Origin of the sequence: Hallella mizrahii (assembly GCF_009695775.1) — a bacterium.
Lineage (GTDB): Bacteria > Bacteroidota > Bacteroidia > Bacteroidales > Bacteroidaceae > Prevotella > Prevotella mizrahii.
The window spans coordinates 1-41,538 of record NZ_VUNG01000037.1; the positions used below are offsets into that span (position 1 = coordinate 1).

The following is a 41,538-nucleotide window of genomic DNA, read 5'->3' on the forward strand; positions in this document are numbered from 1 at the left end:
TGATTACCGCTACAAATGTAACAATAATAAATGAAATGACAAAACATAATAAGTTAAATATAAACTGATTTATAGATAATTGGCTTTGCAGCTTGCGTTATCGCTACAAATTAATCGAAAATTCAGAATATTATAGTGGGCGACATACCATTCTGTCTTAACATCTTCGCCCATATCGATCTTCCATACTTCCCGGATATGGGCATCGCCATTATACTTCAGGGTTACGGTAATGTCTAAATTGTGCACGATGCTTTGAGACATCATGGACAGGGAGAGAAACAAAGAGCAGAGTAAGAAAAACATTCTGTTCATGGTGCGGTGAGTAAATTTTAAATTTAAATGCAAAGATAATGGATAAATTGTAATTTCCGACATTTGTAGCAAGAAACATCTGTGACAAAATGATTAAATTAAAACAGAAGTAAAGAAGGATACAACTACAACTGCATTTAGTACCAATCCTTTGTAGTTATGAGAATCAATGTTCTCATGATCCAGAAGTCATGTTATTATGAACTCGAAGCCATGTTATCGTGGGGTCGAAGCTATGTTATCTATGTTGTAATGCGATAGCAAAAGATCCTTCGTTAAGCAGAGAATGATTGAGACCTACGTAGCGAAGGACCTTTTGTAAGATAGAAAAATCCAAGCAGCGTTTTTTTGCAATTTAATGAAATCCAGATACAAAAGATACGCAATGCTTGCTTCCGTTACAATACACAATTGCGGAGACGCTTACAGACAGTTTATGCGATCTAACGGGAAACAGTGAAACTACAAGACTTGCATAAGCAGAACTATCAGACGGACGCTGCCTCTGATATTGTCACCAACAGGTATTCTAATCAAGTAGAGTAGCATGAAACATAAGATCACGACCACGAAAAGCAAAGGGAGGCCCCAGCGCTGCACATTACCCATATCGGAAGAAATGATCTTTCGGATCTCCTCCGTATGCCCACTATTATCCTCATCCTTCGAGAAAACGTCATGGCACTTTTTTCTGTTTCCGTTTTTCAATTTCAGAATCGTCATTTTATAGTTTCTAATTGATTTTGAACTAATCGGTAATAATAAGAATGGGCCTGCATGAGACTGTCATGATCCCCTTGCTCCACTACCCTGCCCTCGTTGAGGACAACGATCTGGTCAGCATTTCGAATTGTACTCAACCGATGGGCGACAATGATCACGGTACGCTGGCGATAGAAAGTCTCTAAATGCGCCACGATGTCCCTCTCATTATTGGCGTCAAGCGAGTTGGTGGCCTCATCAAGTATCAACAGCTGCGGATCCTTATAGACAGCCCTGGCAATCATCAGCCTTTGTTTCTGTCCTTGGCTGAGCCCTTGTCCATCCTCTCCGATACGTGTAAGATAGCCCATTGGCAAAGAAGAGATATATTCATCAATATTGGCCATTCTTGCCGCCTTCCTCACTTGTTCCTCATCGGGACGATCTTCACCTAACGCAATATTATGCAGAAAGTCATCTGAGAAAATATAGCCATCCTGCATAACACATCCCACCATTCTCCTCCATTGATGGCAGTCGATGTCATGCAGATCGATGCCATCGACAAGGATCTTGCCATGGACGGGCTCGTAGAAGCCCAGTATCAACTTCAGCAACGTTGTCTTGCCTACCCCACTGGCACCGACAAGAGCCGTCACCTTATGAGCGGGAATGACAAGCGTAAAGTCTTGAAGGACATAGTTTCTGGCAGCCCCACTATAGCTGAAATCCACATTTTGCATTTTGATGGTCATACTCTGAGGCGTAACTTTTTCTCCACCTTTCCCATCCGTCTCATCTTGCTGCATCTGTATCTCGTGTAGGCGCTCCATGCTGAGCCTGGCAAACTGAAAAGAAGTCAGAAAGTCAATCAAATTGTTGATCGGAGCAGATATTTGTCCGATGATATACGAGATGGACATCATCATGCCAAGTGAGAGGTCTCCTTTGACGACCTCCACACAGGCGAGATAAGAAATCAGAATGTTCGTTGACTGATTGAAAAACACAGATCCCAACTGCTGCACTTGTGCCACCGTGAGATTCTTGACACGAATACTAAACTGTTCTGCTTGTATGCGTTCCCACTGCCATCGTTTTTGCTTTTCACAGTTGAAGAGTTTGATATCTCCAATTCCTTTGACGATCTGCAATAATAACTCTTGCTCATCAGCGACAGAGTTAAAACGCTTTAAATCAAGCGATGTCCGATAACGCATGAAGTATTGCGTCCAAGCAACATAGCAGACATTTCCCCAAAAAAACAAAAGCAGAATTCTCGGATCATAGAAACAAAGGATAACAGCGAAGACCACAAAGTTGACCATTGAGAACAAAGTCTCCATGGATGACCCAGTCAAAAAGTTCTGAATGCGGTCATTATCACGGATACGCTGCAACAAATCTCCTGTATGCCTTGTATCGAAAAAGCGGAAAGGCATCTGCAATAACTTGAAGAGGAAATCAGAGATGAGCGAAATACTGATTTTGGTATTCATGTACAGAGTAGCCCAACTACGCACCATACTCACCACCAGACTTGAAACAAAGATCACCATCTGTGACAAGAGCAAAAGTTGGATGACATGAAGATTATGAGCATTGACACCATAATCGATACTTATCTGCATCAACAGTGGAGCGACCAACTGTAAGACACTGATGACCAGCATAGTAATAAAAACCATCATTACTCCCTTGCGATAACGCGTGAAGTAACTCAAGAGAAAGCGCAGCCCAACACGCCCTGCCTTCTCTTTTCTTCCCTTAAAGGCATCAAGTTTTTCTGTCGGAATCAGGAACAAGGCTACCCCCATGTGAACAGAATCATTATCGCAGCCCCAGCATTTCAGAAATTCATCTTCTTTATAGACAAGATTTCTACTTGCCGGATCAGCAATGTAGAAACGCCTGTGGCCTGCCCTTCCACAAATCTTATAGCAAACCACATAGTGATTTTGATTCCAATGCAGGATACAAGGGAAACGGAGATGGGTTTGAAGTGCATCGACAGACAGGCGTGCGCCCTGAGTCTTAAAGCCAAAATAGGTCGCCGTGTCGCTGAGATCGCGCATAGAAATGCCATTGCGTGACACAAAACTATGAGCTGCCAACTCACGTTCCGTGAACCGGCAGCCATAATATCTTAGAATCATCCTGATGCAAGCCAATCCGCAATCAAACGAATCGGTCTGCAGCTCATGAGGAAAATGTCCAAACACCTTATCTGTTATTAGTTCGTTGCAATGGTGCAGAATTGTCAGAGGATCCTTGTGTACTGATATTCTGATTGAAGAGCTTAAAAGACACACTAAGGCATACGCCCCGCAGATCGTTAGTGCCATAGGTGCCGCTTGTGGTATTGAGGAATTGCTGCGACATGTTGTTCAAATTGTATTTATGCAGGATGTCTGTGAATGACAAGGTTGTATTAAGTCTGTCATTCAACCAACTGCCGGAAACGACAAATTGCAAATTGTTCTTCGGCTTACTCACAACATTCAGAGTGGTAGACCGCGTATACAGTGTCCAATTCAGTGCCATCTGAAGATGATCATTGAGCGTGAATTGTGAGAATAGTGTCCCGCTCCCCGACCATTTATGCAACTTGACAACTTCACTCATATATGGGTATTCAGCTGTTTCATACCATACACCAGGAGAAGCAAAGAGATACCATTTTCCGAAGGTCTGTCCCCATTTCAACCTGATAGAATAACTGTTGTCCACCCCAAAGTTCATTGGTACGTCAAAGATGACATTACTATTTTCAAAGGGTGCATATTGCTGATTCCAGATAACGCCATTGCTTCTTGTATAATTCAGGATCAGATTGAAGTTACTCCAATAAGTTTCTAATTTCCAAGTATCCGTATGCGAAGGAGTCAAACTACTGTTGCCCACGGAGTACTGAAGAGAATCTTTATATATGGGGCTTTCATCTAAGCCACGATACCCTTGTCTCCCGACACTACGCTGATAACTGGCAGCCATTGTTAACCCTTTAATGGGATAATAGGTCAATAATACCGAAGGAAGTAAATTGGAGGAGGTTCGCCCTACTCTTGTCCGGCTCCCTTCTTTTGGCAGCCACAACCGCGTGTCGGTATATTCATAACGCAAGCCTACGCGCGTAGAGAATTTCTTCCACGCTCTTCTTAGCTCAAACGCACCCGCCCCCAACTGATCGTGGGCTGTCGTCTGGCGCTGCCGAAGTGCAGCTTCTATGAATGGGTTGTCCGTGATATAGTCCGAAGGATTATCAACATAGTAATATCTGGCAGTCGCCTTACCCTTCATCTTCCATGGCAGAGGGAAGCTGTAGGTACCATTCAGCGTGAGAATGTTATAGCGACTTTTTGTGAACGTATTGATTTCGTCGTCTGTCTGTACACTTCTTTCGTGTGTCCAATTGGTAAGACGATCATGCTTCACCGTGTAGTCAGCCGTCAGATTGAGTTCCTTGTTATCGTTCCATGACCCATAATACTGTAATGTGAAGTTATGCACCGGTGTATAGGAAAAACTGTAGATATTCAGATCCTTATCACTTTTGGCATTTTGCAGATCCTTGACCGTCATGGTCTCATCACAGAAATCCTTATCGCGTGTCCAATCAAAGTTATACACGAAACTGAGACGGCTATTGGCATTCAGAACGAAATCATTGGTCCAAATAACATTATGATCGATGGAACGCATCAAATCATGATTATATTCATCCGTTCGGAAAGTGCCGCCGGGGCGTTGGATCTCAGTGAAGTAAGTTTCCTTATTGAGATTCTGAAATAAAGAATAAGAATAGATAACCGATGTCGTCCAACGCCCGATTTTAGCCTCCAAGTCTAGAGTTGGGGCATCAAAAGGCCTACGCCTTACAGTAAAGTCGTTTTGAAGGGTAAGAGCGATAAAGTCAGACAGCGGCTTATAGGTATAGATTTTCACTACAGCCTTCGTACCATTAGGATACTCAGATCCCGGATTTCGATCAATGATCACTTTGGACACATTGGCAGCCTGCAAGGTCTCCAAGGCTTTCTGCTGCGTAACCTCACGACCATCTATGAAGATCATTGGCACACCAGCCCCCGAGACTACGATTTGTTTTCCCATCACCTCAATACCCGGCGTGATGGCAAACATCTTCATCAAGGAGCCCATCTTACCAAGTAAGGATCCACGCACATAAATCTCGTCAATACCTGCTTCGGACTTGATGAGCGGGCGATGCCCCACAACAGTGACACCATCAATATTGACGGTTGTCTTCACTGAGTCCTGCGCATTTTGCGCAGACACCGATAAAGAAGTTAATAAAGGGAAGAAAAATAAATATCTATATAACGAACTGGTCATCATTTGTCTTTATAATAATGTGTATAAAAAAGAGGCAGTAAGTCGGCCAAATAGTCCTTGTAGTAACTGCAACAAGACTTGATGCGTCCTTCTCTTTTCTTGACTCTGTCAATGGGGCATCCCCCACCGCAGATAGGGAAAACTGCACAAGTTCTGCAAACAGAATCTTCAAAAGGATCTTCCACAAATGTAGCCGAAGCCAACTTCGAGAAAGCGATCTTACCTTCACTTAAATTTCCGACACTCTTCTCCGGACATCCCAAATATTCCAAACATTTATACACATAGCCTTCCGAGTCAATCGCATAGTTACCGACACTCCGATGCATACACGGCAGACTCAGCCCTGGGAGGCCTGGAAGAAGTTCTGGATATTTGTTGTTTTCTATTTGATAAACGTTATTTCTGAAGATTTGCTCATCGGAAAAACACGCATCATGGCCTTCGAACCCTGTGCGGTTTTGAATATTGTTAGAGGTAAGACACAAGCGACCTGCCGACAAGAAATCGGCATAACGCTTCTCCACATAATCATGGACGTGTCCAAACGCATTGGGATTGGTGTGATCAACACTCACTTGAAGCACCACCTTGGCATCTGTATGCTGCAAGAAATCATCAAGATGGTCCATAATCACTTGGAAAGAAGGGCGACCGTCCTTAAAGCTACGGCGTCTGTCATGCTCTTCCCCCACACCATCAAGAGAAATTTGCAGACGACGCAGATGAAGGGGAGCTATCGCCTCAACAACCTCATGCCGGAGCAGACTGCCATTGGTCACCATGCTGGATGTATACTTGATTTGACGTGCCTCCAGCGCTTCACAGATCTTCAGGATGACAGGAAAAGCCAACAAGGGCTCTCCCCCAAACCAATTGATACCTATTTCCTTGGCTTTGTTCACATCTATGAATTGTACGAGATGATCTATCACCTCGTCAGTCATTGGTGGCAAGTTCTTATGCTTCCCTTCAAAGCAATAGGGGCAATCAAAATTGCACATCATCGTGGGAGCAATCGTTAATGACAAAGCACGATGATCAAACATCTTGCTCCCACAATAATATTTGTATTTCAAATACTCTTCATCATGGCTTTTCACCAAAATGCCCATTCTGATCAGTTGTGAGATCGTAGCATCATCACCTTGGGGAAGTTGATTCCACACATCCGTATCAAGACAAACAAAAGAAGAACTAAGCGTGTTAAAAACCAAAGTTTCGCCCTTTATCGTCTTGACAACATTGTAATTGGACTTCTCTAAATCACAATCAGCCATCCTAGCCTGCTTGATTTTGTTTTTTCATCTTTTCAACTTTTAGGGTTAAAATTTTATTTTGTGATAAGCACATAATTTCGCATACACGTGATATTCCCGCTATCGTCATCAGTGTATCGCTTGTGACATTCTACATTACCATTGATATACTTATGCTTGCAATCAACGGCACCGCCCAAGATAAAATCCATCTCAGAGCCTGAGAGAATTTCAAAATTATCAGTATTTCCTTCTTGCAATATTTTCATACGTCATTGATTAAATTTGATGCAAAAATAGTAAAAAAAGCAATACGTTGTAATTATCAATATAAAAAATAGATAATTTTAACGTATTTGTTATTAAATGTAACGATTCAACAAATTCATTTCGGTGGTTGGCGTCCACATCGTTTTTGTAGCATACTGTTACCGGTGTCGCATGTGGTGAAGCGTAGGGTCAGGGGGTATCCCCGCCCTAACCCCTGTGACGGTAATCATTCCATTCTCCTTTGGTTGCTTGCAAAACGCAATTCTGTTTTGTCTGCGCGATAGTCCGCCTCTATCACCCAAGGTGAATCCGAACAGCCGCTATCGCAATCTCAATGTCAGTTTGAGGAATACCATCAGAGCGAACAGATAAGTGTTGAATAAACTGACATTTTTCGGGCCTTCTCCTTGCGATTTTCTGAGCCAACACCCATGTTGCTCTCAATTTCGCGAATTTCGAGGGTGTTTTTATATTCATCTGACTGTCAACAGGTTGTAGATACAGAGTGCTTTTTATCTCAAAGGAAATGGTATCTCTGCTGTGAGAAAACGGTAACATTACCTATCAGAAAGCCTTTTTGACGCTATCATCTCGGTTGTTTGACCACGTCATCTCGGTTGTTTGACCTGGTCAAACAACCGAGATGACAACATCAGAAAGGTACTTTGACAACGAAAGGCCGCAAAAAAGCATGACCCGCCACTGCTTTTTCCTCTTTTTAGTTTCCTTCGTTCTCTAAATTGCGATTCCGCGGTGATGCTATTTTGTAAAGTATGTTACTAATTCATGGACATTCATGTGAAAGATTCATTCTATGAATAATGTAAGTAATACCGCTTGCATCCAATGCATGAGTTTTTGTTTCTCACCATGCCCCCACGGAAATTCAGTTTTATTTGCTCGATGAATGTACGATGATGCACGTTAAATCTGGAACAACATCTTTGATGAGGGTGTTTTTATCTCACACAGATTTCACTCTACACAGATGCATAACTCCATAGTGCTTTGGGTTGGTTCATGTCCCTGAAAGGGACACACCATGAATATCCCCAAGTCATCGAGCAAGTAAGGACCGAAGCGAAGCGGAGGGCCTTACTCGCGAGCGACTTGGGGTAAAGTTGACGGCAGTATAATGACCTCGAAGAGGTCTCACGTGGATGTATGACAAAGTGCTGGTCGATAGTTACTTTGCACACCCACGTGAGTCCTCTTCGAGGACATCTCCCCTCGCACGATCCGGGGTTATTCATGGTGTGTCCCTTTCAGGGACATACAAGTATGGAAGTCCAATGGACATAAATGCCATGTGAGACATTCTTATTCCACGACAAACTGGAGGCAGCACCAATTGTCTTTGGAGTACTTACCCATTTGTTTGAGTCCCAAAGACTCTGCCTTGGCATTGAGCTGAGCACAGTCATCCTCAAAAAAGCCGCTAAGAATGAGTAAGCTGTCTTGCATCATCACATTACGGAATGCAGCCATATCCTGCAATAAGATATTACGATTGATGTTTGCCAACACGATATCGAAGACGCCGGAGACATGGTTCAGCACATTGGCATCACCCTGCAAGACTTCAATGTTCTTCACATGATTGATTTGAGCATTGTGGCGAGCATTGTCGGCACTCCACTCGTCAATGTCGTAGGCCACAATCTCTTTAGCACCAAGCTTGGAGGCCGCAATACCAAGGATGCCTGTGCCACAGCCGCAGTCCAGCACCCGCTTACCAGCGAGATGCATATCCAGCAGCAAGCCGATGATCATCTGTGTAGTCTGATGAGTGCCTGTACCAAAAGCCTGACGAGCCTGAATAGCTATGGGGATGACTCCCTCGGGAAGCAGAGGCGTCGTCTGACGTGCATCATAGATGACAATGCGGTTGTAGATGTCGATAGGATCAAAGCCTTCGTTCTCCCAAGTCTCGTTCCAGTCCTTATCCTCCACCTTCGAAAGCTCGTAAGTCACATTGATGCCGGGCAGCGGAAAGTCGGCAAGCTGGGCATCGAGCTGCTCCTTGTCGAACTGATCTTCCTGTACATAACCTTTGATGCCGTCCTCGGTATCTTCAAAAGACTCAAAGCCTGCATCGCCTGCGCAGTCGGCCAAAAGATCACGCGCCGTCTGCAACAGAGAGGGCTCGGAAGCGATATGAAAAGTTGCTGTAAGGTATTTCATAAATGAATGATTAAATTATACTGCAAAATTATAAAAATTAGGGAAAACTCTACTACCATATAGGGAAAAATCCCTATATTTGCATAAGAAATACGGTAATTTTGCACTGTAGATAGAAAAGAACAAAATAAAAAGGAGTTTGAGATATGAAAAGGTTATTTCTTCTATTGACACTCGCCAGCGCAATGCCACTGGCAGCGTTGGCACAAGACGATGATCTTTACTTCACGCCAAGCAAGGCAGCGCCAACCACAAACGAGGCACCTGCCTACTACTGCGGAAGCAAACGCAGCGTGGATGACTACAACCGTTATGGCATCCGTAGCATGTATCAAAAGATCGGACGTGACTCACTGGGCAACAACATGGTGAGATTCCGTCCCGGCTATGGTGTGCTGCCCGACACAACATATGTCGACACTGCCTACATTGGTCGTGCCTTGGGCGACAACGACTATACCTACACACGACGCATGAGCCGTTGGGACGGCTTCTATGATCCTTGGTTCTATGGCTACTATGGTCCATGGCGCTGGGGCTATGCCGGTTACTACTCGCCTTGGTACTACTACAATGGCTGGTACGATCCCTGGTACTACGACTATGCCGGCTGGTATGATCCTTGGTATTATGGTTATGCCGGCTGGTACGACCCATGGTACTATGGTTACGGTGGCTGGTACGGCTGGGGCTATCCCTACTATGGCTGGTACAACTGGGGCTGGCCAGGAGGTGGATATGTGTATAACGGCGGCAATCCACGCGGCTACACCGGCACTCGTACTTGGGGCCTGAACGATCATGCTTCCAACTCTGGTGTCCGTTTCGGTCGCGGTTCTTCGACACGTGGCAACAACGACGGCAACACTTACACATGGCGCAGCCAAAGTAACCGTTCGTTTGGCAGTAGAACCAACTACCCTACCCGCTCCAATAATAATACCAACTTTGGTTCTACTCGCTCATCAAGCTTCGGTGGTTCCTTCGGAGGAGGTTCCTTCGGTGGAGGTGGCGGCTCCTTCAGTGGTGGAGGCTTCGGCGGCGGTCATAGTTCAGCCGGGGGCGGTGGCCACTTCGGTGGTGGCAGACGCTAAACCGAGATCACATTAATGGTTACTCATTAATAACATTTGAATGACGATGAAAAAGAAATATTTGTTAGCGGCAATGGTAGCCATGGCACTGCCTGCCGCTGCTCAAGAGACTTATCAGGATACGAAGCTCGTACAGAATGAGCTCAACGGTACAGCCCGCTATGTAGGTATGGGCGGTGCAATGGAGGCTTTGGGTGCCGATCTGTCAACGATCAGCACCAACCCGGCAGGTATCGGACTCTTCCGCTCCAGCCAGGTGGCTATCTCCGGTGGACTGGTAGCACAACAGGACGCTACTACTACTCCAAGTCTAAGCAACAATTTCGGCATACACATCAATGGCGACAAAACCAACGCCAGCTTTGACCAGGGCGGTTTCGTCTATTCGATGCGCACGGGATATAAGAACTATTTGAACTTTGCGTTCAACTATCATAAGAGCCGTAACTTCGACCAGATTCTCACTGCGGGAAACAAGCTCAACAATGCCTCTCAGAATAAGTTGACGGCTATGAAGTATCCTTATCTCACAGACTACAACATCAATGCCGTAGATGCCTGCTACTCCGCGATGCTGAACCCCATCAAGGATGCTTCGGGAAAGCAGACGGGTCTGGACTATCTCAACGGCACCGAATTCCTTTATGGTCAATATCAGAAAGGATACATAGGCAGCTATGACTTCAACATCAGTGGCAACATCAACGACCGGGTATTCTTGGGACTGACCTTCGGCATCCACGATGTTCATTATCAATCCAACTCGCTCTATTCCGAGAATTTAGAGAAGGAAACTTCTACCGATGCTTACGAGTCCCTTAAGATCACGGGAACTGGCTATGACCTCAAGGCCGGTGTAATCTTCCGTCCCATTGAGCAGTCACCGTTCCGCATCGGCCTGTATGTCAACACACCGGTTTGGTATGACCTCCATGAGGCTGCTGCCACCGATGTGAGCATGTTCAACAGCAGCAACAATAAGCTGGATAAAGGTCATGCCGTCGACTACGACTACAAGGTCTACACACCTTGGAAGTTCGGTGTGAGCCTGGGCCACACCATTGACAAAATGGTGGCAATCGGTGCTACCTATGAATATGCCGACTACAGCCGTATCGACAACCGCATCAACGATGGCGGCGGATATGACGACTGGGGCTATTACTACGACAACAGCAGCAGCGACGATGCCATGAACAGCAACACCAAGCGTGTGCTGAAAGGTGTCAGCACGCTGAAGTTAGGTGCCGAAGTGAAGGTGATGCCGCAACTGGCAGTCCGTGCGGGCTACAACTATGTAAGTCCAATGTTCAACCAAGGTGGTTATCGTGATGGCAGCATTGAGTCACCAGGATCTTTCTATGCCACATCTACGGACTACACCAACTGGAAGAGCACCAACCGCTGGACATGTGGTGTCGGATATACTGCTGGTAAGTTCTTCGCAGATCTGGCTTATCAATACACACAGACCAACGGTGACTTCTATCCCTTCATGAGCTACTACGACACTGCTAATTCAGGCAACAATGTTATCGTGGATGCCACAAAGGTTAACTTCAAGCGCAATCAGGTATTGCTCACATTGGGCTATAAGTTCTAATGATAGATTTAGAAGCAGATATAATAAAATCCATCAAGACAACTTTGTCTTGATGGATTTTTTGTATTACAAAGAAAATATGTACATTTGCACTTCAGAACATTCACACTAAACAATTTTATGAGAAAAACGCTAATTTTACTATTCCTCCTTCTACAAGTCGTGTTCAGCTATGGACAGAAGCGTGAATTCCGCGGTGCATGGATTCAATGCGTCAACGGACAGTTCAACGGTCTCACACCTGACGAGATGCGCAGTACGCTGACCAAGCAACTCGATGCTCTCCATGCCGACGGCGTGAATGCTATCATCTTTCAGGTGCGTGCTGAATGTGACGCACTCTATGCCAGCAAATACGAACCATGGAGTCGTTTCCTCACAGGCGTGCAAGGCAAAGCGCCAAATCCCTATTGGGATCCACTGCAATGGATGATCGAACAATGCCATAAGCGAGGCATGGAATTGCACGCGTGGATCAATCCTTATCGAGCCAAGACAAAGACAACGACAGCCCTGGCCTCGAATCATATTGCCATCACACATCCCGAGCGCGTGTTTTCTTACGACGGACAATATATCCTCAATCCGGCACTGAAGGAGAACCGGGACTATATCTGCAAGATCGTCGATGACATCGTCAGCCGCTATGATGTAGACGGCATTCACATGGACGACTACTTCTATCCCTACCCCGCTCCCGGTCAGATCATCCCCGACCAACAACTCTACGCCAACAATCCCAGCGGTTTCCGAACCATCGGTGACTGGCGACGAGATAAGGTAAACGTCTTCGTCAAACAGCTTTGTGAGACTATCCATCAGCGTAAGCCATGGGTGAAGTTCGGTGTGTCTCCTTTCGGCATCTACCGCAACAAGAAGAGTGATCCAATGAATGGTTCTGAAACCAACGGCTTACAGAATTATGATGATCTCTACGCTGACGTGCTGCTGTGGGTGAACAATGGATGGGTGGACTACTGCGTGCCCCAACTCTATTGGCAGATTGGCCATCCGGCAGCAGACTATGCCACGCTCATCCGCTGGTGGGATAAGCACGCTGCCAACCGTCCGCTTTTCATCGGCGAGGATGTAGAACGCACCGTAAAATATCCGTCTCAAACCAATCCCAACAGCAATCAGATGCCCGACAAGCACGCACTGCATGAACAGATGCACCATGTTGATGGCACTGTACTGTGGTATGCTAAACTGGTTGCTGACAACTACGGCAACTATGGCAATGTACTGCGCAATGCTTATTGGCGCAATTCTGCCTTACCTCCATCCATGCCATTCTTAGACGATAAGAGTCCCAAGAAGCCTCGCAAGGTGAAGCCAGTCTGGACGAGCGACGGCTATATCTTGTTTTGGTCCGCACCCAAAGCTAAGAAGTGGGGCGACAAGACAAGCAGATATGTCGTCTATCGCTTTGGAAAAGATGAGAAGGCGAACATAGAGGATGCGTCACATATCATTGCCATCACCGGAGACACGATGTACCGCTTACCATATAATCATGGAAAAGAAAAATTCACCTACGTCGTTACGGCTCTCGACCGAGTTGGAAACGAAAGCAAGGGAAAGAAAGTAAAAATCAAACTGTAGCTTTCCCCCATCCGATTTAATATGAGAAAGTAACTATAAGAAAATCCCCATCTTGACAGTGTCAAGATGGGGATTATATTTAGTTGCACTAAATCAAATTAGTTGTTCTCAGGACGCAGCTTGCGAACGGTCTCACCAGCACGCCACATCTCCATGTCATGCATAGCCTTCAGCTCTGCATTGAGCTTCTCACGGTAGTCAGGCTTAGAGTTGCTGTCGATAGAGATCTGAGCCTCTTCGCCAGTCTTCACACTCAGGTAGAGCCACTCCATCACCGGAGTGATAGCCTCGCGGAAGCGAGGAGCCCAGTCGAGTGCACCACGCTGTGCTGTAGTAGAGCAGTTAGCATACATCCAGTCCATACCCTTCTCACCGAACAGAGGCATCAAACTCTGTGTCAGCTCCTCAACTGTCTCGTTGAAGGCCTCGGAAGGCGTGTGTCCGTGCTCACGAAGAACATTATATTGAGCCTCAAGCAGACCCTCGATAGCACCCATCAATGCACCACGCTCACCAGTCAGGTCGGAAGTAGCCTCACGCTGGAAGGTTGTCTCGAACAGATAGCCAGAGCCGATACCGATACCCATAGCCAGTGTCTTCTCCTTAGCCTTGCCGGAAGCATCCTGATAAACAGCGTAAGAGCAGTTCAGACCACGACCCTCAAGGAACATAGTACGAAGAGATGTACCAGAACCCTTTGGAGCAACCATGATCACATCGATGTCCTTTGGAGGAACAACACCCGTACGATCCTGCCAGTTGATGGCAAAACCATGAGAGTAATACAGTGTCTTACCAGCAGTAAGATGTTTCTTAATTGTAGGCCAAACAGCGATCTGACCAGCGTCAGAAAGCAACATACAGATAACTGTACCCTTCTCTACGGCCTCTTCAACAGAGAACAGTGTCTTACCTGGCACCCAACCGTCGGCCTTAGCCTTCTCGTAGCTGCGGCCCTCACGCTGACCAACGATGACATTGAAGCCATTATCGCGAAGGTTACCTGCCTGACCAGGACCCTGAATACCATAACCAATGACGGCGATCGTCTCATTCTTCAGCACCTCACGTGCCTTATCCAATGTGAACTCTTTGCTTGTCACGACGTTCTCAACGACGCCGCCAAAATTCATCTCTGCCATAATTAATGTGTTTTAATTATAATATGTTAGAAATCTATGACTTTCTTGGTTCTTTTATTCTCCCCCTCTGTTTTCGAGCGCAAAGGTAATAATTTAAAATATAACCACCAAATATTCTTTCAGATTTTTACAAATTTAATACTACATCTTACTACTTCTCCATCTTCGGCACCTTTTCTCACGATTCTAACGAGGTATTCCTCTTCATCGTTTTCTTCTTTCGCAGCGGCCTTTTCCATGAAAAAGCATAGCTCGTCACCAGCATGACTCTCAGCCACATAGGCAATGTCGAAACGCTTCACCCGATGGCTGCGATACCAGTCCAAACCGAATAAATCGAGCACATGCTCGATATATTTGACCGAGTTGACGTGACCATTGACATCGATGTCATGGTAGTTCATCGTCACGGTTTTCGCCAACGTGGCGTCTTTGCTGATGGCTACTCGCCCCGGCTTGGCTATCGGACAATCACGATCCGTCTCGATATAGTCCTTGATAAGCCCACCTTGTATCTGAAGAATGTCAACCGGCTGGCGGGTGTCTGTATCGATCATCGCCCAGATGCTTCGCCCATAGCCATAGACCGTCTGATGATCCTGACTCGTGATGGCATAGTTGCGGCTTGTGAAAAAGCGGAAGGCTGCCTCCACCCACGTGGAGATGGCTATCTTGTCGTAAGCTACCGGCATGTCGTTCATCTCTACTGCTAACCGGGAGAGTACCCATGTGCGGTGTCTCGCATTGAGGTAGCTGATGCCGTAGCCGCGGCTCTCGCTATGATAGTCAGAGGCATTGAGCAGGTCATTGCTCAGACTGCTCAAGAAGAGATGGTTGCTAAAATCACAGTGGAAAGGCTCCACTGTGAAAGGATATTCGCCTACCTTTGACTGCATAGCTACTCTTGACGGTTAAGAAAATCAGAAACGGGCTCCTCAAAACTGCGCGTCACGGCGATACGGCCGGAACGCGTGTATTGAAGAAGACAGTTGAAACCATTGAGCACTTTGAAGAGATCTGCAATGTCTTCGGTAAGACCTGTCTGCATCACCGTGGAATAAGTTGGGTTGACCTCCATCATACGGGCATCATGACGACGGATGGCACGCGAAACCTCTGGATTGTCCAACAACACCGGTGTTGAAATCTTGAAAAGGGCTACTTCATGGATGAACAACTCATCATCGGTATAGAAATTAGCCTTGATGATGTCGATCTTCTTCTCCAGCTGCTTGGTGATCTTCACAATCTGGTCTTCCGTAGACCAGCACGTGATCGTGTATTTATGTATGCCGTCGATGCTGGATGCCGAGACATTCAGACTCTCGATATTGACCTGACGACGTGTGAACACTGCCGTCACCTGATTGAGGATGCCGGCAATGTTTTCACTATATACTAATAAGGTATAAAACTTCTGTTCCATAATACGATTAAATATCCAAATGCAACTTCATCTCATCCACCGCACTTCCAGGAGTGATCATAGGTGTGACGTTCTCTTCCTCCTTGACAGCGCATTCAAGGATATAAGGTCCGTCGGTGGCAAGCATTTTCTCCACTTTTGACTTCAACTCGTCGTGCGTCAGCACCACATCGTAGGGGATGTGGTAAGCGCGGGCTAATTCCTCATAATGAGGGTTGAGCATGTGTGTGAACGAGCGACGATGGTTGAACATCAGATCCTGCCACTGACGCACGTTGCCAAGATAGTTGTTGTTCAAGAGAATGATCTTCACCGGCGCCTGCTGCTCCATGATCGTTCCGAGTTCTTCAATACACATCTGGAAACCACCATCACCGGTAAACAGACAAACCTGACGGTCCGGTGCGCCAAAGGTAGCCCCAATAGCGGCTGGCAATCCAAATCCCATTGTGCCCAGACCACCGCTTGAGACGACACTACGATGACGATGAAACTTGAAATAGCGACATGAGAACATCTGGTTAAGGCCTACATCATTGACAAGCACTGCCTCACCCTTGGTAGCCTCAGCCACTGCATTCACCACTTCACCCATCAATAGTTCCTTGCCTTGTGGGTGAATAGAAGGTTCAATGACTTCCGCTTTTTCCTTTTCATACAAAGGCTTAAAAGAATCACGCCACTCTCGATGAACTGCCTTATTCAAGTATTTCGTGATGGCAGGAAGGCTTACCTTGCAGTCACCGATGACGGCGACATCAGTCTTCACGTTCTTATCGATCTCGGACGGGTCTATGTCCAAATGGATCACCTTGGCCTGCTTGGCATAGCGGTCGAGACGGCCTGTGACGCGATCAGAGAATCTCATACCGATGGCAATGAGCACGTCGCACTCCTGCTCTTTGATGTTTGGGGCATAGTTACCATGCATACCCAACATACCCATATTCAGCGGATGGTCGGAAGATAGTGCAGAAAGGCCCAACAAGGTTCGTCCGGCAGGGATGTCGGCTTTCTCCAAGAATTCGACTAACTCATCCTGGGCATTACCCAACTCTACACCATGGCCGACTAAAGCCAAAGGCTTCTTGGCTTTGTTGATCAAATCTGCAGCTGCCTTGACAGCCTCTTCGTCAATCTTAGGATATGGGATGTAAGAGCGGACGCGGTCTGTCTTTCCCGGCATCCATTTGGCTTTTTGGATCTGAGCATTACGTGGAAAGTCAAGCACTACAGGACCAGGGCGCCCGCTACGTGCAATGTAGAAAGCACGATTCACAGCCCATGCCACATCCTCGGCACGACGGATCTGATAGCTCCACTTTGTGATTGGTTGAGCCATACCCACCAAGTCTACTTCCTGAAAAGCATCTGTACCCAATGAGCCTACACCCACCTGTCCAGCAATGACAACAATAGGAATGGAGTCCATCATTGCGTCAGCTACACCGGTAAGCGTATTTGTGGCACCAGGACCGGAAGTGACAATCGTCACGCCGACCTCACCACTGACACGCGCATATCCCTCGGCAGCATGGGCAGCCCCCTGCTCGTGGCGGACGAGAACATGGTGAAACCAAGGATCTTTCTTATGGGTGTAGGTATACAAAGCATCATACACAGGCATGATAGCACCTCCTGGATAGCCAAAGATGGTATGCACATTCTCCTGATACAATGCCCGCATCAATATCTCTGAACCGCTGCATTCTTCGCCGATACGTACTCCCGACCAGGGAGCCTCCGGCTCTGTCCACGCAGCCGCTTGTTTTGTTTGTTGTTGATTCTCGCTCATATTTTGTCTTTGTATTGTTCTTTTTTAATCTATGATTCTCACACCGCCCTTATCTGCGGAACTCACGCTTTGGGCATACGCACGCAGTGCCTTGCTGACTACACGATGACGTTTCAAGGGTTGTTGTGGACGGGCTTTGAGTTCCTCTTCGCTCAACTTCACATTGATGCTGCGGTTGGGGATATCAATCTCAATGATGTCGCCATCCTTGATCTTACCGATGTTACCACCGGCAGCTGCTTCAGGTGAGATATGTCCAATGCTCAGTCCACTTGTTCCGCCTGAGAATCGTCCGTCAGTGATCAATGCACATTCCTTACCTAAGTGACGGCTCTTTATATAAGATGTTGGATAAAGCATTTCCTGCATACCCGGACCACCCTTGGGACCTTCATGAGTGATCACCACACAGTCACCACTCTTCACCTTACCACCCAAGATGCCTTCACAGGCGTCTTCCTGGGAGTCGAAAACCACAGCAGGACCTGAGAAATGCCACAGGCTCTCATCAACGCCGGCTGTCTTTACCACACAACCGTCTTGAGCAATGTTTCCGAAAAGCACAGCCAAACCGCCATCCTTGGTATAGGCATGTTGAAGGTCGCGAATACATCCATTGCTGCGGTCAGTGTCGAGTGACGGCCACTGCGTATTCTGACTGCCCATCTTGGTAGAGAACTTACGTCCAGGAGCACTATGATAGATACGGTCTGCCTCCGGGTCAATAGTAGAGCCTGTGATATCGTATTTCTTCATGGCTTCACCTAATGTCATACCATCCACACGCTTTACATCAGAGCGGATCAGCCCACCTTTGTTCAGTTCGTTGAGTATGCCAAGGATGCCACCGGCCCGGTTGCATTCCTGTACTGAATACTTCTGAGTATTAGGAGCCAGTTTACAGATGCAAGGCACCTTGCGGGAGAGTTGATCAATGTCGTGCATTTTGAAGTCCACCCCACCCTCTTGAGCCACTGCTAACAGATGCAGTACAGTATTGGTACTGCCTCCCATGGCTATGTCAAGAGTCATGGCATTGAGGAAAGCATCTCTTGTAGCGATGTTACGAGGCAACACGCTCTCATCGCCATCCTCGTAATAGGCCAGTGCGTTCTTGACGATCTGTCTTGCAGCCTGCTTAAAGAGTTCAATGCGGTTGACATGCGTGGCGAGGATCGTACCATTGCCTGGAAGACCAAGACCAATAGCCTCTGTCAGCGAGTTCATGGAGTTGGCAGTAAACATTCCCGAGCAGCATCCGCAACCAGGACAAGCGCATTGCTCTATCTTTTGCAATTCGTCATCGCTCACCTCTGTGTCAGCACCTTTAATCATTGCTGTGATCAAGTCAGCGTTCTCTCCGTTCCAACGTCCGGCTTCCATAGGGCCACCAGAACAGAACACTGTCGGGATATTAAGGCGCATGGCTGCCATGAGCATGCCCGGCGTGACCTTATCACAATTGGAGATGCAGATCATAGCGTCAGCCTTATGGGCATTGACCATATATTCTACGGAATCAGCGATAATATCACGGGAAGGCAGTGAATACAGCATACCATCATGTCCCATGGCGATACCATCGTCGATGGCAATCGTGTTGAATTCAGCTGCATAACACCCCAAGCTTTCGATTTCCTGCTTAACAATCTGGCCTATATCGTGTAGATGTGTATGTCCTGGTACAAACTGTGTGAAAGAGTTGACGACTGCTATGATGGGCTTACCAAATTGCTCATGCTTCATACCTGTTGCCACCCAAAGAGCGCGGGCTCCTGCCATTCTTCTGCCTTCTGTACAGACAGCACTTCTCAATTGATGCTTCATAAATCTTATTCTTATTGGTATTTTCATGCAAAGATACAACAATTCTTGCAATCTACAACAAAAAAGACTGATAATTTTAAAAATAGAAAGATTACAAGTAGAAAAAAGACAATAACGAAAAAGCTCCAAGGGAGAAAAGTATCAGCTTTTTCCTTGGAGCCTTGAATGACATATTCGTCATGAATATTCACCCGAGATGAGAAGAGACTACTATTTCAGATGCTCTTCAAACCATTGAGTAATTTGACGCAGGAGGTGATTGCGTGTATTACCCCCGGAGATGCCATGATTGCGATTGGTGTAGTACAATTCCTTAAAATCTTTGTCAGCTTGAACTAAAGCCTCAGCATACTCAAAAGTATTCTGCGGATGCACGTTGTCATCGGCAGTACCATGGCAGATGAGCAACGCACCGTGGAGTTTGTCAGCACGCGTGATAGCATTGTCATTGTAGCCGTCAGGATTCTCTTTCGGTGTGCGCATGTAACGCTCAGTATAAATGGTATCGTAGTAACGGTAACTCGTAGGAGGAGCTACGGCAACACCAGCCTTAAATACAGGACGACCTTCACTCATACTCATCAGTGTACAGAAACCGCCATAAGACCATCCCCAGATGCCGATATTGTCCTTGTCGACATAAGATTGTTTACCCAACCAAAGTGCTGTCTCTACCTGATCTTTAGCTTCATAATTACCTAAATGTAGATAGGTGCATTTCTCAAAGTCGGCTCCACGACCACCGGTTCCACGACCATCCACACATACAACGATAAAGCCCTGTTGCGCAAGATACTGGTCATAAGCTCCGCCTTGTCTCATAGATCCGGCATCCCAGGAATTAATCACCTGCTGATTGCCGGGTCCACTGTATTGGAACATGATCACAGGGTATTTCTTATTAGGATCGAAGTCTGCCGGTTTGATCATCCATCCATTGAGTTTGACACCCTCTGAAGTAGTAAAAGAGAAAGTCTCCTTCTTTGTCCAACCATAGTCGCGGATCTTTTGCTTCAGCACTTGATTATCGAGGTTGGTAGCAATCACCTTACCGCTGTTGCTACAGGTACTATATATATAAGGTGTATCATAGTCGCTCCAACAATTGACAAAATAACGAAGATCACTGGAGAAGATGGCCGAATTCCAACCCTCATTCTTGGTGAGCCGTTCTGTTTTTCCATCCTTATGGGCTACATAGATCTGCCGGTCCTGAGGATTAAGGGCTGCAGCCTGATAATAGACATCACCCGTTTTCTCATCATAGCCATACACATCGGTAATATCGAAATTACCATTACCGATCTTACGCAGCAACTGACCATTGCTATTATACAGATAGAGATGCATGTAACCATCACGATCTGAGGGCAACAGAATATAATCACTTCCAATGCGTGCGGTCTCCATTGCCTCCTCCTTAACGTAACGGGAGATATGATCAGAAAGTAACAGCTGAGCTACCGTACTGCGGGGATTGACGCCATAGAGATTCAGTACATCCTGATGTCGGTTCATCGTATAGACGATGATGCGATTGGGATTGGAAGTAGGAAGAATACGCGGCATATAGCCGTCGCTGTCCACAGGTACTTGCAGACGCTGTATGCGATGAGACTGAATATCAAAGCTCCAGGCACTGACGGTGGCATTTCGCTCACCTGCCTTAGGATATTTATAAGCATACTCACCGGGATAAACGGCATACTCCTTATGTTCCGGATTTAATCCTTTGAACATCTGCAGACGATACTGCTCTACGGCACTCTCGTCATAACGTAGCCAACATAGCATTGTGCCGTCAGCATTGAATGTTAGGGCATGTGAGAAAGCAAATTCCTCTTCATTGACCCAATCTGGAATACCATTGATGATATGATTGAAACGCCCGTCTTTTGTCACCTGACTCTCACTGTTGTTGTAAAGCAGTTTGACCAAGAAAATATTATTGTCACGGACAAAAGCCACCTTTGTTCCATCAGGCGACCATACAGGAGCTTGCTGCGGGCCTCCGTCTGACAAAGGCTCCAGTTTACGGGAAGCCATCGTATAGATATAGAAGACAGCTTTATAGGAACGGCGATAGACAGGTTGCGTCTTAGTGCGGATGAGCATTCGCTTACCATCCGGCGACATGATGTAGCCGTCGAAGTTGTCTATCTTAGCACCCTGTGTGTCATCTACATCAAACAACACCGCAGTTTGCTTACCAGTCTTGAAAGAATACTGTATCACCTGCTTCCCATTTTGGGAAATGCTGGCATACTGGTCAGTGCCCTCCAAGGGATTAATACCTGTTAAACGTTGGGCAGTAAACTCACCTGCCGTCAACGACTTGAGATCGATGCGTTTTGCAGCCGCACCGGAAAGGATAAAAGCCATACAAAGGAAAATAAGGAAAACGACCTTTTTCATATTAGATATTTAATAACTAAAAAACACAAAATATACAGAACTTACTAACATAGAGCCCATTACATATAGCAACAGCAAAGGCATCAAAAGCGCATGCTGTGAACACAGTGCACGACAGACACCATCTATTCCCTGCAAGGTGCCACTGATCAGGCCGAAGACAATCGACACGGTGGTCAGCAAGAAGCATATACACGGAATGATACTCGCAGAGAAACTGCTATCGGATAACGTTCCTGTAACGCTAAGAAGCACGGCCTGTGGCGGAACAGTCAACAACAAAAGAAAGACGATCTGTAAAATGCCGAACAAACCAGCAGTAACCAATGCTAACTTGACACGTCGTGGAAGTGCTGAAAAGCCGGACTTGGTACACTGTATGACCGTAACCAAGAGATTGCTACCTCTTATTCCACCCCAAGCTATAGCTCCCAAGATGATCCACAATAAAAGAGCAGATGCCTCTTCCACCACGAAATAGCCAAAGAACCACCTGATGCCACGAGCACTTAACAACGAGAGAATCGATGATTGAGGCATGGCAGCTGACAAAAGCCAAGACAGAAAGATGAGTACCACCTGTGCCAAAGCTAATCCTATAGACAACCTATAGACAACCGGACGCCAACTCAGTGATCTCATCCTATGCTTCATCGGGTTGCAAATTATCCAAATCGAGAATATGCAATTGGAAAGCTCGTACTACCAAGCGTGTCGCGTTGACACTGGTGCCCTTGCTCTCTGGGAAGAGACGACTCACCAGTTCGTTCTGCCGTTTTTCCAAGCTCTTGACCCCAAACGGCATACCCCTCAGTGCTGTAATCTGTTCCTTAGTATACCCTAAGGCCAAATGACGAAGGAAACGCTCGTCATACTCATCGATATCGTAATCTATCAACGCTTCCTGACGCATCAGGTCATTGTTTACACTACGCTTGAAACGCTCGACAATTTTTTCCAAAATAGGTTGGTTGAAAACAAGACGTTTGCCGTCCATCACACTTGCCACGTCACCACGTGTTAGCAACTCACCGCTTTTGAGGATGATGCCATCACAACCGGCATCCAATGCATCGACCCAAAGCTTCTCATTGAGAATCTCTCCTGTAAAGATCAGAACCTTCACCTCCGGGTGCGCCTGCTTGGTTTCCCTACAAAGTTCCACACCCACAGTGGTCGATCCGCTAAGCCCCAAATCCAGCAAGACAAGATCCGGAAGCTGCTTAGTCATGAGTTTACGATAGGAGACCTCGTCAGGTGCCGTACCTATAATATGCGCTTCGGGAATATCGTTTTTGAAAATTCCCTCTGTACCTTTCAGTTCCAAAGGTACATCTTCCACAATAACAACATTAAAGTCTTTCATATCTGTATATGATTATTTTTCATTGCGATCAAACAGCGTTCATTCAGCCTGGCAGGCATGATAACCTCTATCAGAATACCCTCTTTACCAACATGGGCACTCAGACCACAAGCTCTTTGGTTAGTCGCTTCTCCCATCTCACGCACAATCTGCCTGCAAAGCAGAAAACGTAAATCAGAAGTGTAGGGAGTGAATAGAGCCCGACATGCTTCCGCGTCATCGTGACGCTGACTTAATAAGCATTGCATTTTAAGATACCCATCGTCAAGAGTCTTACTCATCACTGCCGGTGCCTTTCTATCATTGACATCACCTAACAAGTCAAAGAAATAATCAACCATCTCATCATCTAATCGAATGGTCGGCACTTGCCTCATAGCCTGTTGGGCCAGCACCACATAAAGATCGTGATAATAATCGACCACTTCTGCGATGTCGTCTATGCTGTCGGGGGACTCTTGCACCAACTGTCTGATACGGGAAGGATAGTACATCGTCTCATGCTTGAAAGCCGAAAGACAATTGTCAAGTACACTATTGGATACGTGCAAGCGGGCTGTTTCCAAATTCAGTCTTCTCTGTTCGTCTTCTGCAAACTCCAAATCATCAGCCTGCCGGAGTTGACCCTGTATGGCATCGAGTTCAGCTTGACGCACAGTCTGTACTATATTTGACAGAGTGGCCAGTTGCTCTTCTCTAAGATCGAAGGAAGCAAAGTCTGCCAAACGGTCGATACCCTTTAGTTTCTGCTCATCAGAAAGATCAGAAGTAAGCAACTGATTCATTTTTCTGATACGGTCTATGCACGACTGGTAGTCGAGTTGATGTCTGTAATAAAGGAAATAATAAGCAGGAAGGATCGTCAACAGCAATAACACAAGCAGGATAATCGCCACCGTCTTGTTGTTTTCACTGCGTTGCATCGTACGTACGTAATCAGGCAGACTACTGTCTGCGCTGGCCTGCCGGAAGAGGCTTGTATAGACGCTATTGCTTTTTTCGTAGAGTTTCCATTGATGCAATGCCAATGCAGCCACTGCCGTCTCGTTGCTGACATCAAGCAAAATGACAGTATCACTGGGTGAGAGCACTGCCCGACAACTATCTGCAAAGCGCAAAGCCCTCTCATATTCTCCACGGATGTTACAGTAATAAGTACTATCCGCATAAGCAGCGGCCTTACTTTCATTGGCATAGCCTCTTCGTGGAGCAGAAGGTGTAGAGAAAGCCGGTAAAAGAGTGGTAAACAACAGAAAAAGTAAAGTGAGTGCACGACGGAATCCATAAGGCAAGCGAAAGAAAACACGCGTGCCTTTACCCAGTTCGCTCTCCGCACCAATTGATGCGACACTAAAGATGCGGCTCATCTTTTTATACTTCTCGATGATGCCATTGCAGTTTTTCAGTCCGAAGCCATGACCGCCGGTATAGGTACGGTCAAAAATGTGACTTAACTTTTCCTTCGTCATGCCCGGCCCATTATCTTCCACACTGATTTCGACATAGTCTGGCATGCCATTGGCTTCTACTTTCACCACACCACCTTCATTGGAAAATTTCCTCGCATTATCGGCTATCGTGTTGATCATAAACAAAGTGAGCGTCTTGTCAGCTTTCACCTTCAAGTCTGTCGGTTTCACTTGTAGATCAATACCCTTGATACGGAACGAAGCACGAGATCGTTCAACCATGTCAAAGAGATCCTGCAAGTCAAAGCTCTCTATCTTTAAGCTCACGTCACCCTGCCGCATTTGTATCCATTGAGTCAGAATCGAATTATAGTCATTGATGCTGTCTGTGATCTCCATCAGATAGTCATAGTTGCGCTTTTTCCAATCAGCGTCCCTTTTTTCTTGATGGCTTTCTTTTTCTTGTTTTAATTGATGGACGACATACACCATACGGTCAATGAATGGCAATATGCTGTTAACGAGTTGAACTTTTGCTCGCGCATCAAGATTTTTTCGCTTGTGTTGTTGCAAATGCAATTTGCCAATAGTGAGTTGTTCTTTCATCTCATTGATATTCTCATTCATGAGACGATTGCGCTTCTCGTTCTCACGCTGCCAATTTCTCAATGGCTCTAAAAGCGTATCAAGCGAGAAAGCCTTGTCACTTCTACGACGTTTTGCATCAAAGACAAAGAGTAAAGCTACAAAGACAAGTATCATCAGCACAACTGCTACGAGCATGATATTGAGCTGACGAGAAGAGTAGTTGAGTTGACTGGCCCTTGCCTCAAGCTGACGATCCTGTCGAGACCGCTCCTGAATGTCGAGATAGATATTTCGGTTCCGGTCACTATTGGCTTTGTCATCAACAGCAGAATAGACAAGTGAGAGCCGCTCGCGAATCGATGCCACCAGATCCGGCGCCTGATGGACAGCCTTGATAGCCAATGCCCTTTGAAGACATATCAAAGCCGAACGATAGTCATGGATATACCAATAACACTCCGCTAAAGTGCGGTTGGCACCCGCCACTTGATACACATCACCATATTCGGTGAAAATTTGTAAAGCACGTAGAGCCAGATTACCAGCTAAAAGAGAATCCGGCATGTCATAGGTATTTATGTACTTAAAAGCTGGCACATTATTGCTAATCAGCAATTTACGCATACTGGGATCCTGTATATGCTCACTGATGGCCTGTATGATCTGAGCTTCCCAAAAAGGCATATCGCAACGCTGGGCCAATACGTATGCCTGAATCAGGTACTCAAACTCTGATTGGGCGATATCCTGCTTTGTACCTCCCAAGATGATTCCTCCTGCACCAACATTATAACAGTAGTTGATATATTGTGCGGTATCCTGTATCAGCTGATTCCAAGAGCTCATGTCTTGAATAGCCTGAGCGGCTTGATGGTTCAGACCGACATAGTAATAATATGTGGACGTAACGATCTGAAATTCACTTTGAGCATATAGCAGCCTTCTCTGTTGGTGGTCCGACAAGCGATAGGATTCCTTCTGAAAACGCTGAATACACCGAAGTGCACGCTCATGATAATCATAGAACTCCTTATTGAAAGACTCCCGTTGGCACAAGCGCATCAACTGTACATCAGAGATAAGTATTTCTATCTGATTGTCCGTAAGTTCCGGTACTTGTTTCAGTAGTCTCCATGCATTTCTGTATTTCATCCGTGCGATGTCAACAAAGGCTAAATTGTTATAGGCTTCTGCAGCACCGTCACCCTTGTTATCAGCTTCTTTTAAAGCCCACCGTGCATATACTTCTGCCGAATCAAGATTGCGATAATGCCACGCGTAAGACTGGCCATTGAGCTGATCGATCCGTTCTTGCTTCTTTCCGGAGCAAGAATATAGGACTGGCAGCAAAACGGCAAGCGCCAACATCTCCAGCTCATGTCTATAGATCAACCTTTTTATTGTGTTTAGCAGACAATCCATGTATAAGCATCTCACTTTGCAAAAATACTATTATTTTCTGAAAACAAAAAGAAAATACCGAAAATTGACTCTTCAAGATAAATTATTTGCAGTCTTAGCCTTCATTCTAAGTTTTTATTGCTATTTTTGCAACAACATATATATTTTATAGAGCATGACCGATAGCAAAATCAGAATTAAGGATATCGCAGAGCGCGCAGGTGTGTCGGTGGGAACCGTGGACAGAGTCCTGCACAAAAGGCCCAATGTATCACCCAACGCAAAGGAAAAGGTTGAGAAGGCCTTGGAGGAGATGAACTACCAGCCCAACATGTATGCGTCAGCATTGGCATACAACAAAACATACACCTTTCACGTCATCATTCCCCAACATGAGCAGATTGCCTATTGGGAAGAGATAGAGGAGGGTGTGAAGAATGCTCAGGAGGCTCGTCGCGATTTTCACATCACAGCAGAGATTCATCACTATGAGCGCTTTAATGTCAACTCCTTTAAGAAAACTACCGAATCCTGCCTTCAAGCCAAACCCGACGGCGTCGTCATCGTGCCTGCCGACTTAGAAAGCACGCGTGTCTTTACGGACCAACTCCATGCCCAAAACATCCCGTTTGTCATGCTTGACTCATATATGCCTGACTTGAAGCCTCTGTCATTCTTTGGCCAGGACTCTTTTGCCAGCGGATATTTTGCGGCTCGTATGCTGATGCTCATCGCTGCCAAAGAGAAACAGATCGTGCTGATGAAATTCACAAAAAACGGCTATGTTGCCAGCAAACAGCAGGACAACCGAGAAGTAGGGTTCAGACATTATATGCATGACCATTTCCCCGACACTAAAATCATAGAGTTTGAAGTTCCTTTGGACGGTTCGAGAAGCCTTTATAACAAACAAATGGAAGATTTGTTTCAAGCTCATCCCGATATCCACCATTGCATCACATTAGGTTCCAAAGCACATATCATGGGTGACTTTTTGTTGCGGACTAATCGGCGTGACGTACAGATCATGGGATATGACATGGTCGGCAAGAATGCCGACTGTCTCAGACGTGGCAGTATCTCTTTTCTCATTGCCCAACATGCCTTCCTTCAAGGCTACTCGTGCATTGACACGCTTTTTCAGGCCATCGTATTGAAAAAAGAAGTCAATCCCATCAATTACATGCCAATAGAATTGCTTAGCAAAGAGAATGTGGACTTTTATAGGCGCACACAACTCTGACAGAAAAAAGAGTTCATACAGTATAACAGTATATTTATGAGCATCATGAACAAAACAAACGCAAAAGGATTATTGGCCCTATCACCACTTATCGTCTTCATTTTGCTTTATCTTGTATTGAGTATTGTTGCAGGCGATTTCTACAAAGTGCCTATGACAGTGGTCTTTATGATCGCTAGCATCTATGCTGTTTCTATATCCGGTGGCTTTCCTTTGCGAAAGCGCATCGACATTTTCAGCAGAGGGGCCAGTAGTGACAATCTGATGCTGATGCTGTGGATATATGTCCTGGCCGGTGCTTTTGCCTCCTCTGCAAAAAGCATGGGTGCTATTGATGCCACCGTAGGTGCCACGCTGAGTATCTTACCTTCAAGTTTGATCCTTCCTGGCTTGTTTGTTGCCGCTTGCTTTATTTCGACAGCCATCGGCACAAGTGTAGGCACAGTAGTTGCACTTGTACCGATAGCTGCCGGTGTAGCTCATCAAACAGGCGGCAGCCTTCCGTTGCTGACAGCAGTTATCGTTGGAGGTGCTTACTTTGGCGACAACCTCTCATTTATCTCTGACACCACTGTAGTTGCCACCCAAACCCAAGGTTGCAAGATGAGCGACAAATTCCGCGTCAACGTACTTATTGCTACGCCTGCTGCCATACTGATGCTAACCGTTTATACCTTTCTGGGACAGGGCATTGCTGCACCAACACATACCGCATCCGTCAATTTCATGAAGGTTATACCCTATCTGCTGGTGATTATTTTAGCTGTAACAGGTATGAATGTCATGGCCGTTCTTGTCATTGGCTCACTCACCTGTGGCATCATCGGCATGATCGACGGCAGTTACGACTTCTTCGCCTGGCTCATAGCAATGGGCAAAGGCATCAGTGGAATGGGAGAGTTGATCATGGTGGCAATGATGGCCGGAGGGATGTTGGAAATCATCAGAGAAAACGGCGGCATCGACTTCATCATCAATAAGTTCACCTCACACGTACATACCAAACGAGGTGCCGAGTTCGCGACAGCTGCCTTGGTGAGTCTTGTCAACATCTGCACAGCCAATAACACAATTGCCATACTCACCATCGGTGACATTGCCAAAAAATTAGGAGACCGCTTTGGGGTCGACAACAGAAAAAATGCTAGTATCCTTGATACATTCTCCTGTACCACGCAGGGCCTGCTGCCTTATGGTGTACAGATGCTTCTGGCTGCCGGACTTGCCGGCTGCAGCCCCATGCATATACTTCCCTATCTCTATTACCCTATGGCATTGGGTGTAGCAGGTATTCTTTCCATCGCGTTTCGCTTCCCAAAGCAGTTTTCTTAACTTGTTTGTGCAATGGATGTCATCACACGTAATTTCTTTCGGTTGATTCTGTCGGGATCTCTTGATGAACAGGAACCAATGGAGCCGATGTCAGCCTTTAAGTGGCAACGTCTGTTTCAGATGGTACAAACGCAGCATGTGGAAGATTCTACATTAAAAGGAATTGCCAAGCATCAAAAGGATGAGATGATGAATATACCTCAGGAACTTACAAAGACCCAGACTTTGGCCACAAACCAGCAACCAAAGATCCAGCTGAGCAATAGATTTCTCAACTATCGTCTACATAAGATCATCAACAACGAATATCATGCTATAGACACAAACATTGAAGCTGTGGAACTTTTGAAGATTATTGTCAATAATGTATCTTCCATGCTCAACAATGGCATCATGCTTGGCGGACTTATACAATTAGGCAGCTTCTTAAGAACCAAAGGCGACAAGGTGGACTTCGTAAAGTTGGAACGATGGCTAAGCAAACTACATATCCGACGCATGGCACAATTACAAGGCAGTATGCTCATGGCTGTATTCATGTTTGAGCAAGACGAACTGCCTTTCGTCGAGCATGTAGAATCCTCAGCCTATAAACTGGTCATGCGATCTGTTCACCACACTGTGAACGACACCGCTGAAGAATGGCACTTCAGACAAGGAAAGGCAGGTTTCTTGCAGAACAACTCTTCTTTACTTCGCCGCAACTTGCGTCGTGGACTTTGCTATGTAGTTTATGCACCGATAGAAACAGTTAGCAATTTCTTCCATAATTTCGCCCGTTCGCTACAGGAGATAGAAGAATAGACGATAAAAGTCGAGCAAATTGTCACAAGCGGCAGGTATGTCCTGCTCTTAATTATTTTTAATTATTAATTGATGTCATACACGATAAGGAAACTTTTCGCTAATTTTGCATTTATGAATCGTTTCATAGTTTGCATTATTGCTTTGCTTGCATCCCTGAGCCTTCAAGCTCAAAATTATGTGGAATGCGAAGATACATGCAGTCATATCCACGGTATTGACTTGAGTCACTATCAAGGCAATGTGTTTTGGGAGACCATCGGTACTTCCAAAATGGCGTATGTATACCTCAAAGCCTCGGAAGGCGGAAGCCGTATTGACAGTAAATACAAGCAAAATATAGACCTTGCTCACCGATATGGCCTGAAAGTAGGGTCATATCATTTCTATCGTCCCAACATACCTCAGCAAACACAACTGGAGAACTTCAAGACACAATGTCGGCCTGGAGACCAGGATCTCATACCCATGGTAGATGTAGAAACGAGAAGTGGACTTTCCGTAGAGGCATTCCAAGACTCACTTTTTCTCTTCCTTCATCTCATGGAAAAAGCATATAAGCAGAAACCACTGATCTACACAGGAGCCAACTTCTACGACCATAATCTCTTGGGAAAGCTAAAAGATTACAAAGTGATGATTGCTCAATACACCAAGAGAACCCCGGTGCTGAAAGACAACCTCGAATATATCATGTGGCAGTACACAGGAAAAGGACACCTCAATGGCATCAACGGATATGTCGACAAAAGCCGGTTCATGGGAAAGCACAAACTCAGGGAAATCAGATTTCGACACCGATAATTTAATTGAGCACCAAACAGATTTTTAACGTTAAAAACTAAATATACTTTTATCATGGCTATAATAAAATGTCCCGAATGTGGACGGCAAATCAGCGACAAAGCTCCGGCATGTCCCAACTGCGGTGTGCCCATCGCTGGCAAGATCGTGAGATGCCCACAATGTGGAGAGATCTATTTCAAAGATCAAGAGATGTGCCCTAACTGCCATCATCTCACTCCACGGGGAGAAACATTGGTAAAAGGAGAAGTCGGCAACACTTCTCTAAACAATAGCAATGCACCGCAATCGCCGAACATAGCGAACACGGGGGAAATGGAAAGTGCACACACCAAGCAGCGCATGCCACAGCCTCCTACTCCGCCAAGAACAGGTAGCAGCTATCACAAAGCAGAAGATAGAAATTCTCAACGCCCTGTGCCTCCGACACCTTCGGGCAATCATCAGAAGCCAGAAGCTAGCAAGAAAAGCCATAGTGCACTCATCATTGGATTTATACTCGCTGTCTTGGCTTGTGGCATCTGTTTCTACTTCTATAACAGCAGTAAAAACTCTAAAGAGGAGGAAGCTTATGAGTTTGCCATGAACAGTGATGATCCTACTGTGCTTCAGACCTACCTTGACACCAACCCCGATGCACCGGAAGCTCACCGAGACTCCATTGAGGCTCGGCTGGAGAACCTAAAACAGACTGACATCGACTGGACCAATGCCGTGGTAAGCGGTTCCCGTACAGCCCTGGAGGATTATCTCACCAAGCATCCCAACTCAGAACATAAGGCCGAGGCACTTCACAAAATCGACTCACTGGACTGGATTGACGCCACAAACGGCAATTCCGAGCAATCCTATACAGCCTATCTAAGCGAACACGCCAATGGTGAGCACGTAGACCAAGCCAACAATGCACTCAAAGCACTTAAAGCAAAGACGGTGCAGCCAGAAGAGAAGACTATGGTGAAGGCTATCTTCCGACATTTCTTCCAAGCCATCAACGCAAAGAACGAGGATGGACTCACCGCAACCGTCGCACCGCTTATGTCGAACTTTTTGGGCAAGACCGACGCGACAAAAGCAGACGTAGCCGTCTTCATGGACAAAATCTATAAAGATGACATTTCTAACATGAACTGGCATATCAACAACGACTACAATATTACCAAAAAAGAAGTTGGAGACGAAGAATACCAGTACAACACCACCTTCTCTGCTGTGCAAAAAGTTGACAAGGTAGACGGAACTTCCGTAAGCACCCGATTTAATATTAAGGCCACCATAGGACCTGATGGCTTGATCTCATCCATGTCAATGACAAAGATCCTTGAATAGACTAACGATCAAGCGTTCCGTAATTATATAAAGAAATATAGGCCATCATCACGAAGATGATGGCCTTTTTTGTGACAAGAAAGACAAATCTGCCCTCATCTGTTATTACATTATCTCCCAACGCCTCTATACTGCATGTACTACGAGAAATCACCTCAACAAATCGCCAAAATTGTTAAATTCAGTATTATCAGCCAGTAAATCATATTATTTTTGTACCTTTGCAAGGAATAATAGATCATCCACAATAATAATCGAAAGATAAAATGATTACACTGACAAACCTTGCCATACAGTTTGGCAAGAGAGTTCTTTATAAAGATGTAAACATCAAGTTCACCCGTGGTAATATTTATGGTGTCATCGGTGCCAACGGTGCAGGAAAGTCTACACTACTTCGCGCCATCAGCGGTGACCTTGAGCCCAACAAAGGCTCCGTTGAGTTTGGAGCCGGCGAGCGCCTTTCTATATTGGAACAGGATCACTTCAAATACGATGCTTTCAGCGTTATGGACACTGTCTTGATGGGTTACGAAGCTCTTTGGAACAATATGAAAGAGCGCGAGGCTCTCTATTCCAAACCCGAGATGACAGATGAAGATGGAAACCGGGCTGCCGAACTGGAGGAAAAGTTCGCAGAGATGAATGGCTGGGAGGCCGAAAGCAATGCTGCCCAACTGCTTCAGAACTTGGGCGTCAACGAAAGTCTTCATCAGAAACAGATGTCAGAACTCTCCAACAATGAGAAAGTTCGCGTCATGTTGGCAAAAGCTCTTTTCGGCAAACCAGACAATCTACTTCTCGACGAGCCCACCAACGACTTGGACTTGGATACCGTAGAATGGTTGGAAGACTACTTAGGTGACATCGACGAGCATCAGACAGTGCTCGTTGTCAGTCACGACCGTCACTTCCTTGACGCTGTGAGTACCCAGACCATCGACATCGACTTCGGTAAGGTAACAGTCTTTGCAGGCAACTACAGTTTCTGGTACGAAAGTTCCCAGCTCGCCCTGCGTCAGGCTCAGAACCAGCGCATGAAGGCAGAGGAGAAAAAGAAACAGTTGGAAGAGTTCATCCGCCGCTTCTCAGCCAATGTGGCAAAGAGCAAGCAGACCACATCACGCAAGAAGATGTTGGAGAAACTCAATGTAGAAGAGATCCGTCCATCCAGCCGTAAATATCCCGGCATCATCTTCCAAATGGATCGTGAGCCCGGAAACCAGATCCTCGAAGTGGAGAACCTGAAGGCTATAGACGCAGATGGCACCGTTCTCTTTGACAATGTTAACTTCAATATAGAGAAAGGTCAGAAAGTTGTCTTCTTGAGTCACAATCCCAAAGCCATGACCGCTCTCTTCGAGATTATCAATGGCAATCGCCAAGCCGATGGAGGCAACTACAAATGGGGTGTAACCATCACCACAGCCTATCTCCCACTTGACAATACGAAATTCTTCCAGTCAGATTTGAATCTTGTCGACTGGCTCAGCCAATACGGTACTGGCAATGAGGTGACGATGAAAGCCTACTTGGGTCGTATGCTTTTCCGTCAGGAAGAAGTCGAGAAGAAAGTCAATGTGCTCTCCGGAGGTGAGAAAATGCGCTGTATGATTGCAAGAATGCAATTGCAAAACGCCAACTGTCTCATCCTCGATACGCCCACCAACCACCTCGACCTTGAGAGCATCCAAGCTTTCAACAACAATCTTGTCTCCTTCAAGGGCAACGTGCTTTTCTCCAGCCACGACCATGAGTTCATTGAGACCGTAGCCAACCGTATCATTGAGCTCACGCCAAGTGGCACGATCGACAAGCTGATGCCATACGATGAGTACATCCACGATGACGCCATCAAAGAGCAGAAAGCAAAAATGTACGGCAGAAACGCTTAAAATGGCAGTATATGTCCGTTCGGCACATTTTTTGCAAAGCTTTCATTAAAAAACATTTTACCATGGAAGAAAAGAAAAAAGATCAACTCGAAAGAGACATAAAAGTAGAAGGTGCTGAGAGCAAAGTTGCCAAAGAGAGCCACAACAGCGAAAAGCAGAAAACAGCTGCTGCTGACTCAAACGAGCAAAAGAATAACACTCCCAAAGATCATAAGGACAAGAACGAGCACGATAACAATAATAAGGAGACCGCGCAAGCTAAAGAGGAGAAAAAAGATCCCTTGGCTGAGGCTCAAAAAGAAATAGAGGAGCTCAAAGATCGCTACCTCCGCACAGCCGCAGAGTTCGACAATTATAAGAAGCGCACGCTGCGTGAGAAGGCCGATCTCATTCTCAACGGTGGTGTGAAGACCGTGACCGCCATACTCCCTGTTCTTGATGACTTTGAGCGTGCCATTGCTGACAAGAGTGAAGACCCCAAAGTCATAAAAGAAGGTGTGCAAATGATCTTCAACAAATTTGTTAAGACACTGGAGAGTCTAGGTGTGAAGAAAATCGACACCAAAGACCAAGACTTCAATACCGACTACCACGAGGCAGTGGCTATGGTTCCTGGTATGGGAGATGACAAGAAAGGCAAAGTGATCGACTGCGTACAAACGGGTTATACCATGAACGACAAAGTCATACGTCACGCTAAAGTAGCAGTAGGACAATAATTTGTTGAGGTATCGACAAGACACGAAACAATGGAAAAAAGAGATTACTACGAAGTTCTTGGCGTAAGCCGCGACGCATCAGAAGATGAAATCAAGATGGCCTACCGCAAGCTGGCCATCAAATATCATCCCGACCGCAACCCAGGTAACAAAGAGGCTGAAGAGAAATTCAAAGAGGCAGCAGAGGCTTACGAGGTATTGCACGATCCACAAAAAAGACAACAATACGATCAGTTTGGCTTCGACGGTCCACAAGGCGGCGGCTTTGGCGGCTTTAGTGGCGGCGGCATGGACATGGATGACATCTTCTCTATGTTTGGCGATATCTTTGGAGGCCATTCAGACTTTGGTGGCTTTGGAGGCTTCGGCGGAGGTCAACGTCAGCAACAACGGGTTTACCGCGGTTCTGACCTGAGACTGAAAGTCAAGCTCTCTCTACAAGACATTGCAAGCGGCGTAACCAAAAAGTTCAAAGTCAAAAAAGATGTGACTTGTACAGCCTGTCATGGAACAGGAGCAGCCAACGGCGCAAAGCCAGAGACATGTCCTACGTGTCACGGTTCTGGTGTTGTTGCCCGTACCGTACGCTCTATGTTCGGCATGATGACCACGCAGAGCGAGTGCCCAACCTGTCATGGCGAAGGCACTGTGATCAAAGACAAGTGTAAGGAATGCAACGGAACTGGCGTTGTCAAAGGCGAGGAAGTTGTAGAGATCAACATCCCCGCAGGCATTGAAGACGGCATGGTTCTCAACGCACACGGCAAAGGCAATGCAGCTCCACACAATGGTATCAATGGTGACATCCAAGTCTTTATAGAAGAAGAGAAGGACAACACTTTCATCAGGGACAAGCAAGATATTATATATAATCTTCTTCTTGACTTCCCAACAGCAGCCTTAGGCGGTGAAGTGGAAGTACCAACAATCAGTGGAAACAAGATAAAGATGAAAATCGCACCAGGCACCCAGCCCGGCATGAGTACACGACTGAGAGGTAAAGGACTACCAGCACTGAAAGGCTATGGCACCGGTACCGGAGACTTGGTGGTGAACATGAGTGTCTACGTGCCTAAGACGTTATCGAAAGAAGAGCGTAAAGCTATTGAAGAATTACGCGACAGTGAAAACTTCAAAGGCGACACGTCAACAAAGAAAAACATCTTCGAGAAATTCAAAAGTTACTTCAATTAATCCATGACAATCCCTCCTGGCAACGGGAGGGATTGTTTTTATATCTTATCCCTTGACGATGACTTATCAAGAATGTGTTGAATATCTATTTAACAGTACACCGGTTTTCGAGCATGTTGGTGCCTCTGCTTATAAGGCAGGACTGGAAAATACCTTGGCATTGGATGAACACTTTGGTCATCCCCACACAAGTTACCGCACGATCCATATTGCCGGCACAAACGGTAAAGGTTCATGCTCGCATACTATAGCCGCGATTCTTCAACAGGCAGGCTATCGTGTCGGTCTCTATACGTCTCCACATTTAGTGGATTTCCGAGAGCGCATTCGTGTCAACGGCAAACCTATCAGTGAGCAACGCGTCATAGACTTCGTTGAGAAGGAACGACACTTTTTCGAACCCCTCCATCCTTCTTTCTTCGAACTGACAACCGCCTTGGCTTTTCTCTATTTCCAAGAGCAAAAAGTAGATATCGCTGTCGTAGAAGTAGGACTTGGCGGACGTCTTGACTGCACCAACATCATTCGCCCAGAATTGTCCATCATCACAAATATCAGCTTCGACCACACACAATTCCTTGGTAACACTTTGGCAAAGATTGCCGGAGAGAAAGCAGGTATCATCAAACCCCATACTCCTGTTGTCGTAGGAGAAGCCTGTGCAGAGACACGTCCCGTCTTTGAAGCAAAAGCCAAGGCAGAAAGTGCCCCTATCACCTTTGCCGAGGATCAACCAGAAGTCATCTCTTCAGAGCCATGTCTTGACGCACAAGGAGGACGCAATTATGTCACCCACAACTTTGGCTCTTTTCATGGAGAGCTCGGTGGAGACTATCAGACGAAGAACACCAATACCATCCTATGTGCACTACGAGAGCTCCACGATCCCAACGTCACCTCAGATACTATCCACAAAGGTTTTGCCACTGTATCAGAGACGACAGGTCTGACAGGCAGATGGCAAATTATCAACCGGCATCCTTTAGTCATTTGCGACACTGGACACAACGTAGGCGGCTGGCAATATCTTGCTCCCCAAATCAAGAGCATGCCTTGCAAACAATTGAGAATGGTCTTCGGTATGGTCGATGACAAAGATATATCATCCGTAATGACACTACTCCCCAAAAATGCAATATATTATTGGGCACAGGCCACATCACAACGCGCCATTCCTTCTTCCAAAGTGAAAGACCTTGGATATCAACACCATCTGAAAGGAGAAGACTATGGTAGTGTAGACAATGCCTTTCGCCATGCAATGGCAGACGCATCTGTAGACGACTTCATTTTTGTGGGTGGCTCGAGCTATATTGTAGCAGACTTCCTGTCGGTAAAGCATTTTTAACACTACAAGAAGGGTATTTTATCGTCATTTGACTTGTTTTTATCACTTATTTTTAGTTACTTTGCAAGTAAAAGGAAAAACTATATAAGACGTAACTAAAAACTTGTTGATATGACAAACACAGCAACGGAAAACATCTGTGGCCTGAAGCGTGAAGACTTTCAGACCACTGTAAATGGGAAGAAGACAGATCTCTTCGTGTTAAAGAACGCCCAAGGCAATGAGGTCGCTATCACAAACTATGGGGGTGCCATCGTGGCCATCATGGTTCCAGACAAGAATGGCAACCGCGCCAATGTCATCATGGGACATGACAATATCAATGATGTCATCAACTCACCGGAACCATATCTCTCCCGTCTCATCGGACGATATGGCAACCGCATTGCCAAAGGCGAGTTCACACTCCATGGAAAAGTCTATGACGTTCCTATCAATGACGGTCCGAATTCTCTACACGGAGGCAAAAATGGCTTCAATGTCAAGGTATGGGATCCTGAGTTGATGAACGACCACACACTCGTGCTCCACTATGTATCCGCCTATGGAGAGGAAGGCTATACAGGAGAATTGAAGACAACCGTCGTTTACACATGGGACGACGACAACTCTCTCCACATCGACTATTTGGCATGCACCAATAAAAAGACTATTATCAACTTAACAAATCACGGTTTCTTTGCCTTAGCAGGCATCGCCGATCCAACTCCTTCAATCGACAATGTCATCTGTCAGATCAACGCAAATTACTACTTGCCAATTGACAAGACATCTATCCCGACAGGTGAGATTCGTCTCGTAGAAGGTACTCCGTTCGACTTCCGCAAACCCAAACCATTCGGTCAGGACATCAATGCCGACAACGAACAGATCAAGAATGGCAGCGCCTTTGACCACAACTATGTCCTCAACAAGCATGAGGAAGGCGAGATGAGCTTTGCAGCCCGCCTCATAGAACCAGTGAGCGGACGTACCATGGAGGTGTATACCACAGAGCCCGGATTGCAGCTCTACACCGGCAACTTCCTCACAGGCATCAAAGGTACTCACGGAGCTACCTATCCTCGCCGCTCTGCCGTATGTCTGGAATGCCAGCACTTCCCCGACACACCAAACCATCCTTACTTCCCGTCAGTGATTCTAGACCCTGGAGAGCAGTACAAGCAGCACACCATTTATCACTTCGGCATTGAAGAATAAACATTGAGATAGTAAAAAGTTGCACATGTCTGAATATCATATTAATAATATGAGACTGTGCAACTTTTCTACTATCCTTTTTGAAATGAATCAATCATTATCAGACCAATAAAAATCATGACCAACACACCAACTTCTCAACATCCTAACTATACATTTGCACTCATTGTAGTCTTCATCGTGTGCTTCCTCATTGGATTCATCACAACGATGAACAACTCGATGATCGCCTTTTGCTCCAAAGCTTTTGACTTGACGGCACAGCAAGGACAATATGTCAATACAGCCTTTTACGGTGCTTAATTATTAAGTATTCCTTTTGCCATGCTGATGAGCAAAATTGGATATAAGGGCACTTTAATCCTTGGTTTGGCGGTCGCCGGCATCGGCTTTATTATCAATTCGTTTGGTATTCAGTCAGCCATAGCTGCTCAAGCCAATGTCTATGTTGTATTCTTGGCAAGCATGTGCCTTGTAGCCTGTGGCGTAGTTATGCTCCAGAATGTTGCCAACCCTTATGTGATGGTACTTGGAAGTCCAGAGAAAGGCGCATTCAGAATGACTTTAAGCCAGGCTCTGAACTCAGTAGCAACAACACTCGCTCCTCTTTTCATCACTTATGTGATCATACGTGGACAAGCTCCTACCCCATCCGCTGTACCGGGTCCATTTCTGGGTCTTGGTATTTTCACATTGGTGATCTGCCTTATTTTGGTATTTTTGAAATTGCCACGCATTGATGAGGCAAAGCAGGCCGAAGACGCCGGCGTTCATCGCGAATATAAGAGCAGCGTGTTCAAGTATCCTCACGTATGGCTGGGCGCTTTAGCCATCTTCATGTATATGGGCGTAGAGATTGGCGTACCTTCGATGCTCCCCTACAAGTTCAAGGCTATGCCGGAATATGCTTCCAACTATGCGTCTGTAGCCACCTCTTTTCTGGCATTCTATTGGGGAGGCATGATGGTAGGCCGTTTCGTCGGAGCTGCCATTTTGGCCAAGTTCCAACCTCGCAAGTTGCTGAGTGCATGTCTTTGTTTAGGTGCACTCTGCATTGCCCTGTCAATCATTCTCCCCGGTATGATTGGCATCTATGCTATGCTGGCAGCCGGTCTGTTTCACTCCGTGATGTGGCCGTTGATCTTCAACCTCGGACTTCAAGAGCTTGGTCCACATACCAAGGCAGCAACCGGAGTCATTAACACGGGCGTCATTGGCGCAGCATTGCTCATGCCCTTAATGGGATCTGTTGTAGACGCAGCCGGCGTGATCATCGCCACTTGCTGCCTGTTTATCTTCTATGCTTATATCTTATGGTTCTGTAACCTCGGTTCCAAGATCGGATTAAGTAAATAAGCATAACAGATACTTTAAAGAATCCAAGGAATAACAATACCAAATAGCAATTCATCTTATAACTAATAAATTTTAGAATCATTATGGATATAGAATTTGTAAGAAGCCGATTTGTGAAGCATTTCGATGGCAAGACCGGTAACATCTATGCTTCACCAGGTCGTATCAACCTCATCGGCGAACATACCGACTATAACGGAGGCTTTGTTTTCCCCGGTGCTGTTGAGCAGGGCATCATGGCAGAGATCCGTCCCAACGGTCAGAAGACCTGCAACGTATATTCCATCGACCTGAAAGATATGGTGCACTTCACCATCGACGACCCCAAGGGTCCGTCAGCAACATGGGCCCGCTATATCTATGGCATCGTGCAGGAAATGCGTGCACTGGGCGTAGACGTCAAGCCTTTCAACGCAGCATTCGCCGGCGATGTACCTTTAGGTGCAGGCATGTCTTCCAGTGCAGCACTCGAGAGTTGCTTTGCCTTTGCACTCAACGACCTCTTCGGAGACAACAAGGTTTCTAAATGGGACCTCGTCTTGGCTGGTCAGGCTACAGAGCACAAATATATAGGTGTAAACTGCGGTATCATGGACCAATTTGCTTCTGTCTTCGGAAAGAAAGGCAAGCTCATGCGCCTGGACTGCCGCAGCCGTGAGTTTGAGTACTTCCCTTGGGAACCTAAGGGCTACAAGCTTGTACTTCTCAATTCCAAAGTAAAGCACGAGCTGAAAGGATCCCCCTACAACGACCGTCGCAACTCCTGTGAGAATGTTGTCAAGGCTCTCGGCCAGCAGTTCCCCGACAAGAAGTTCGAGACTCTGCGCGATGCAGACTGGGATGAGTTGGAAGCCGTGAAGGATAAAGTCAGTGCAGAAGACTACAAGCGTGCTCACTTCGTCTTGGGTGAGAAAGACCGTGTACTGGCCGTCTGCGATGCACTGCAAGCAGGCGACTACGAGACCGTCGGACAAAAAATGTACGAGACCCATTACGGACTCAGCAAAGAGTATGAGGTCTCGTGCGAAGAACTTGATTTCCTCAACAACGTTGCCAAAGAGTGTGGCGTCACCGGCAGCCGTATCATGGGCGGTGGCTTCGGTGGTTGCACGATCAATCTTGTCAAAGACGAAATCTATGATAAATTCATCGCTACGGCTAAGAAGAACTTCAAAGCAGCATATGACCACGAACCCGTCGTCATCGATGTAGTGATCGGCGATGGAGCACGCAAGATTTGCTAAGCTTATCATCAACACAATATCAAGCCTTCTGCCATTTTTGGCAGAAGGCTTTTTTTTGACCTGCTTACTCTTAATTTATCAAACTCTCTTACAAAAGCACTTCACCAAGACGTCCGCTTCTAGAGCCAGCACGATGGAGTAGAAGGGCAAAAAGCACGTTGAAAAACCCACTTTTGCAGCTACTCCCCTGTTTTCCACGTTAATAGCCGTTAACGGCCGTAAATCATTAAAAATCAATAAAGTGACACTTTGTATTTGGATTTTTGGGTGGCGCAAGCTATCTTTGCATCATGTTCGTACACAAGAAACGCCA

Annotated in this window: 29 protein-coding genes; 16 read left to right on the top strand and 13 right to left on the bottom strand. The window is 46.1% G+C overall.

What is annotated here, in order from left to right; genetic code table 11:
• Positions 1–1,034: 1,034 nt before the first annotated feature.
• The 4 genes from FYJ73_RS12125 to prmA form a co-directional block, all read right to left on the bottom strand.
• Positions 1,035–3,329 carry a peptidase domain-containing ABC transporter gene (locus FYJ73_RS12125; protein ID WP_473733511.1) on the bottom strand — a complete coding sequence of 765 codons (2,295 nt, stop codon included), beginning with the start codon at positions 3,327–3,329 and terminating at the stop codon, positions 1,035–1,037.
• Entirely contained in the window at positions 3,241–5,376 is a 2,136-nt protein-coding gene (locus FYJ73_RS15960; protein WP_154534988.1) for an outer membrane beta-barrel protein, read from the bottom strand. The genes FYJ73_RS12125 and FYJ73_RS15960 overlap by 89 nt, the downstream gene beginning before the upstream one ends.
• Positions 5,373–6,653, bottom strand: coding sequence for a radical SAM/SPASM domain-containing protein (locus tag FYJ73_RS12135; RefSeq protein ID WP_154534989.1), 1,281 nt, complete (start codon positions 6,651–6,653; stop codon positions 5,373–5,375). Before FYJ73_RS12135 ends, FYJ73_RS15960 begins: the two co-directional genes overlap by 4 nt.
• 1,569 nt (positions 6,654–8,222) lie before the next feature.
• The gene (gene prmA / locus FYJ73_RS12140; protein WP_154534990.1) at positions 8,223–9,086 is read right to left on the bottom strand and encodes a 50S ribosomal protein L11 methyltransferase; all 864 of its coding nucleotides are present in this window, start codon (positions 9,084–9,086) and stop codon (positions 8,223–8,225) included.
• A gap of 146 nt (positions 9,087–9,232) precedes the next feature.
• On the opposite strand from prmA, the gene FYJ73_RS12145 reads away from it, so the two are divergent.
• The 3 genes from FYJ73_RS12145 to FYJ73_RS12155 all read left to right on the top strand — a co-directional run bounded on the left by FYJ73_RS12145 (position 9,233) and on the right by FYJ73_RS12155 (position 13,388).
• Positions 9,233–10,180 carry a hypothetical protein gene (locus tag FYJ73_RS12145; RefSeq protein WP_154534991.1) on the top strand — a complete coding sequence of 316 codons (948 nt, stop codon included), beginning with the start codon at positions 9,233–9,235 and terminating at the stop codon, positions 10,178–10,180.
• 46 nt (positions 10,181–10,226) lie between these two features.
• Positions 10,227–11,783 carry an OmpP1/FadL family transporter gene (locus tag FYJ73_RS12150; protein WP_154534992.1) on the top strand — a complete coding sequence of 519 codons (1,557 nt, stop codon included), beginning with the start codon at positions 10,227–10,229 and terminating at the stop codon, positions 11,781–11,783.
• Between the two features lie 120 nt (positions 11,784–11,903).
• Positions 11,904–13,388, top strand: coding sequence for a glycoside hydrolase family 10-like protein (locus tag FYJ73_RS12155; RefSeq protein ID WP_154534993.1), 1,485 nt, complete (start codon positions 11,904–11,906; stop codon positions 13,386–13,388).
• A 98-nt stretch (positions 13,389–13,486) separates the two neighbouring features.
• On the opposite strand, the gene ilvC is transcribed toward FYJ73_RS12155, so the two are convergent.
• The 9 genes from ilvC to FYJ73_RS12200 form a co-directional block, all read right to left on the bottom strand.
• A complete protein-coding gene (ilvC, locus tag FYJ73_RS12160) occupies positions 13,487–14,530 on the bottom strand; it encodes a ketol-acid reductoisomerase (RefSeq protein WP_154534994.1) in 1,044 nt (347 codons plus the stop codon).
• 119 nt (positions 14,531–14,649) lie between these two features.
• Positions 14,650–15,426 (bottom strand): acyl-[acyl-carrier-protein] thioesterase, encoded by a 777-nt coding sequence (locus FYJ73_RS12165; RefSeq protein WP_154534995.1) that lies wholly within the window; start codon positions 15,424–15,426, stop codon positions 14,650–14,652.
• Between the two features lie 2 nt (positions 15,427–15,428).
• Positions 15,429–15,956, bottom strand: coding sequence for an acetolactate synthase small subunit (gene ilvN, locus FYJ73_RS12170; RefSeq protein WP_154534996.1), 528 nt, complete (start codon positions 15,954–15,956; stop codon positions 15,429–15,431).
• Between the two features lie 7 nt (positions 15,957–15,963).
• Positions 15,964–17,751, bottom strand: a complete 1,788-nt coding sequence (ilvB, locus tag FYJ73_RS12175) for a biosynthetic-type acetolactate synthase large subunit (protein ID WP_154534997.1) — start codon at positions 17,749–17,751, stop codon at positions 15,964–15,966.
• 24 nt (positions 17,752–17,775) lie between these two features.
• Complete coding sequence (gene ilvD, locus FYJ73_RS12180) at positions 17,776–19,578, bottom strand: dihydroxy-acid dehydratase (protein ID WP_154534998.1); 1,803 nt, start codon at positions 19,576–19,578, stop codon at positions 17,776–17,778.
• A 210-nt stretch (positions 19,579–19,788) separates the two neighbouring features.
• Positions 19,789–21,993, bottom strand: a complete 2,205-nt coding sequence (locus FYJ73_RS12185) for a DPP IV N-terminal domain-containing protein (RefSeq protein WP_154534999.1) — start codon at positions 21,991–21,993, stop codon at positions 19,789–19,791.
• Between the two features lie 9 nt (positions 21,994–22,002).
• Positions 22,003–22,572: an AbgT family transporter gene (locus FYJ73_RS12190; protein WP_336509606.1), complete on the bottom strand. Its 570-nt coding sequence runs from the start codon at positions 22,570–22,572 to the stop codon at positions 22,003–22,005.
• 64 nt (positions 22,573–22,636) lie between these two features.
• Positions 22,637–23,359: a DUF5932 domain-containing protein gene (locus FYJ73_RS12195; RefSeq protein ID WP_154535001.1), complete on the bottom strand. Its 723-nt coding sequence runs from the start codon at positions 23,357–23,359 to the stop codon at positions 22,637–22,639.
• Entirely contained in the window at positions 23,356–26,748 is a 3,393-nt protein-coding gene (locus tag FYJ73_RS12200) for a sensor histidine kinase (protein ID WP_235899359.1), read from the bottom strand. Before FYJ73_RS12200 ends, FYJ73_RS12195 begins: the two co-directional genes overlap by 4 nt.
• 184 nt (positions 26,749–26,932) lie before the next feature.
• Here FYJ73_RS12200 and FYJ73_RS12205 point away from each other — a divergent pair, with 184 nt between their 5' ends.
• From FYJ73_RS12205 to galK, 13 genes are all read left to right on the top strand, one after another.
• Complete coding sequence (locus FYJ73_RS12205; RefSeq protein WP_154535002.1) at positions 26,933–28,000, top strand: LacI family DNA-binding transcriptional regulator; 1,068 nt, start codon at positions 26,933–26,935, stop codon at positions 27,998–28,000.
• A 45-nt stretch (positions 28,001–28,045) separates the two neighbouring features.
• On the top strand, positions 28,046–29,332 hold the full coding sequence (locus tag FYJ73_RS12210; RefSeq protein ID WP_154535013.1) for a Na+/H+ antiporter NhaC family protein: 1,287 nt from the start codon (positions 28,046–28,048) through the stop codon (positions 29,330–29,332).
• Between the two features lie 12 nt (positions 29,333–29,344).
• Positions 29,345–30,136 carry a hypothetical protein gene (locus FYJ73_RS12215; RefSeq protein ID WP_154535003.1) on the top strand — a complete coding sequence of 264 codons (792 nt, stop codon included), beginning with the start codon at positions 29,345–29,347 and terminating at the stop codon, positions 30,134–30,136.
• 114 nt (positions 30,137–30,250) lie between these two features.
• Positions 30,251–30,940, top strand: a complete 690-nt coding sequence (locus FYJ73_RS12220; RefSeq protein ID WP_154535004.1) for a glycoside hydrolase family 25 protein — start codon at positions 30,251–30,253, stop codon at positions 30,938–30,940.
• Between the two features lie 54 nt (positions 30,941–30,994).
• Complete coding sequence (locus tag FYJ73_RS12225) at positions 30,995–32,269, top strand: zinc ribbon domain-containing protein (RefSeq protein WP_154535005.1); 1,275 nt, start codon at positions 30,995–30,997, stop codon at positions 32,267–32,269.
• A gap of 266 nt (positions 32,270–32,535) precedes the next feature.
• Positions 32,536–34,164, top strand: coding sequence for an ABC-F family ATP-binding cassette domain-containing protein (locus tag FYJ73_RS12230; protein ID WP_154535006.1), 1,629 nt, complete (start codon positions 32,536–32,538; stop codon positions 34,162–34,164).
• 62 nt (positions 34,165–34,226) lie between these two features.
• Positions 34,227–34,883, top strand: coding sequence for a nucleotide exchange factor GrpE (locus FYJ73_RS12235; RefSeq protein ID WP_154535007.1), 657 nt, complete (start codon positions 34,227–34,229; stop codon positions 34,881–34,883).
• A gap of 30 nt (positions 34,884–34,913) precedes the next feature.
• On the top strand, positions 34,914–36,077 hold the full coding sequence (gene dnaJ, locus FYJ73_RS12240) for a molecular chaperone DnaJ (RefSeq protein ID WP_154535008.1): 1,164 nt from the start codon (positions 34,914–34,916) through the stop codon (positions 36,075–36,077).
• Positions 36,078–36,135: 58 nt separating this feature from the next.
• Positions 36,136–37,425 carry a bifunctional folylpolyglutamate synthase/dihydrofolate synthase gene (locus FYJ73_RS12245; RefSeq protein ID WP_154535009.1) on the top strand — a complete coding sequence of 430 codons (1,290 nt, stop codon included), beginning with the start codon at positions 36,136–36,138 and terminating at the stop codon, positions 37,423–37,425.
• Between the two features lie 111 nt (positions 37,426–37,536).
• Complete coding sequence (locus FYJ73_RS12250) at positions 37,537–38,625, top strand: aldose epimerase family protein (RefSeq protein WP_154535010.1); 1,089 nt, start codon at positions 37,537–37,539, stop codon at positions 38,623–38,625.
• Between the two features lie 117 nt (positions 38,626–38,742).
• The gene (locus FYJ73_RS15965; protein WP_235899360.1) at positions 38,743–38,928 is read left to right on the top strand and encodes a hypothetical protein; all 186 of its coding nucleotides are present in this window, start codon (positions 38,743–38,745) and stop codon (positions 38,926–38,928) included.
• Between the two features lie 9 nt (positions 38,929–38,937).
• Positions 38,938–39,981 carry an MFS transporter gene (locus tag FYJ73_RS12255; protein WP_336509607.1) on the top strand — a complete coding sequence of 348 codons (1,044 nt, stop codon included), beginning with the start codon at positions 38,938–38,940 and terminating at the stop codon, positions 39,979–39,981.
• A gap of 83 nt (positions 39,982–40,064) precedes the next feature.
• Positions 40,065–41,225 carry a galactokinase gene (galK, locus tag FYJ73_RS12260; protein ID WP_154535011.1) on the top strand — a complete coding sequence of 387 codons (1,161 nt, stop codon included), beginning with the start codon at positions 40,065–40,067 and terminating at the stop codon, positions 41,223–41,225.
• The last annotated feature ends 313 nt before the right edge of the window (positions 41,226–41,538 follow it).

Bases quoted from the DNA above. Each gene is read 5' to 3' on its own strand.
- FYJ73_RS15960 (WP_154534988.1), bottom strand. From the start codon at position 5,376: ATGATGACCAGTTCGTTATATAGATATTTATTTTTCTTCCCTTTATTA.
- FYJ73_RS12135 (WP_154534989.1), bottom strand. From the start codon at position 6,653: ATGGCTGATTGTGATTTAGAGAAGTCCAATTACAATGTTGTCAAGACG.
- prmA (WP_154534990.1), bottom strand. From the start codon at position 9,086: ATGAAATACCTTACAGCAACTTTTCATATCGCTTCCGAGCCCTCTCTG.
- FYJ73_RS12145 (WP_154534991.1), top strand. From the start codon at position 9,233: ATGAAAAGGTTATTTCTTCTATTGACACTCGCCAGCGCAATGCCACTG.
- FYJ73_RS12150 (WP_154534992.1), top strand. From the start codon at position 10,227: ATGAAAAAGAAATATTTGTTAGCGGCAATGGTAGCCATGGCACTGCCT.
- FYJ73_RS12155 (WP_154534993.1), top strand. From the start codon at position 11,904: ATGAGAAAAACGCTAATTTTACTATTCCTCCTTCTACAAGTCGTGTTC.
- ilvC (WP_154534994.1), bottom strand. From the start codon at position 14,530: ATGGCAGAGATGAATTTTGGCGGCGTCGTTGAGAACGTCGTGACAAGC.
- FYJ73_RS12165 (WP_154534995.1), bottom strand. From the start codon at position 15,426: ATGCAGTCAAAGGTAGGCGAATATCCTTTCACAGTGGAGCCTTTCCAC.
- ilvN (WP_154534996.1), bottom strand. From the start codon at position 15,956: ATGGAACAGAAGTTTTATACCTTATTAGTATATAGTGAAAACATTGCC.
- ilvB (WP_154534997.1), bottom strand. From the start codon at position 17,751: ATGAGCGAGAATCAACAACAAACAAAACAAGCGGCTGCGTGGACAGAG.
- ilvD (WP_154534998.1), bottom strand. From the start codon at position 19,578: ATGAAGCATCAATTGAGAAGTGCTGTCTGTACAGAAGGCAGAAGAATG.
- FYJ73_RS12185 (WP_154534999.1), bottom strand. From the start codon at position 21,993: ATGAAAAAGGTCGTTTTCCTTATTTTCCTTTGTATGGCTTTTATCCTT.
- FYJ73_RS12195 (WP_154535001.1), bottom strand. From the start codon at position 23,359: ATGAAAGACTTTAATGTTGTTATTGTGGAAGATGTACCTTTGGAACTG.
- FYJ73_RS12205 (WP_154535002.1), top strand. From the start codon at position 26,933: ATGACCGATAGCAAAATCAGAATTAAGGATATCGCAGAGCGCGCAGGT.
- FYJ73_RS12210 (WP_154535013.1), top strand. From the start codon at position 28,046: ATGAACAAAACAAACGCAAAAGGATTATTGGCCCTATCACCACTTATC.
- FYJ73_RS12215 (WP_154535003.1), top strand. From the start codon at position 29,345: ATGGATGTCATCACACGTAATTTCTTTCGGTTGATTCTGTCGGGATCT.
- FYJ73_RS12220 (WP_154535004.1), top strand. From the start codon at position 30,251: ATGAATCGTTTCATAGTTTGCATTATTGCTTTGCTTGCATCCCTGAGC.
- FYJ73_RS12225 (WP_154535005.1), top strand. From the start codon at position 30,995: ATGGCTATAATAAAATGTCCCGAATGTGGACGGCAAATCAGCGACAAA.
- FYJ73_RS12230 (WP_154535006.1), top strand. From the start codon at position 32,536: ATGATTACACTGACAAACCTTGCCATACAGTTTGGCAAGAGAGTTCTT.
- FYJ73_RS12235 (WP_154535007.1), top strand. From the start codon at position 34,227: ATGGAAGAAAAGAAAAAAGATCAACTCGAAAGAGACATAAAAGTAGAA.
- dnaJ (WP_154535008.1), top strand. From the start codon at position 34,914: ATGGAAAAAAGAGATTACTACGAAGTTCTTGGCGTAAGCCGCGACGCA.
- FYJ73_RS12245 (WP_154535009.1), top strand. From the start codon at position 36,136: ATGACTTATCAAGAATGTGTTGAATATCTATTTAACAGTACACCGGTT.
- FYJ73_RS12250 (WP_154535010.1), top strand. From the start codon at position 37,537: ATGACAAACACAGCAACGGAAAACATCTGTGGCCTGAAGCGTGAAGAC.
- FYJ73_RS15965 (WP_235899360.1), top strand. From the start codon at position 38,743: ATGACCAACACACCAACTTCTCAACATCCTAACTATACATTTGCACTC.
- galK (WP_154535011.1), top strand. From the start codon at position 40,065: ATGGATATAGAATTTGTAAGAAGCCGATTTGTGAAGCATTTCGATGGC.